The organism is Pantoea sp. EKM10T (assembly GCF_011800685.1).
Classification (GTDB): Bacteria; Pseudomonadota; Gammaproteobacteria; order Enterobacterales; family Enterobacteriaceae; genus Pantoea; species Pantoea agglomerans.
Genome location: NZ_JAALEU010000014.1, coordinates 1 through 56,131, shown reverse-complemented (window position 1 = coordinate 56,131; position 56,131 = coordinate 1). Strand labels below are relative to the sequence as shown.

General features: G+C 56.6%; 56 protein-coding genes (1 of these 56 cut by a window edge). 37 read left to right on the top strand and 19 right to left on the bottom strand.

What is annotated here, in order from left to right; all coding sequences use genetic code 11:
- Positions 1-55, top strand: the end of a protein-coding gene (locus HFD95_RS20345; protein WP_010255181.1) for a class II glutamine amidotransferase. 713 nt of this gene lie to the left of the window's left edge; only the last 55 of its 768 coding nucleotides appear in the window; its start codon lies off the left edge, out of view; the stop codon is at positions 53-55.
- On the opposite strand, the gene dpaA is transcribed toward HFD95_RS20345, so the two are convergent.
- Complete coding sequence (dpaA, locus tag HFD95_RS20340) at positions 26-769, bottom strand: peptidoglycan meso-diaminopimelic acid protein amidase (RefSeq protein WP_010255183.1); 744 nt, start codon at positions 767-769, stop codon at positions 26-28. The genes HFD95_RS20345 and dpaA overlap by 30 nt on opposite strands.
- 244 nt (positions 770-1,013) lie before the next feature.
- Between dpaA and dinB the strand changes: the two genes are divergently transcribed.
- Positions 1,014-2,069, top strand: coding sequence for a DNA polymerase IV (gene dinB / locus HFD95_RS20335; protein ID WP_167430655.1), 1,056 nt, complete (start codon positions 1,014-1,016; stop codon positions 2,067-2,069).
- A 36-nt stretch (positions 2,070-2,105) separates the two neighbouring features.
- Here the strand turns inward: dinB and HFD95_RS20330 are convergent, their stop codons facing one another.
- The 4 genes from HFD95_RS20330 to pepD all read right to left on the bottom strand — a co-directional run bounded on the left by HFD95_RS20330 (position 2,106) and on the right by pepD (position 7,420).
- A complete protein-coding gene (locus HFD95_RS20330) occupies positions 2,106-3,173 on the bottom strand; it encodes a sugar ABC transporter substrate-binding protein (RefSeq protein ID WP_010255186.1) in 1,068 nt (355 codons plus the stop codon).
- A 25-nt stretch (positions 3,174-3,198) separates the two neighbouring features.
- The gene (locus tag HFD95_RS20325) at positions 3,199-4,200 is read right to left on the bottom strand and encodes an ABC transporter permease (RefSeq protein ID WP_167430654.1); all 1,002 of its coding nucleotides are present in this window, start codon (positions 4,198-4,200) and stop codon (positions 3,199-3,201) included.
- The gene (locus HFD95_RS20320) at positions 4,197-5,702 is read right to left on the bottom strand and encodes a sugar ABC transporter ATP-binding protein (RefSeq protein ID WP_167430653.1); all 1,506 of its coding nucleotides are present in this window, start codon (positions 5,700-5,702) and stop codon (positions 4,197-4,199) included. The genes HFD95_RS20325 and HFD95_RS20320 overlap by 4 nt, the downstream gene beginning before the upstream one ends.
- A 260-nt stretch (positions 5,703-5,962) precedes the next feature.
- Complete coding sequence (gene pepD / locus HFD95_RS20315) at positions 5,963-7,420, bottom strand: beta-Ala-His dipeptidase (protein ID WP_010671162.1); 1,458 nt, start codon at positions 7,418-7,420, stop codon at positions 5,963-5,965.
- A 254-nt stretch (positions 7,421-7,674) separates the two neighbouring features.
- Here pepD and gpt point away from each other — a divergent pair, with 254 nt between their 5' ends.
- From gpt to crl, 3 genes are all read left to right on the top strand, one after another.
- Positions 7,675-8,133, top strand: coding sequence for a xanthine phosphoribosyltransferase (gene gpt / locus HFD95_RS20310; protein ID WP_009091894.1), 459 nt, complete (start codon positions 7,675-7,677; stop codon positions 8,131-8,133).
- A 116-nt stretch (positions 8,134-8,249) separates the two neighbouring features.
- Positions 8,250-9,497 (top strand): esterase FrsA, encoded by a 1,248-nt coding sequence (gene frsA, locus HFD95_RS20305; RefSeq protein ID WP_010255196.1) that lies wholly within the window; start codon positions 8,250-8,252, stop codon positions 9,495-9,497.
- Positions 9,498-9,629: 132 nt separating this feature from the next.
- The gene (gene crl, locus HFD95_RS20300) at positions 9,630-10,031 is read left to right on the top strand and encodes a sigma factor-binding protein Crl (RefSeq protein ID WP_003851176.1); all 402 of its coding nucleotides are present in this window, start codon (positions 9,630-9,632) and stop codon (positions 10,029-10,031) included.
- Positions 10,032-10,442: 411 nt separating this feature from the next.
- On the opposite strand, the gene ompC is transcribed toward crl, so the two are convergent.
- On the bottom strand, positions 10,443-11,555 hold the full coding sequence (gene ompC, locus HFD95_RS20295; RefSeq protein ID WP_010255197.1) for a porin OmpC: 1,113 nt from the start codon (positions 11,553-11,555) through the stop codon (positions 10,443-10,445).
- Positions 11,556-11,793: 238 nt separating this feature from the next.
- Between ompC and proB the strand changes: the two genes are divergently transcribed.
- From proB to HFD95_RS22200, 10 genes are all read left to right on the top strand, one after another.
- The gene (proB, locus tag HFD95_RS20290) at positions 11,794-12,897 is read left to right on the top strand and encodes a glutamate 5-kinase (RefSeq protein ID WP_010255198.1); all 1,104 of its coding nucleotides are present in this window, start codon (positions 11,794-11,796) and stop codon (positions 12,895-12,897) included.
- 10 nt (positions 12,898-12,907) lie between these two features.
- Complete coding sequence (gene proA, locus HFD95_RS20285) at positions 12,908-14,161, top strand: glutamate-5-semialdehyde dehydrogenase (protein ID WP_033766601.1); 1,254 nt, start codon at positions 12,908-12,910, stop codon at positions 14,159-14,161.
- A gap of 360 nt (positions 14,162-14,521) precedes the next feature.
- The gene (locus tag HFD95_RS20280; protein WP_010255201.1) at positions 14,522-15,253 is read left to right on the top strand and encodes a S24 family peptidase; all 732 of its coding nucleotides are present in this window, start codon (positions 14,522-14,524) and stop codon (positions 15,251-15,253) included.
- 423 nt (positions 15,254-15,676) lie between these two features.
- Positions 15,677-15,955 (top strand): hypothetical protein, encoded by a 279-nt coding sequence (locus HFD95_RS22330; RefSeq protein ID WP_071785064.1) that lies wholly within the window; start codon positions 15,677-15,679, stop codon positions 15,953-15,955.
- 204 nt (positions 15,956-16,159) lie between these two features.
- The gene (locus tag HFD95_RS20270; protein WP_010255203.1) at positions 16,160-16,627 is read left to right on the top strand and encodes a glycoside hydrolase family protein; all 468 of its coding nucleotides are present in this window, start codon (positions 16,160-16,162) and stop codon (positions 16,625-16,627) included.
- Complete coding sequence (locus HFD95_RS20265) at positions 16,624-16,971, top strand: hypothetical protein (RefSeq protein ID WP_010255205.1); 348 nt, start codon at positions 16,624-16,626, stop codon at positions 16,969-16,971. The genes HFD95_RS20270 and HFD95_RS20265 overlap by 4 nt, the downstream gene beginning before the upstream one ends.
- Positions 16,968-17,261 (top strand): hypothetical protein, encoded by a 294-nt coding sequence (locus tag HFD95_RS20260; protein WP_033766602.1) that lies wholly within the window; start codon positions 16,968-16,970, stop codon positions 17,259-17,261. Before HFD95_RS20265 ends, HFD95_RS20260 begins: the two co-directional genes overlap by 4 nt.
- A 203-nt stretch (positions 17,262-17,464) precedes the next feature.
- Positions 17,465-19,219 (top strand): glycosyl hydrolase family 28-related protein, encoded by a 1,755-nt coding sequence (locus HFD95_RS20255; protein ID WP_010671164.1) that lies wholly within the window; start codon positions 17,465-17,467, stop codon positions 19,217-19,219.
- A gap of 381 nt (positions 19,220-19,600) precedes the next feature.
- Entirely contained in the window at positions 19,601-19,813 is a 213-nt protein-coding gene (cspA, locus tag HFD95_RS20250) for an RNA chaperone/antiterminator CspA (RefSeq protein WP_003854408.1), read from the top strand.
- Positions 19,814-19,816: 3 nt separating this feature from the next.
- Complete coding sequence (locus tag HFD95_RS22200; protein ID WP_085978710.1) at positions 19,817-19,987, top strand: cold-shock protein; 171 nt, start codon at positions 19,817-19,819, stop codon at positions 19,985-19,987.
- A gap of 288 nt (positions 19,988-20,275) precedes the next feature.
- On the opposite strand, the gene HFD95_RS20240 is transcribed toward HFD95_RS22200, so the two are convergent.
- The 3 genes from HFD95_RS20240 to HFD95_RS20230 form a co-directional block, all read right to left on the bottom strand.
- Positions 20,276-21,853 (bottom strand): methyl-accepting chemotaxis protein, encoded by a 1,578-nt coding sequence (locus HFD95_RS20240; protein WP_167430652.1) that lies wholly within the window; start codon positions 21,851-21,853, stop codon positions 20,276-20,278.
- A 298-nt stretch (positions 21,854-22,151) separates the two neighbouring features.
- Complete coding sequence (locus tag HFD95_RS20235) at positions 22,152-22,301, bottom strand: hypothetical protein (protein ID WP_022625169.1); 150 nt, start codon at positions 22,299-22,301, stop codon at positions 22,152-22,154.
- 98 nt (positions 22,302-22,399) lie between these two features.
- Positions 22,400-23,362 (bottom strand): chemotaxis protein, encoded by a 963-nt coding sequence (locus tag HFD95_RS20230; RefSeq protein WP_010255217.1) that lies wholly within the window; start codon positions 23,360-23,362, stop codon positions 22,400-22,402.
- A 167-nt stretch (positions 23,363-23,529) separates the two neighbouring features.
- Here HFD95_RS20230 and HFD95_RS20225 point away from each other — a divergent pair, with 167 nt between their 5' ends.
- Positions 23,530-23,922 (top strand): YgiW/YdeI family stress tolerance OB fold protein, encoded by a 393-nt coding sequence (locus HFD95_RS20225; RefSeq protein ID WP_010255219.1) that lies wholly within the window; start codon positions 23,530-23,532, stop codon positions 23,920-23,922.
- 35 nt (positions 23,923-23,957) lie between these two features.
- Here HFD95_RS20225 and dbpA read toward each other — a convergent pair whose 3' ends face one another.
- The 3 genes from dbpA to HFD95_RS20205 form a co-directional block, all read right to left on the bottom strand.
- Positions 23,958-25,340, bottom strand: a complete 1,383-nt coding sequence (dbpA, locus tag HFD95_RS20220; protein ID WP_010255222.1) for an ATP-dependent RNA helicase DbpA — start codon at positions 25,338-25,340, stop codon at positions 23,958-23,960.
- Between the two features lie 909 nt (positions 25,341-26,249).
- Positions 26,250-27,638, bottom strand: coding sequence for an amidohydrolase (locus HFD95_RS20210; RefSeq protein WP_167430651.1), 1,389 nt, complete (start codon positions 27,636-27,638; stop codon positions 26,250-26,252).
- A gap of 90 nt (positions 27,639-27,728) precedes the next feature.
- The gene (locus tag HFD95_RS20205) at positions 27,729-28,589 is read right to left on the bottom strand and encodes a LysR family transcriptional regulator (RefSeq protein ID WP_010255227.1); all 861 of its coding nucleotides are present in this window, start codon (positions 28,587-28,589) and stop codon (positions 27,729-27,731) included.
- An 87-nt stretch (positions 28,590-28,676) separates the two neighbouring features.
- Here HFD95_RS20205 and HFD95_RS20200 point away from each other — a divergent pair, with 87 nt between their 5' ends.
- From HFD95_RS20200 to yniD, 6 genes are all read left to right on the top strand, one after another.
- A complete protein-coding gene (locus HFD95_RS20200; protein WP_167430650.1) occupies positions 28,677-29,846 on the top strand; it encodes a cyanate transporter in 1,170 nt (389 codons plus the stop codon).
- A gap of 205 nt (positions 29,847-30,051) precedes the next feature.
- Complete coding sequence (gene lldP / locus HFD95_RS20195; RefSeq protein WP_010255230.1) at positions 30,052-31,707, top strand: L-lactate permease; 1,656 nt, start codon at positions 30,052-30,054, stop codon at positions 31,705-31,707.
- Positions 31,704-32,477, top strand: coding sequence for a transcriptional regulator LldR (lldR, locus tag HFD95_RS20190; RefSeq protein WP_010255231.1), 774 nt, complete (start codon positions 31,704-31,706; stop codon positions 32,475-32,477). Before lldP ends, lldR begins: the two co-directional genes overlap by 4 nt.
- Entirely contained in the window at positions 32,477-33,664 is a 1,188-nt protein-coding gene (lldD, locus tag HFD95_RS20185; protein ID WP_167430649.1) for an FMN-dependent L-lactate dehydrogenase LldD, read from the top strand. Before lldR ends, lldD begins: the two co-directional genes overlap by 1 nt.
- A 58-nt stretch (positions 33,665-33,722) precedes the next feature.
- Entirely contained in the window at positions 33,723-34,151 is a 429-nt protein-coding gene (locus HFD95_RS20180; protein WP_010255233.1) for an OsmC family protein, read from the top strand.
- A 121-nt stretch (positions 34,152-34,272) separates the two neighbouring features.
- The gene (gene yniD, locus HFD95_RS22325) at positions 34,273-34,380 is read left to right on the top strand and encodes a small membrane protein YniD (RefSeq protein ID WP_022625163.1); all 108 of its coding nucleotides are present in this window, start codon (positions 34,273-34,275) and stop codon (positions 34,378-34,380) included.
- A gap of 115 nt (positions 34,381-34,495) precedes the next feature.
- Here yniD and HFD95_RS20175 read toward each other — a convergent pair whose 3' ends face one another.
- From HFD95_RS20175 to HFD95_RS20165, 3 genes are all read right to left on the bottom strand, one after another.
- Positions 34,496-34,726 carry a hypothetical protein gene (locus tag HFD95_RS20175; RefSeq protein ID WP_029519422.1) on the bottom strand — a complete coding sequence of 77 codons (231 nt, stop codon included), beginning with the start codon at positions 34,724-34,726 and terminating at the stop codon, positions 34,496-34,498.
- A 99-nt stretch (positions 34,727-34,825) separates the two neighbouring features.
- The gene (locus HFD95_RS20170) at positions 34,826-34,996 is read right to left on the bottom strand and encodes a hypothetical protein (protein ID WP_003850083.1); all 171 of its coding nucleotides are present in this window, start codon (positions 34,994-34,996) and stop codon (positions 34,826-34,828) included.
- 172 nt (positions 34,997-35,168) lie between these two features.
- Positions 35,169-35,819, bottom strand: a complete 651-nt coding sequence (locus HFD95_RS20165) for a CPBP family intramembrane glutamic endopeptidase (protein WP_111533474.1) — start codon at positions 35,817-35,819, stop codon at positions 35,169-35,171.
- Positions 35,820-36,032: 213 nt separating this feature from the next.
- Here HFD95_RS20165 and HFD95_RS20160 point away from each other — a divergent pair, with 213 nt between their 5' ends.
- The 3 genes from HFD95_RS20160 to HFD95_RS20150 all read left to right on the top strand — a co-directional run bounded on the left by HFD95_RS20160 (position 36,033) and on the right by HFD95_RS20150 (position 39,681).
- A complete protein-coding gene (locus HFD95_RS20160; RefSeq protein ID WP_010255240.1) occupies positions 36,033-38,636 on the top strand; it encodes an EAL domain-containing protein in 2,604 nt (867 codons plus the stop codon).
- Between the two features lie 272 nt (positions 38,637-38,908).
- Positions 38,909-39,205 carry an I78 family peptidase inhibitor gene (locus HFD95_RS20155; protein ID WP_010255242.1) on the top strand — a complete coding sequence of 99 codons (297 nt, stop codon included), beginning with the start codon at positions 38,909-38,911 and terminating at the stop codon, positions 39,203-39,205.
- Between the two features lie 155 nt (positions 39,206-39,360).
- On the top strand, positions 39,361-39,681 hold the full coding sequence (locus HFD95_RS20150; protein ID WP_010255244.1) for a hypothetical protein: 321 nt from the start codon (positions 39,361-39,363) through the stop codon (positions 39,679-39,681).
- Positions 39,682-39,690: 9 nt separating this feature from the next.
- Here the strand turns inward: HFD95_RS20150 and HFD95_RS20145 are convergent, their stop codons facing one another.
- On the bottom strand, positions 39,691-39,942 hold the full coding sequence (locus HFD95_RS20145; RefSeq protein WP_010255246.1) for a biofilm development regulator YmgB/AriR family protein: 252 nt from the start codon (positions 39,940-39,942) through the stop codon (positions 39,691-39,693).
- A 434-nt stretch (positions 39,943-40,376) separates the two neighbouring features.
- Between HFD95_RS20145 and HFD95_RS20140 the strand changes: the two genes are divergently transcribed.
- Positions 40,377-41,651, top strand: coding sequence for a multidrug efflux MFS transporter (locus HFD95_RS20140; protein ID WP_022625160.1), 1,275 nt, complete (start codon positions 40,377-40,379; stop codon positions 41,649-41,651).
- Here HFD95_RS20140 and HFD95_RS20135 read toward each other — a convergent pair.
- Positions 41,533-44,670, bottom strand: a complete 3,138-nt coding sequence (locus HFD95_RS20135) for a beta-galactosidase (RefSeq protein ID WP_167430648.1) — start codon at positions 44,668-44,670, stop codon at positions 41,533-41,535. The two genes, HFD95_RS20140 and HFD95_RS20135, sit on opposite strands and share 119 nt — an antisense overlap.
- A 601-nt stretch (positions 44,671-45,271) precedes the next feature.
- Between HFD95_RS20135 and iraP the strand changes: the two genes are divergently transcribed.
- The 3 genes from iraP to HFD95_RS20120 all read left to right on the top strand — a co-directional run bounded on the left by iraP (position 45,272) and on the right by HFD95_RS20120 (position 47,673).
- Positions 45,272-45,523 carry an anti-adapter protein IraP gene (gene iraP / locus HFD95_RS20130; RefSeq protein WP_010255252.1) on the top strand — a complete coding sequence of 84 codons (252 nt, stop codon included), beginning with the start codon at positions 45,272-45,274 and terminating at the stop codon, positions 45,521-45,523.
- Positions 45,524-45,638: 115 nt separating this feature from the next.
- Complete coding sequence (locus tag HFD95_RS20125; protein ID WP_010255256.1) at positions 45,639-45,941, top strand: PsiF family protein; 303 nt, start codon at positions 45,639-45,641, stop codon at positions 45,939-45,941.
- 205 nt (positions 45,942-46,146) lie between these two features.
- The gene (locus tag HFD95_RS20120; protein ID WP_167430647.1) at positions 46,147-47,673 is read left to right on the top strand and encodes an FAD-dependent oxidoreductase; all 1,527 of its coding nucleotides are present in this window, start codon (positions 46,147-46,149) and stop codon (positions 47,671-47,673) included.
- Positions 47,674-47,740: 67 nt separating this feature from the next.
- On the opposite strand, the gene proC is transcribed toward HFD95_RS20120, so the two are convergent.
- Positions 47,741-48,553 carry a pyrroline-5-carboxylate reductase gene (gene proC, locus HFD95_RS20115; RefSeq protein ID WP_010255263.1) on the bottom strand — a complete coding sequence of 271 codons (813 nt, stop codon included), beginning with the start codon at positions 48,551-48,553 and terminating at the stop codon, positions 47,741-47,743.
- Positions 48,554-48,721: 168 nt separating this feature from the next.
- On the opposite strand from proC, the gene HFD95_RS20110 reads away from it, so the two are divergent.
- A complete protein-coding gene (locus HFD95_RS20110) occupies positions 48,722-49,171 on the top strand; it encodes a YaiI/YqxD family protein (protein WP_010255266.1) in 450 nt (149 codons plus the stop codon).
- Between the two features lie 2 nt (positions 49,172-49,173).
- Here the strand turns inward: HFD95_RS20110 and HFD95_RS20105 are convergent, their stop codons facing one another.
- A complete protein-coding gene (locus HFD95_RS20105; protein WP_010671175.1) occupies positions 49,174-49,890 on the bottom strand; it encodes a DUF2076 domain-containing protein in 717 nt (238 codons plus the stop codon).
- 315 nt (positions 49,891-50,205) lie between these two features.
- On the opposite strand from HFD95_RS20105, the gene aroL reads away from it, so the two are divergent.
- The 7 genes from aroL to ppnP all read left to right on the top strand — a co-directional run bounded on the left by aroL (position 50,206) and on the right by ppnP (position 55,992).
- Positions 50,206-50,730 carry a shikimate kinase AroL gene (gene aroL, locus HFD95_RS20100; RefSeq protein ID WP_010255270.1) on the top strand — a complete coding sequence of 175 codons (525 nt, stop codon included), beginning with the start codon at positions 50,206-50,208 and terminating at the stop codon, positions 50,728-50,730.
- A 111-nt stretch (positions 50,731-50,841) separates the two neighbouring features.
- The gene (locus HFD95_RS20095) at positions 50,842-51,033 is read left to right on the top strand and encodes a YaiA family protein (RefSeq protein ID WP_010255272.1); all 192 of its coding nucleotides are present in this window, start codon (positions 50,842-50,844) and stop codon (positions 51,031-51,033) included.
- Positions 51,034-51,382: 349 nt separating this feature from the next.
- Entirely contained in the window at positions 51,383-52,135 is a 753-nt protein-coding gene (locus HFD95_RS20090; RefSeq protein WP_010255274.1) for an IclR family transcriptional regulator, read from the top strand.
- 288 nt (positions 52,136-52,423) lie between these two features.
- Positions 52,424-53,983 (top strand): OPT/YSL family transporter, encoded by a 1,560-nt coding sequence (locus HFD95_RS20085; RefSeq protein WP_052272146.1) that lies wholly within the window; start codon positions 52,424-52,426, stop codon positions 53,981-53,983.
- An 11-nt stretch (positions 53,984-53,994) separates the two neighbouring features.
- Complete coding sequence (locus tag HFD95_RS20080) at positions 53,995-54,927, top strand: DUF1177 domain-containing protein (protein ID WP_010671177.1); 933 nt, start codon at positions 53,995-53,997, stop codon at positions 54,925-54,927.
- A gap of 1 nt (position 54,928) precedes the next feature.
- Complete coding sequence (locus tag HFD95_RS20075) at positions 54,929-55,606, top strand: AroM family protein (RefSeq protein WP_167430646.1); 678 nt, start codon at positions 54,929-54,931, stop codon at positions 55,604-55,606.
- A 95-nt stretch (positions 55,607-55,701) separates the two neighbouring features.
- Positions 55,702-55,992 (top strand): pyrimidine/purine nucleoside phosphorylase, encoded by a 291-nt coding sequence (gene ppnP, locus HFD95_RS20070; protein WP_009091800.1) that lies wholly within the window; start codon positions 55,702-55,704, stop codon positions 55,990-55,992.
- Positions 55,993-56,131: the final 139 nt, after the last annotated feature.

The following is a 56,131-nucleotide window of genomic DNA, read 5'->3' as shown; positions in this document are numbered from 1 at the left end:
GCGGATTGTGCCAGGTGAATGGGCGTTATTCTGCCTTGGAGAGCGCCAGGAATGAACGTGAAGCGGCTTCGGGACTGGCTAAAACCGGTGCCGGGCTGCTGTTCATCACATACTTACCGCTGGCGACATTAACCATCGGCGGCTGGTGATATTTGGCAAAGTAAGCGTATCCCGGCTGCAGCTGCTGCCAGAAACTGGCATAGGTGGAGTAGCGGTGACGCTGCATATTGCTGTCGGTCATGCGGAATGGATAGATGCTGATGCTGATATCCTGCTGGCCGTTACGCAGCGCGGCATTCACATAGGTAAAAATCTCATCCATATAGGCGTTAGTCATGGCATAGCAGCCAATCGACTTACAGTCGCCATGAATCATCAGGTAATTGCCGCTGTAGCCCTGATTACGATCGTACTGATTCGGAAAGCCGATGTTGATCGCGCGATAAAACCGGCTATCCGGCTTCAGCTGATTCAGCTTCACGTTGTAAAAACCTTCCGGGCTTTTGAAATCGCCTTCACGGCGTTTCGGGCCAAGGCCGCCAGAAAAGTTACAGATGCGGTAGGTGTCCAGCAGGCGGTATTCGTTACCGATTTTGCCGTAGAGTTCGAGCGTGCGTTCTTCCTTGAAGATCTGGATATAGACCGGGGTGCCAAGTAACTGCTTCTTTAATTCTTTGCTGACCGGTGCCGTTGAGACGGGTTCGGGTGTCATTGCCATGCTGAGGGCTGGCAGTAAAATCATCGCAAACAGGAGTGCGATTTTGCCCATGCTGTGTGTACCTTGAGGTGAAGAGAACATGACGCAAAATGTGCGTCTCTGTTTGCATTATCGGAACTGTCCGCTACCGCAGCGCAACATTAAACATTGTCTGTTTTTTTAGCAAGACGGCGTCAGCCAAATTCGCGATTTACTGAAAGATATTCGGCCAGAAATTTGTAAACTTTAATCGTCAGCGCGACAAATATTGCAGTTACCCCTGCCAACTGTATACTTATCCAGTGCCGGAGGGGGTATGCGTAAAATCATTCATGTCGATATGGACTGCTTCTATGCCGCGGTGGAGATGCGTGATAATCCCCAGCTGCGCGACATCCCGATCGCCATTGGTGGCAGCCGCGAGCGTCGCGGCGTGATCAGCACCGCCAACTATCCGGCGCGCAAATTTGGCGTGCGCAGCGCGATGCCAACCGGCATGGCCCTCAAGTTATGCCCGCATCTGCGTCTGCTGCCAGGACGCTTTGACGCCTATAAAGAAGCCTCCGCGCAGATCCGCGACATCTTTACCCGCTATACGCCGCTGATTGAACCGCTCTCCCTCGATGAAGCTTACCTGGATGTCACCGACAGCCCCCACTGTCACGGCTCTGCCACGCTGATGGCGCAGGCGATCCGTGCCACCATCTACCGTGAAACCGGGCTTACCGCCTCAGCGGGCATCGCCCCGATTAAATTTCTGGCGAAGATCGCCTCTGACCTGAATAAGCCGGACGGCCAGTTCGTGATTACCCCGCCGGAGATGTCCGGTTTTCTGCTGACCCTGCCGCTTGCGAAGATCCCTGGCGTCGGCAAGGTCTCGGCCAAAAAGCTGGAAGAGATGGGGCTGGTAACCTGTGGCGACGTGCAGAAGGCAGACTTAGCGCTGCTGTTAAAGCGCTTTGGCAAGTTTGGCCGGGTGCTGTGGGAGCGCAGCTATGGCATTGATGACCGCAGCGTGATCGTTGAGCGCGAGCGTAAATCGCTGGGGGTTGAACGGACGCTGGCGGAAGATATCAGCGACTGGGATGCCTGCCTGGAAATTATTGATTTTCTCTACGCCGAACTGGAACGCCGGCTGACGCAGATCCGACCTGACAAGCAGGTGGCGCGACAGGGCGTCAAACTGAAGTTCAGTGATTTTCAGCAGACGACCCAGGAGCATATCTGGCCGGTGCTGAACAAAGAGGACATGATTGCCATCGCCCGTAAAACCTGGGATGAGCGTCGTGCCGGGCGCGGCGTGCGGCTGGTGGGATTACATGTGACGATGGTGGATCCCCAGCTGGAGCGTCAGCTGCTGCTGGGTCTGTAACCGTCAGCCTCACCGACCGGCAAGGCTGACATCCGATTACTTCTTATATTTCGCCGCCAGGGTCGCAAACCACGGTGCGACGAAATCCTCATTGCTGCCCCAGCCCGGAATGATCTTGTTCAGTGACGCGACGTTCACCGCGCCAGGCTGGCTGTTAAGCTGCTGCTGAGAGATCGATGCCGCTTTAAACTGATAAGTCGCTGGCGTCTCTTCACCGGCAATTTTCTTCGCCACCAGACGCATATTCACCGCGCCAATAGTTTTAGGATCCACCGCTACCGTCTGCACCCACGGGCTGTTTTTCTCGCGCATCAGCTGCAAATCCTGGTTCGAGACATCAATGCTATAGAGCTTGATCTCGGTACGGCCATTCTCCTGCAGCGCTTTGTAAGCGCCCTGGCTGAAGGCGTCCCAGGCACCCCAGATGGCGTCGATTTTGCCTTTCGGGTATTTCGCCAGAATCGCGCCAATTTTATTGGCGGTGTCGCCCTGAACGTCAGTTGAAACCGCACCAATCGACTCAAGCTGATGAATGCCCGGATTCTCTTTCAGCAGTTTTTCATACACCACCTGACGACGTTCCATCGGCGGGAAACCGGCAACCCATAGCTTGACGATGTTCGCCTTGCCGTTGAAATCATGGATGAGCTGGCCCAGCGACAACTGCGCCAGTGAAGCGTCATCCTGCGCGGTGACGGTGACGCCCGGGATCGGGCTATCCACCGGCGTATCAAACACCGACAGCTTAATGCCTGCATCGGCAATGCGCTTCACCAGTCCGCTGGCGTAGGGCGCTTTACCGTGCGACAGCACGATGCCGTCATATTTCTGGCTGATCGCCTGATTCACGAAATCCTGGAAGCGCGCATCGTCGCCGTTGCTGAGAAAGGTGCTGACCTTGAAGCCAAGCTGGCGACCCTGCTGAATGGCACCGGCAACAAACTGGGTGGTGTTGTCATCGGAGCCGAGATTGCGGATCACCGCAATACGGATCGGGCCATCATGACTGGCGATAGCCGCAGGCACCGGCGTGACGGTATCCGCGAAGGCGGCGCTGGCGTTCAGCAGGCTCAGGGCCAGCAGCGAGAGTGTTATTTTTTGCATTGTTATCAACTCCGGTAAACGCGCCTCAGCGGCGCTGGATATAGGTGATCGCCAGTGCTAAAGCCAGCACCAGCCCTTTAATAATGTCCATGGCGTAATAGGGAACAGAGAGCATCACCAGACCGTTCTGCAGCACGCCGAGGATCACCGCACCGACCAGCGTGCCCAGCGCATTCGGCTTGCCGGAGCCCGCCAGTGAGAAGCCAATCCACGCCGCCGCGACCGCGTCCATCAGGTAGCCGCTACCGGCGTTCACCTGCGAGGAGCCGATACGCGAGGCGAGCAGAATGCCGCCCAGACCGGCCAGCAGTGAGGCGATCACATACGCCAGCACCCGATAGCGGGTGGTGCGGATGCCGGAGAGGCGCGCCGCTTCCGGATTGCCGCCCAGCGCATACATCCGGCGACCATGTTTAGTCAGTGAGAGCGCCAGCTGCGCGGCGACGGTGACGACCAGCATAATGATGACGATGGTGGGCACCTGGCCGAGCAGGCCAAACGCCGCCGGAATGGTGCCTTCCGCCATATCACCGCTCGGCAGCACCATGTTCTCGGTGATCGATCCGCCAAAGCTGTAGGTCATCGCCACACCCTGAATCACGAACAGTGTCGCCAGCGTTGCCAGCATGTCGGGGATGCACAGGATCACAATCAGAAAGGCGTTAAACAGCCCGACCAGGGTGCAGAGCGCCAGGGTGAGCAGGATGGCGGTGGTAGTGCCGAAGCCGTACCAGACAAACAGTGAAATCACCAGCGCATTGGCCAGCGAGGCGGTCGATCCGACCGACAGATCAAAGCCGCCAACGGTCAGCGAGATCGAGACGCCGATCGCAATCACCGTGACAATGGCAATTGAGCGCAGAATATTGATGATGTTGTTGGGTTCAAGGAAGCTGTCGGAGGCGAGACCAAAGGCGGCGATCAGGATCACCACCGTGAGCAACATGCCCCATTTATAGAGAAAGTCGAACAACTGGTGACGCCACGGCGAGGCTGTCAGATTCAGGCTGGTTTCTTTGCTGCTCACGCAGGGGTTCCTCCGGTGGAATAGAGCAAAAGCGTCTCTTCGGTGACGTCGCGTGCAGCCAGTTCGGCCACAATGCGTCCATCCCAGAGCACGCAAATCCGGTCGCATAAACCGACCAGTTCAGAAAACTCTCCCGACGCGTAAATGATGCCTTTCCCCTCGCGCGCCAGGTTATCGATCAGGGTGAAGAGTTCGGTTTTGGCTTTGATATCGACGCCTTTCGTCGGCTCATCGAAAATCAGCACGTCGGCGTTGTTGCGCAGCCATTTGCCTATCGCCACTTTCTGTTGATTGCCGCCGGAGAGACGGCGCAGCGTCTGTGCCGGACCGGTGGTGCGCACCTGCAACTGCTGGATAACCTGCTCCGCCCAGCGCCACGCCTGGCGATGGCCAAACAGGCTCCAGCGCGAAAAGCTGTCGTCTGCGCTGACGCTGAGGTTCATTGCCACCGACTCATCAATAAAGATCCCCTCTTTGCGCCGCTCCTCCGGCACCAGCGCCATGCGGCGACTGACGGAGTCATGCGGCGAACGGGGCTGCCACGGCTGGCCATGCAGTTCACCGCGACTGACGCGGCTTTTGCTGGCACCAAACAGCGCCTTACAGAGTTCGGTTTTACCGGCACCGGCCAGGCCTGCAATGCCCAGAATTTCCCCTTTGTGCAATCGTAGCGAGATATCCTGCAGCAGTTGCTCATCATGAAGACCGTCAATCGCCAGCAGCAGCGGCTGAGTCTGCTGCGCACGACGGGCCGGGAAGATATCGGTGAGCTGATGCCCCAGCATCTTCTCCACGATCTGCTCACCGCTCAGTGCCGCCATCGGGCCGGTTTCGATCAACCGGCCATCACGCAGCACCGTCAGCTGGTCACAGATTGCTTTCAGTTCATGGATGCGGTGAGAGATAAACACCACGCCGATGCCGCTGGCCTGCAGGCGACGCACCACAGCAAACAGCCGCTCACTTTCATGCTGATCCAGCGGGGCGGTGGGTTCATCCAGAATCAGAAAGCGGCAGTGGTGTGACAGCGCGCGCGCCAGCAGAATTTGCTGCTTTTCAGCCAGGGTACAGCGCTCCACCAGCCGGTTAACGTCCAGCGCCACGTCGAGCTGAGCCAGCAGCGCCCGCGCCTGACGCCGAACCTCGCCCCAGCGATAGCGGTGGCCAGGCTCTGCCAGCCGATCCAGCAGAATGTTTTCCGCGACGCTGAGCTGCGGCACCAGCGCCACGTCCACTTCCTGCTGAACCAGATGGATACCCAGCCGTTTCGCATCACGCGGCGTACAGATGGAGACCGGCTCACCATCCAGCAGGATCTCGCCGCTGTAGTGGCTGTGCGCACCGGAAAGGATCGCCATCAGCGTTGACTTGCCCGCGCCGTTAGCGCCGGTCAGAGCATGTACTGAATGGCCGTCACTGCGGAAATCCACCGACGATAGCGCGGCAAACCCGCCAAAAGCGATGGAGATGTTACGCATCTCAAGGCAATTTAACCCTGGCATGTCATTACTCTCCTGAAGAATCACTGGCCGCATTTTTTCCTGAACCTTCAGGCGCGGCAACAGCCGAAAGCGCATAAGCTAGCACGAAATCTTATTAGCCATCCAGACATCTGGACATAATGGCGGCTGTGACCAGCGAAGCGCGGGAAAGCGGCGGAATAACGGGGTAAAGGACGGAAAAGGCAGCGAATTATGCTGGGGGAAAGTCACAGGCATAAAAAAACCAGGCCGGAGCCTGGTTTACTTTTTTTGTGACAGAATTACTTTTCTGGCACCACATTCAGCAGGGTGGTCAGCAGTTTCCAGTAAAGGCCAACGCTTTCGATGTGAACCTGCTCATCCGGCGAGTGCGGCCCGGTGATGGTCGGCCCAATCGATACCATATCCATCTCCGGATACGGTTTTTTGAACAGACCACACTCCAGACCGGCGTGGATCACCTGAATGTTCGGGGTCTTATCAAACAGCGCGATATAGGTCTGACGGGTCAGCGCCATAATGGCGGAGTCCGCATCAGGCTGCCAGCCTGGGTAGCCGCCTTTCGCTTTGGTCTGTGCACCGGCCAGCTGGCCCAGTGAGGTCAGCATCTGCACCACATAATCGCGGCCGGTGTCGATCAGCGAACGGATCAGGCAGTTGATCTCTGCATGATCGGCTTCCATGGTCACCACACCGATATTCAGTGAGGTTTCTACTACGCCTTTCGCCACGTCGGAGTTGCGGATCACGCCGTTTGGCATGCTGTTGAGCAGGTTCAGGAAGCGATCGCGGCTGTCAGCGTTCAGAGCATCACCCTGATGCGCCAGCGGCTCTGTGACCAGTGCGATGTTCGGCTCTTTGATGCCGTGCTCATTTTTGATGGCGCTCAGGAAGTGCGCCGCCGCTGATTTCAGCGCATCCGCTTTGTGGCTCTCGACCGCCACGGTAGCGAAGGCTTCACGCGGGATCGCGTTGCGCAGCGTACCGCCGCTGAAGGCCAGCAGACGCAGATCCAGTTCAGCAGCGTGTGCCGCCAGGAAGCGCGCCAGCAGTTTGTTGGCGTTGCCGAGGCCCATATGAATATCGGCACCGGAGTGACCGCCACGCAGGCCTTTCAGCGTCAGCTTCAGGGTCTGGAATTCAGCAGGCACCGCTTCACGGGTCAGCGGCAGGGTGGTGACGAAGTCGATACCGCCCGCGCAGCCCATGTAGATCTCACCTTCTTCTTCGGAGTCGGTGTTGATCAGGATTTCTGCCTGCAGCCAGTTGGGTTGCAGACCGAATGCGCCATCCATACCGGTCTCTTCAGTCATGGTCAGCAGCACTTCCAGCGGGCCATGCGTCAGGCTGTTGTCAGCCAGTACTGCCAGCGCAGAAGCCATACCGATGCCGTTGTCCGCGCCCAGCGTGGTGCCGCGCGCTTTCACCCACTCGCCGTCAACCCAGGGCTGAATCGGATCTTTGGTGAAGTCATGAACGGTGTCATTATTTTTCTGCGGCACCATATCCAGATGCGCCTGCAGCGCAACCGGGGTACGGTTTTCCATGCCTGCGGTGGCGGGCTTACGAATCAGAATGTTGCCGACCTGATCGCGCTCACACCAGAAGCCTTGCTCTTTGGCCCAGCCGACGATGTAACTCGCCAGCGCTTCTTCGTGAAAAGAGGGATGGGGAATAGAGCAGATCTTAGCGAAAATATCCCACAGCGGCTGTGGAGAGAGTTGAGACAATTCAGACACGACAGGTCTCCTGTGTCAGTGTACCGGCGAGGCCGGACATCGCGAGTTTCCAGTGAAAAATCGCCGTCAGAGAATCTGACGAGCCAGGCCCGAGAATATCACTGTTTTCTACCGGGTGCGCTCTCAGACGCGCTAAAAAGCCGCAACCAGTGCGCGGGTGCTGGTTTTTAGTGCGTCAACTCCTTATAATCTCGCGCAACCTTTTCCCCGTTGCACATTTTTACGCCACCTCGGTTGGCTGGGATTTCTATTCTATGAGCGAAAAATACGTCGTTACCTGGGACATGCTTCAGATTCATGCCCGTAAACTGGCCCAGCGCCTGCTTCCTGTTGAACAGTGGAAAGGCATTATCGCGGTGAGCCGCGGCGGTCTGGTACCGGCTTCGCTGCTGGCACGTGAACTGGGTATCCGCTACGTCGATACCGTCTGCATCTCCAGCTATGACCACGATCATCAGCGCGAAATGAAAGTTCTGAAGCGCGCAGAAGGCGACGGTGAAGGCTTTATCGTGATCGATGACCTGGTGGATACCGGCGGCACCGCCCAGGCGATTCGCGAGATGTACCCGAAAGCGCGTTTCTGCACCATTTTCGCTAAACCGGCCGGTCGCTCACTGGTTGATGATTATATTGTCGATATTCCGCAGGATACCTGGATCGAGCAGCCGTGGGATATGGGTGTGGTCTACATCCCGCCGATTGTTAAAAGCTGATTGATATGCATCAGACAACGCCCGGTTTTCCGGGCGTTGTGCTTTCTGTGCCTCGCACCCCGAATTGCCGTACAGTACACTTAGCCATCGCCGTTTCTGTTGCAGGAGAAGTGAGTATGTCGAGCAAAAATCTCAGCGAGGAGTTGTTCAAACCGCGCTTTAAACATCCTGAAACCTCAACCCTGGTTCGCCGCCACCATCATGCTACTTCGGATGTCCACTCAGCCCTGGATGGTGACAGCCAGCGTGGCTGGTATCGTATGCTGAATAAGCTGATGTGGACATGGCGTGGCCTGACGCCGCAGGAGATCAGCGAAGTGCTGGCTCGGATTGCCATCAGCAATGTTGAACATACGGATGAGACGCTGCTCGACACTGTAATCGGTTTTCGCGGCGGCAACTGGCATTTCGAATGGTGTAAACAGGCGGGTATCTGGCAGCAGAAAGCGCTGGAGGCCACCGACGACAGCGAGGCGGGCGACTACTGGCTGCACGCGGCGCATCTCTACAGCGTTGCGGCCTATCCCTATATAAAAGGGGATGAGCTGGCCGACCAGGCGCAGACGCTGGCGAACCGCGCCTATGAAGAGGCGACTCAACGCCTGCCGGGCGAGCTGAAACCGCTGACGTTCGCCATTCAGGGTGGCAGCCCGGTTAACGGCTTTCTGCACATGCCGCCTGACGTTGAAGCGCCTTATCCCACCGTGCTGTTCTGTGGTGCGCTCGACTCATTACAGAGCGATCACTATCGCCTGTTCCATGATTACCTTGCACCGCGCGGCATCGCCATGCTGACCATTGATGTGCCGTCGGTAGGCAACTCGGTGAAATGGACGCTGAGTCAGGACACCAGCTTTCTGCATCAGCAGGTGCTGCGCGATCTGAAAAACGTGCCCTGGATCGACCATACCCGCGTGGCGGCGTTTGGTTATCGCTTTGGCGCTAACGTGGCCGTACGACTGGCCTATCTGGAATCGCAGCGGCTGCGTGGGGTCGCCTGTCTTGGCCCGATTGTGCATGCGCTGCTGACGCAGACAGCGTTGCAGGATGAGATCCCGGATATGTATATGGATATGCTGGCGAGCCGGCTGGGCATGGCAACCGCTTCTGACAGTGCGCTGCGTACCGAACTCAATCGATATTCGCTGAAAACTCAGGGATTGCTGGGCCGCCGGACGCCGACACCCATGCTGTCGGGCTACTGGCAAAACGATCTTTTCAGCCCGGAAGAGGAGAGCAAGCTGATCGCTAACTCTTCGTCAGATGGCAAAGCGTTGCTGATTCCGGTGAAGCCGATGATGGCCAGTTTCGACAAGGCGCTGAATGAAATTTGCGACTGGCTGGAGAAGCGTTTAAAAAGGTAACTGGCAAAATTTACAGTATTTGCTACAACTAGTAGCGGAATTCTTCCGGGCTGCCGTTAAGCGAAACATGACATCCCCTGGCCGTCCGGAAAATCAAGGCTGTATAGCGGTCAAAATCTATGGAGATTCAGCATGACGTTACCAAGTGGTCATCCCCGCAGTCGCCTGCTTAAGCGCTTTACGGAGCTTGGGCCTTATATTCGCGATGGGAAATGTGGCGAAACCCGGTTCTTTTTCGACTGCCTGGCTGCCTGCGTTAATGTGAAACCGGCACCGGAACTGCGTGAGTTCTGGGGCTGGTGGATGGAGCTGGAAGCGCAGGCTGACCACTTTACCTATGTCTACCATATCGGTCTGTTCGATAAAGAGGGTGACTGGTCGGTGGCAACCATCAAAGGCAAAGAGAATACGGCGCGCGTGGAAGAGACCTTACGGAATTTCCATACCCGTCTGAAAGCGATGCTGAAAGAGTTCGAGCTGGATCTGATTCCGGCCAGCGATTTCGATGAGAAACCGGTTAAGCTGAGCGCCTGATTGGGTGTTTAGAGATTAAAGGGTGAGTTAAAACGTTTGCCCACAAACTGCTGACAAATCTCAAGTAGGGTGAATCTGGCAGCAACGAATAAGCTCAACACGCAGGGAACACGGGCAGAAGAGGAAAGCGTCCCGCGCCAGGGACAAAAACGCCGGGAGCGTTTTTGAACAACGCAAAGCGTTGGCCCGGCAACGGGCGCACCTCAGGGATGAGGTGCGTAATCGCGCGGGCCGAGCGTGTCAGGGATGACGGATTTTGCGTCTTTCCGATCTGACCGTGTTCCCTGCGCCAGCTCGATCTCATAGCAGAGCGGGCCAGATGCTGTTAACAAGCAAAGGGCGCGTTGAAAAACGTGCCCTTTTTCATGCTCACACATTCTGTAGCTTATGCTGTGCGGCATTAGCCTGAAATCAGAACTGGTAAGTCACACCCATCGCGACCACGTCATCGTTGTTAATCGACAGCGCGTTGTCATCATCCAGCTGGTTGATTTTGTAATCAACGAAGGCGGACATATTTTTGTTGAAGTAGTAGGTCGCGCCCACGTCGATATATTTCACCAGATCCGCATCGCCGATACCGTTTTCGATATCTTTGCCTTTGGTCTGTACATAGCCAATAGAAGGACGCAGGCCGAAATCAAACTGATACTGCGCCACCAGTTCGATGTTCTGCGCTTTGTTGGCTGCGCCCGCGACGGTAGCACCGGTGTTACGGTTGGTGCCGCTGATTGGTGTCATGTTGCGGGTATCGGTATAGATGGCCGCCAGGTAGACGCTGTTGGCATCATACTTCACGCCTGCGCCCCAGGAATCCGCACGGTCACCGCCGCCATAGGCACGTGCCTGCTGCTGGTTGGTACGGTCAGAAGAGGTGATGGCACTCATCAGGCTCACACCGGAATCACCCAGGGCATAGCCCAGTGAGGCACCGTAGCCGTCGCCATTCTGACGGTTAATGTCGGTGCGGGTGTTGGCGCTGGTGGCGTCGTTTTTACCCTGATACTGCAACGCAAACTTCAGCCCATCGACCAGACCAAAGAAGTTGTTGTTACGGTAAGTCGCCACACCGGTAGCGCGCTGAGTCATAAAGTTATCAGAACGGGCTGTACCGTCACCGCCGAATTCCGGGAACACGTCGGTCCAGGCCTCAACGTCATACAGCACACCGTAGTTACGACCGTAATCGACCGAACCATACTGCGAGAATTTCAGACCGGCAAACCCAAGGCGGGTTTTGTTGCCATTGTTGGCGTCGCTGCCTTCGGAGTTATTGACGTTGTACTGATATTCCCACTGACCATAACCGGTCATCAGGTCGTTAATCTGTGTCTGACCCTTAAAACCGATACGGGTATAGGACTTGTCTCCATCCTGGCTGGCATTATCGCTGATGTAGTGCTCAGCTTTAACTTTGCCGTATAAGTCCAGTTTGTTGCCATCTTTGTTATAGATTTCGGCAGCCTGCGCGGCAGATGCCAGCGTCAGCGTGGAGAGGATCATGGCCAGTGTGCTTTTCTTCATTTGCTATCAATCCCAATGTGAACGCCGTAAAAAAATGAAAGTTTTTGTAAAGCACGGACTTTTTACCCGTCGGCGATGAACTTTTTATGACACTTTTCATGATTTCTTGTTAACCCTGAACTTTTGGTCTACGTCCTTGTCCGCGTAAATTCGTGCTTTTCCCCTGCTGGCTGTTGGCTTCCTTATCGACTCCTGTTAAAACGTCCTTTCGTAAAAATTTTTCACTACGGCAGGAAATATGAGTGGCAGTCAGACCTTAGTGGTCAAGTTGGGTACCAGCGTTCTCACCGGCGGCTCCCGCCGGCTGAATCGGGCGCACATGGTGGAACTGGTTCGTCAGTGTGCGCAGCAGCACGCGGCGGGCCACCGCATTGTGATTGTGACCTCTGGCGCGATGGCCGCCGGACGCGAACATCTGGGTTACCCCGAACTGCCACCCACCATCGCCTCAAAGCAGCTGCTGGCTGCGGTGGGGCAGAGCCGTCTGATTCAGCTGTGGGAACAGCTGTTCTCAATCTACGGTATCCATATTGGTCAGATGTTGCTGACCCGTGCCGACATGGAAGATCGCGAGCGCTTCCTGAATGCCCGCGACACGCTGCGCGCACTGCTGGATAACCACATTGTGCCGGTGATCAATGAGAACGATGCCGTCGCCACCGCTGAAATCAAAGTGGGTGACAACGACAATCTCTCAGCGCTGGCGGCGATGCTCGGCGGTGCCGACAAGCTGCTGCTGCTGACCGACCAGCAGGGACTGTTCACCGCCGATCCGCGTAACAATCCTGAGGCTGAGCTGATCAGTGATGTCCATGTGATTGATGATGCGTTGCGTGCCCTGGCGGGCGACAGCGTATCGGGTCTTGGCACTGGTGGCATGTCGACCAAGCTTCAGGCGGCGGATGTCGCCTGCCGCGCCGGTATCGATGTGATCATCGCCTCAGGCAGCCGCAGCGGCGTAATCAGCGATGTTATTGACGGCAAGCCGGTCGGTACGCGCTTTCATGCGCAGCAATCGCCACTGGAAAATCGTAAACGCTGGATTTTCGGTGCGCCTCCGGCAGGTGAACTCACCGTCGATGATGGTGCGCTAGCAGCAATTATTGAACGCGGCAGTTCGCTGCTACCGAAAGGGATCCGTGCTATCCAGGGGAATTTCTCGCGTGGAGAAGTGATCCGTATCCGCAGTTTGCAGGGCAGGGATATCGCGCATGGTGTTTCACGCTACAACAGCGACGCGATGCGGATGATTGCCGGTCATCACAGCCAGCAGATCAGCGAAATCCTGGGCTATGAATATGGCCCGGTGGCGGTTCACCGCGACGACATGATCGTCAGTTAAGGAGCGGACAATGCTAGAAGAGATGGGAAAAGCGGCGCGCGCCGCAGCTTACACCGTGGCCGATCTGTCGACTGCAGAGAAAAATCAGGTTCTGATGACTATTGCCGACCGTCTGGAGGCGGAAAGCGCAGACATTCTGGCGGCCAATGAGCTGGATTTAGCCGATGCGCGTCAGAACGGTATGAGCGCCGCGCTGTTGGACCGGCTGACACTCAATCCGCAACGCCTCGGCAGCATCGCCAGCGATGTGCGCCAGGTCTGCCAGCTGGCCGATCCGGTTGGACAGCTAATTGACGGCGGTCAGCTCGACAGCGGGCTGCGCATTGAGCGTCGTCGCGTGCCGCTGGGCGTGGTGGCCGTAATCTACGAGGCGCGTCCCAATGTCACGGTGGACGTCGCCACTCTGTGCCTGAAAACCGGCAACGCCGCCATTCTGCGCGGCGGTAAAGAGACCTGGCGCACCAATGCGGCCACGGTACGAGTGATCCAGAACGCGCTCAAACAGCACGGTCTGCCTGCGGCGATCGTTCAGGCGATCGAAAATCCGGATCGCGAGCTGGTGAATCAGCTACTGAAGCTGGATCGCTACGTCGATATGCTGATCCCGCGTGGCGGAGCCGGGCTGCATAAGCTGTGCCGGGAAAATTCGACTATTCCGGTGATCACCGGCGGCATCGGCGTCTGTCACATCTACATTGATGAGACGATGGAGATCGAACCGGCACTTGATCTGATCGTCAACGCCAAGAAACAGCGTCCCAGCGCCTGTAACTCACTGGAGACGCTGCTGGTGGATCAGGCGATTGCTGATCGTTTCCTGCCCGCCTTCAGCGCGCGTATGGCACAGGAAGCGATCGCGTTGCATGCTGACAGCAACGTGCTGGCGCAACTGCAGCAAGGCCCGGCATCGGTCACGCAGGTGAATCCGCAGCAGTACAATGATGAGTGGCTGTCGCTGGATCTTAACGTCAAATTAGTGGCGGATATGGATGAGGCGATCGATCACATCCGTACGCACGGCACGCAGCACTCGGATGCCATCCTGACCCGTAATACCCGCAACGCCGCGCGTTTTGTCCGTCAGGTCGACTCCTCAGCGGTCTATGTCAACGCAAGCACCCGCTTCACCGATGGCGGACAGTTTGGCCTGGGTGCCGAAGTGGCGGTCAGTACACAGAAACTGCATGCCCGTGGTCCGATGGGATTAGAGGCGCTGACGACCTATAAATGGATAGCATGGGGCGACGATACGCTCCGGCCATAACTGCCATAATTTTTAACAAAGCGGGAGTCTTTCAGAGACTCCCGTTTTTTTTAGCTCCATTTTCCGGTCCAGTGAAAGATAGAGTTTTCTGCGCATCAGCTTAATTTCCGTTCCGGTCTCGTCACTACTAGCCATTATTCTGGCTGATATTCACGCAATTTTTTACGGAACATTCCTGAAAGCCGGGGCTGTACGCGGCCTGAGGCAATATTTTTTGTCCAGCCGCGGGCTGAAGCGGATAATGATTATCAGGAATGCTTGATAAAGCGGTTAGGTAGTAAACGAGCGGTAATATAAAATGAACTGGTAGCAATAATGAAAATAACATCCAGTATCTCTTCTATGGCTGATTATTAACTAATGGTTAAAAAAGAAAGTACAAGACAAGCTTTCACCGCCAGGCTGATAGCGGCCTGTGAGAGTGCCGGCATTGCCGGACATGGACGAAACAAACAGGTTGCCAGGGCTCTGCAGCAGCAAGGCTGTAAGATTTCAACGCCGGGAGTGTGGAAGTGGTTTAACGCGCAGTCAGTGCCGGATGGCGGCAATTTACTGGCTCTCAGCCAGCTGCTGGGCGTCAGGGTTGAGTGGCTGCAATACGGTATGGAACAACCTGCTGAACCGGTGACGCTAAGTGCGCTCACCGGTCAGAAGAATGTGTTTCGGATTGATAGCCTCGACATTGGTCAGCGAAGTGCTGCAGGCCTGCCCGCGCGTGATGAGTTTGTCGAGACTATCCAGGCGATCGAATATGGTCTGGATGAGGCGCGGGTGCTGTTCAACGGGCGCCCGGCGGAAAACATCCGGTTAATCGCTATCAACAGTGACTCCATGGCTGACACCTTTGCGCCGCGCGATCAGCTGTTTGTGGATATCAGCGTGCGGATGTTCGACGGCGACGGCATCTATATTTTCACCCTCGATGAGCAGCTCTATCTCAAGCGCCTGCAGCTGCAGCATAAGAAAATCGCTGTAATATCAGATAATAAGCGTTATGAAACCTGGTATCTCAATCATGATGACGTCACCAGCCTGAAGGTACTGGCCAAAGTGATCATGAGCCAGGCGCGACATTATCAAATCCTCGGTTAAGGCCACTTCTGCCGGTTTTTTCAGGAAGGCTGAAAAAAAAATAATCGGCATAAATTCATAAATTTAACCAGCGGTAAATAAAAAATTAACCAACAGTGTTTGATAAAGCATAAGAACCTGTTAATAATTTGGATATGGATGAACGAAGCAGTTCTTTCAGGGACGAGCCGCTCTTAAACAATTGAGGCGCTGCACAAGCGCGAATCATACCACCACAAAGTTAGTGAACTTTGGGATGGGGTGGATGCGCAAAATGCAGCGTCGTCAGATGCCGTTTATTTCCCCTCGCTTACTTTCCACCTGACTGCTGATGCAGCCGGGCGGCAAGCGTGCGACCGTGATACGCGACATTCGGGCCCGTTCGGTTCGCCGAAAGCTCGCGCCTGCCACCCCATCGCCAAAGACTCATTCACAGGAGGAGTTATGGCGATAATTCACTATGGCAAAAGCGTTTTTATAGGCAACGCACGTACTCGTCGCCACCGGCGGCGCCAACCTCTCAGCAGCCTGACACAGAGCATCGACGAGGCCCTGAACTTCCCAACTGAAACACCCACCCTGAGACGTGCAGAGCAAATCTGCCAGCGTCAGGTCGCCCCGCGCGTTGACCGCGCAATTACTGCACCCCGCGTCACCAGTCAGGAAACACCCAGTTTCGACAATTGCTGTCTTCCGCACGTTCATCTCTACGCCGTGAGCTGAAACGCGCAGAAAACGCATTTTTCCGTTCCGGCTAACTCTTCGCTTTCTCCAGTTCTCACTGGGCGCAATTTGCTGAATTACTGTTCAGTTTTGCTGCAGGGTCAGTAAGGCCTTCTGCTGCGCCGTGCTGAGCAATGATCAGCGAGCGTTATGTATTTCTTTTCACAAGGCTGAGTTGCTTTAACCCGTCATTGAGGAGTCGTTATGAGCCAGATAATCGCAGTACTGAATTTTGAAGAGGGGTATGTCGACACGCCCTATCTCGACACGCTGGGCTTTCCCACGGTGGCCGGCGGCATTCGCATTGGACCCAAGGGGGCGTCTCTGAGTAATTACGCTTTCCGCGTGCCACGGCGCGTCGGTGATGTCTGGAAGCAGTGCATTCTTGAAAACAAAATTCAGGAGATGCAGGGCAGGGAGCTGCTGCGTAATGCGCTGGCGAAGTGCAACGACGCCCGCACCGACGTGCTGCTGAGCATGGCTTATCAGCTGGGCGTCGAGGGCGTCCTGCAGTTCAAAAACATGCTCAGCGCGATCGTGGCTGAACAGTTTAATGATGCGGCTGACGCGATGATGAACAGCCTCTGGGCCCGTCAGACGCCGGGCCGCGCCAGACGTCACGCGGAGATGATGCGCAGCGGAACCTATGCGGTTTACAGGGGGTTGCTATGAGATGGCTCATGTTTCTCACCGCCGTGCTGACGGCAATCATCATTCTGCTGCTGCTGCAGCGCTTTACCACCCTGCAGTTTGTCTCTCATGCCCGTCTGCTTTTCAAAACCTGGTCTGTCTGGCTTGCGTCGCTGGGTTCCATGCTCAGCGCCTGGGCGCAGTCGTTTCCTTCTGCCGCGGTTGATGCCTGGAGTGCACTGCCCGAAGACGTTAAAGCGATTCTGCCGCACAACTACCTCGGGCTGGTGGGCGCCTTCATGGTGGCGATGGGGGTGATTGCACAATTTGTTCGTCAGAAAAACCTGCTCAATGCGAAGGAGCAGTCTGAAGGAGCGAAGCCATGACTCTGATTACCACCTTACTGGGCGGCAGCTGGCACTGGCTTGCCGCGCTGGCTGGCGTCATTGCGGCACTGGCCGCCAGTTATTTCGGCGGCAAGAAAATCGGCAAAGTGCAGCAAAAAGCGCGTTCTGACGTCGATAACGCGCAACAGGAGGCGTCCCGCGTCACCGCGGTGGCGCAACAGCAACAACATAACCGCGAGGAGGCTAACCGTGTGGCGACTGACAACCATAGCCTTGATGACGCTGCTGCTCGCGACAAGCTGCAGCAGTCGAAATACCACAAACCCTGAGCCGGTGGCGATCACCGACTCTGCCTGCGTACTTTTTTCCCCTCTTTATACCTACGGCGATGACGCGCAAAAAATGGACGTTCGTACGGTGCGCGCCATCAACACCCACAACGACATGTGGGACTCCCTTTGCGGCCATCCGGCTGCGGCTAAGTAGTGCGCTGATTTCAGCGCGATATCTCTATGATCCTGAGGAGGATTCTATGATCGAAGTTAACTCTTTTGCTGAACTGCGTACCACTGTTCCACCAAAATCAGGTGAAGTCGCGAGCCTTAAACGCTATTACGATAAGGACTCCAGCTTCCGTGGCGGCGCAGACTTTGTCGGTTTCCTCAGCACCACTCCGCTGAAAGATGATGGCGGTACGGTGGCGGTGGGTAACGGTTTCTACTGGAAGCGCACCATCAACGATCCCGCCGAAGTGAACATTCTGCACTTTGGCGCGAAAGGGGATGGCGTGACCGATGACACTGAAGCCTTTAAGCGGATGCTGGCATGGACACAGTCTTACAACGCCTATGCGAAAGCGATTCCGGTGCGTTTTCCGGGGGGCCGCTTCCTGATTTCACCCATCGATATCAGCGATACGGAGTTGTCGTTTTTTGGTCTGGCAGGCGATGATATCGAGCTCGGCTCGGCACCGCGCACCACCATTGTTTCTGATAAAAGCGCGAATACCGTGTTTAAGGTTAATGCGCGTCGAATCGTCATTAAAGGCATCTGCTGGCATGGACAGGCTAACGCCGGGACTGTCGACACCGCGGCCAAAGTCACCGTCACGCCTGAACAGTGCAGTAACACGCAGCCGTTCTTTGAAAATACCATTGTCGGAGGCCAGATCGTCAATATCTTCTGCTTCAAGGCGCAAAGTACCGGGGGAACCGTCTTTAAGCTGCAGGATACGCTCGACAGTAAGTTCGATCAGATTTACAGCTCCAATACCTTTTCACGGGTGTTTGATGTCGGCTGGTCAAACACACCGAAGGGGAACTGGGACCACTCAACCGCCATTGAGCTGTGTAATGCCAACTTCCAGTCAGGCTATGGCGACGCGACGCTCTATATGCCACGCGTCACACAGGGGCTCATGCGTAACGTCTGGATTGAGCACACGACTAACCCAGGAGATCTGTCGGATGGCGGCTGGAACATCGAAACGCTCAACATTGAAGATTGCGGCACGCCGCTCAATCTCAATAATGCCCGCGTGGTGATGCGTCATATCAACCTGCAGGCGGGGGCGAAAATCACCAATGATCTGGCCGGAAGTAAGTGGTTATCGACCTTCGAATATGGCTATCGTCGGGATGAGAACTACGGCACGTTCATGACCGGTTCGCTGCGTGCCGGCTACTACAGCGGCTATAAAGTGGTGAACAACACCGATACCGACAACTGGTATCGGCTGGGGCAGCTCTATTTCCCGGCGCCTAACCAGCAATGGGTAATGGAGCTGATCGGGAAAGCGGATGCGACCACGCCCTCCGGCACCGCCGGTTCGCCGGTTAATGTGGTGGGCACCGGTAAAACCCTGATCAACCTCCAGCGACTGGAGACGGTCTGGGCCGATGCTTACCATATGGGTCAGCCTTCCGTGCTGGACATTCGTTATGGCCGGGTAGGGACTACCTATGCCGTAATCTGGGTCAAGCTGAGAGCGAACAGCGGCGAGACCATGTTCAACCTGAAGACGACCGGTCCGACCCGCTTCGATACCGGTTCCTGCTCGCTGTTCCAGGCTGATATGTCGGTGGTTACGGACATCACCAAAATCAGCAACCTGAAACCCGCTGCACGTTTTGGCATGCACAACGGGCTGGCGGGCATCGGGGCCAACGAAAAAGGGGTGGTTACGCTGGCTACTGCTGCGGGTACGCCGACCAATAAGACCGCTCCGACCGGTTTTGTGCTGATCAATATCAACGGCGTTGACCGTAAGGTTCCTTACTACGATTGATGATCGGCATGTTTTGGGCGAGGCTCCGGCCTCGCCCTTTTTTGATCTGACATTATCTCCGCTTCTTTTTACGTCGCCAGAAAAGTCACCGCTGCACTGTGAAGCCAGACAGTCTCCCTGACACAGCCTTTCGCCTTCATCCTCGTCAACGGGCTGATTGCGATTAATTTGAATTACGGCTTGCGTCACTTTAAGAAGTGTGGCCTAATGAATCGTCGGTTTGATTAACAGACACTATCAAAGTAAGTAACCAAAGCAGTTCTCATCTCTAAGTTTGTCGCGAGACATCCCTTCTTTTTGAGTCTTCTCTTACGTTCTGATTAAAATCTGTTCTCAGGCCATTATGTATGCCGGAAGGCTCGATATATTAAGGATTTAAGCATGTCTAACAAAATTCGCGGTACCGTTAAATGGTTTAACGCAGAGAAAGGCTTCGGTTTCATCTCTCCTGCAGACGGCAGCAAAGATGTATTCGTACATTTCTCTGCAATCCAGGGCACCGATTTCCGTTCATTAGATGAAGGTCAGCAAGTTGAATTCACAGTAGAAAATGGCGCCAAAGGCCCAGCTGCTGCGAACGTTGTTGGTCTCTAAGGACTGAAAATTACTTTTAAATGTCCTCACTGTAGTGGCTCACAGTTTCGTACATCACATTTTGATGTTACAAGAGCCAACCCGCATGGAGCGAAATGCATTTTCTGCAAATCTGTCGTGGTTCAGGTGAACCTGGCAAGGATTGCAATTCAGAGTCAGCTTCGCGCTCTCTGATTAAGGCTAGTGAGCTTTATAGCGTTGTTGCATTTACAGTAATAAAAGGCTGCCTCTGGCAGCCTTTTTTGTTTCTGCGTTTCCTCCTTCTCAAACCTCACGCTTTATTCTTGTAACCTGCCTGTTTACTTTCACTTTCCCTGTATATTTGCAATTCCCTTGTATAACGCTTACCACTAACCACTAACCACTAACCGCTAACCGCTTCCCGCTCTGTTGCCTGTAACCTATCCGCCCTTATCGTCACCATTCTTAAACTGGCCCGCCGAAGCAGGCCGTTGAGAGGGATTAACGCAGTACGGGTTGCAGTGAAAGCTTGCCGGTATTAAACACGCTCATCGCCTGTGCCATACGCTCTGCCTGATCCTGCAGCGCTTGTGAGGCGGCTGACGCTTCCTGTACCAGCGCGGCGTTTTGCTGCGTTACCGCTTCCATCTGCGTAATCGCCTGATTGATTTCATTGATGCCGCTGCTCTGCTCGCTGCTGGCAATGGTGATTTCGCTCATGATGTTTGCCACGCTCTGCACGCTGTTCACTACTTCGCCGATAGTTGAACCGGCGTGTGTTACCAGCTTGCTGCCTTCATCGACTTTAGCGACGGAATCTTCAATCAGTACCTTAATCTCTTTGGCCGCTGAGGCTGAGCGCTGCGCCAGATTACGCACTTCACTCGCCACGACCGCAAAGCCACGACCCTGTTCACCCGCGCGTGCCGCTTCAACCGCGGCGTTCAGGGAGAGAATATTGGTCTGGAAGGCGATGGAGTCGATAACGCTGATGATATCGACAATTTTTCGTGAGGAGAGGGCGATCGCTTCCATCTTCTCAATGACCTGCTCCATCACCACGCCACCTTCACGCGCCACGCTGGAAGTGGTTGAAACCAGGTGATTGGCTTCACGCGCGTTGTCGGCATTGTGTTTCACGGTCGACGTCATCTGCTCCATGGCAGAGGCAGTCTCTTCCAGCGAACTGGCCTGCTGTTCGGTTCGGGTCGAAAGATCAAGGTTCCCGCTGGAGATCTGATTAGAGGCCACCGCAATAGTGTCGGAACCGGTACGCACTTCAGTCACAATCGACAGCAGATTATCGTTCATTCGTTGCAGCGCCTGCATCAGGACGCCGGTTTCATCGCGTGAGGTCACCTGCATCTGTGAACTCAGATCGCCTGCGGCAACGCGTTCAGCAACGTCAACCGCTGCAACCAGCGGACGCACGATAGAACGGGTCAGGAAGTAGCCCAGCAGAATAGACGCCAGAATCGCCAGCGCGGAGAAAATCAGCGTAATGGAGATAGCCGACTGACCATTTTCCACAATACCCTGACCTTCACTGCGCAGCTGTGCGTCCTGAGAGTTGGCAAAATCCACGGCATCCTGAAGGAGTTTGTTCTGGGTGGCGGTCATCGATTTCAGGACATAGGTGCTGGCAGCCTCAAAATCGCCCGCTTTCACCAGGGTGATCAGCTCTGCTTTAACCTTCTCAAATGCCTGGGAAGAGGCCAGCAGACCGGCGATCTTTTTCTTGCCGACGGGCGTGACCTGAATATCTTCGATCCTTTTCATTGCGCTGTTGGTGCGTTGCGTGGCTTCATCCAGCTGACCATAACGCTTCACATTCATTTCCGGACGTGTCGTGTCGATCACCATGCCGCGCAGGTATTTGATCTGATCGTTGACGCCATCGCGCACATCAAATGCCAGTCGTACTTTCACATAACGATCGTCAACGATCGAGGCGATCGCCGTATTAATGCTGTTAATCCTGGTTATGGATGTCACGCCAATCACTATCAGTAACGTCACAATAATACCGAAGGCTGCTGCGAGCCGCATTCCCACCTTCATATTCTTGATACTGAACATGTTCTCTTCCCCGTTTTATTATTAATCAATTTGTTAGCAACACTCAGGTTTCCTGCTGTTGTGCGCAGTGCCTTGCTGATGTCTGTGGTCACAGCCTCAGGCAAAAAGGTGATCTCGCGCATACTGTTATCGGAGCACGAAGTTGTACCTTTAATAATTTTTAAGTAATAACGCCGGGTGAATAAATAGTCAGTAAAAATCATCAGAAACGGTTAAGTAATAACCAGAGGAAATTCAGACAAAAAAAGGGCTGTCAGCAGTGATGCTGACAGCCCGATCCAGACAAGGATGAATGGATTCAGAAAACTAAGAAGTAGAGGCCTGTCCAGAACGCGACGCTTAATGTGACGGCGCTAATCCAGGCCAGCTGGCGTAAACGGCCACGCAGCACCTTTTGACGGGAAGGCGTAGCAGGTGCAGGCGTAACGGGTAAAGTTTCAATGTGCATAGTCGGTTCCTGATCAGGTCAGCCATTCTGCTGGCTAAAAAGTAAAAGCGTGCCGGGCATTCTTAGCGGCCCGCATTCGCTTAGCGGCCCGCATTCGCTTAGCGGGCAGTGTCGAGAACGTTGAAAATCACGTCTGACAGCTCATTCAACTCGAACTTCGCCACATAGCCGTCGGCACCCACTTTGCGCACGTGATCTTCGTTGGCGCTGCCAGAGAGTGAGGAGTGAATGACGACTGGCAGAGCCTTGAGGATCGGGTCACGCTTGATGTTGCGGGTCAGCGTAAAACCATCCATCTCTGGCATTTCCAGATCGGTCAGCACCAGGGCGATTTTGTCGTGAATCGATTCGCCGGCAGCCTGCGCTTCCTGGCTCATCAATTTAATTTTTTCCCAGGCATCGAGACCGGTGTTAAACATCAGCGCCGGAATGCCCATACTCTTCAGACCCTGCTCCAGCAGCTGACGCGCGACTTTGGAATCTTCTGCCACAATCGCCACCGCACCTGGGCGGTAGTTGAAGGCACGCGGTCTGGCCGCTTCCGGTTCGACGCCGCGCACTGATGGGATGATGTCATACAGGATTTGCTCAACGTCCAGCACCATCGCCAGCTCGTTGCTCTGCTTGTCACTGTCCAGGCAGGCGATGCTGGTAATGTTGCGGCCGCCGATACCGGCTTCGGCGGTATGCACCTGGCTCCAGTCGAGACGCACAATGTTCTCAACTGACTCCACGGCAAACGCCTGTGTGTTACGGGCATACTCGGTAACCAGCAGCAGGTTAAGACCGGTTTCCGGCACACAACCCGCCACGGCAGGCAGGTCGATGACCGGAATGAACTGGCCACGAATACTTGCCATACCCAGCAGCGGCGAACGCATGCCTGCGGCTTTGGTGATAGTGGGCATCGGCACAATTTCACGCAGCTTGAAGACGTTAATGCCAAACAGTTCAGACTTGCCTTTCAGCTGATCGGAACCTAAGCGAAACAGCAGCAGCTCAAACTTGTTCGATAACGCGAGGTTCGCTCTCTCATCGATCTCTTTCTGAAAATTATCCATGGTTGCCTCTGCATTAACGCAGCTGGTGAAATAGGGTGTGAACAGGTTATCGGCAGCAAACGGAAAAAGGTGAGAAGAGAAGGGTGAAATAAAACGGACGCCAATTAATGTGCCAGGATTAACCCTGAAGGTTCAACATGGACACCTTTCCAATAAAGGAGTGTGAAATGAAAAAAGTGATTCTGGCGTCGTTGCTGGTGATGATGAGTGCGGGTGTTTCGGCCGAAGAGGGCGGATACAAAGCGGGCGATACGCCACCACCGCAACACAAGCAGGATGCCGGCTATAAAGGTTCAGAAGATACCGGTCAGACGCATATTGATCAGATCCGCGATTTCCGTCAGGGCGGATATGTGACGCTGGAAGGTTACATCGTGAAGAAAGAGCAGGGCGAACGGTATCAGTTCCGTGACAACACCGGCACCTTACCGATTATCGCGCCGAAGAAGACCTTTGATGGTAAAACCTACACCGCAGAAGACAAAGTACGCGTCAGTGGCAAGGTACAGGGCAAAGGGGATAAAACCACGCTGCATGTGACCCAAATCGAAGAGCCGTAACAAACCGGGCGAGATAATCTTCTCGCCCGTTTTATTTAGTCCTTCAGCAGAATCGCCCGGCAGGTTTTGCCTTTGATTTTGCCCTGCTTGAGTTTGACCAGCGCATTTTTGGCCTGATTCGCTTCAATCGCCACATAGGCATGGGTCGGCGTCAGGACAATTTTGCCGATCTGCTCGGCACGATAACCCGCTTCACCCGTCAGCGCGCCCAGAATATCTCCCGGACGTATTTTGGCTTTACGGCCACCATCAATGCATAAGGTCATCATAGCTGCAGGCAGCGGCTTGCTGCTGCCCTTTTTCAGCGTGCTGGCAGAGACCCACGGCAGCTTCTGCTGCAGGAAATCTTCCAGCGCATGCGCGCGAGCCATCTCATCGGCAGCAACCAGGCTGACCGCAACGCCATGTTCGCCCGCACGCGCCGTACGACCAATACGGTGCAGGTGAATTTCAGGGTCCCAGGCGAGCTGATAGTTAACCACCATCGCCAGCGATTTGATGTCGAGTCCGCGTGCAGCGACGTCGGTGGCGACCAGCACGCGACCACTGCCGTTAGCGAAGCGGATCAGCACGCGTTCGCGATCGCGCTGCTCCAGATCGCCATGCAAGGGCAGGGCGCTGATATCACGCGCGTTAAGCGCCGCGGCGACATCATCACATTCACGTTTGGTGTTGCAGAAGACCACACAGGATGAGGGCTGACGATCGCTGAGCAGGGCTATCAGCAGACCCAGTTTTTCATTGTGGCTGGCTTCGAAAAACTGCTGGTCGATTGAAGGCAGTTCGCTGACATCTTCTGTCACCACGCTCAGCGCATCACGCTGAAAGCGGGTGCTGATGGCCGTAATGCCGTCTGGCCAGGTGGCGGAAAAGAGCAGCGTCTGGCGCGAAGCGGGCGTCGCTTCAATGATCGTTTCCATATCATTCAGGAAACCCATCTCCAGCATCCGATCGGCTTCATCCAGTACCAGCGTGCTGAGCTGGTCCAGCTTGAGGTTTTCGCGGTTAATGTGGTCGAGGATACGACCCGGCGTGCCGACCACGATATGGGGCGGATGCACCAGCGAATCACGCTGTGCGCTCATCGGCTGTCCTCCACACAGAGTGAGAACTTTGATGTTGCGGGTGAAGCGCGCCAGCTGGCGCAGCACATTGCCTACCTGATCCGCCAGTTCACGGGTCGGACAGAGAATGAGTGCCTGGGTCTGAAAGCGGGCGCTGTCGATATGGTGCAGTAAACCAATACCAAAGGCAGCCGTTTTACCGCTGCCGGTTTTCGCCTGCGCGCGCACGTCGCGTCCCTGCAGAATGGCGGGCAGCGTGGCGGCCTGCACGGGCGTCATGCTGGTGTAGCCCATCTCGCGCAGGTTTTCGAGCTGGCTGTCGGGAAGCGAATTGAGGGTAGAAAAAGCGGTCACGGGCGCGGCCTCTGAGGCTGAAAGTGTAGGGCATTATTGCGGGGCAAGTCTGGCAGAAAGCACGCCTGACAGCAACGGGAACCTCGATGGTTAGCAGTATGAAACTATATCTGTCAGAGGGCTTAGGAATAGACTGAAGTTTACGGGAAAAAGGTGGTTTATTTTTATAGATTAACCCCGACTTAATGTGATTGTTCCAGGATGAGGATCTTTTGAGGCCAGCGATTATTTGATAAGTGGCCGTTTTTAAATATTTATTTCATTGTTAATCAGATAAATCCTTAACTACTACTCCAGTAATAGAATTAATCATTAAAAAATATCACCACTGGTGCCGATAAAAATCCTGAGCTAATTGCTTTATATTTAGCGCGCCATATTCCTGGTACAACGACCGGTAGAGGGTATTTGCATTGAGTAATCGCATCCAGGGACCACATGAAAATGTGCTTAAAATAGTAGGCCGCGCCGTACTGACACTGCATGTTCATGGAGAGAGCTTATCGGCTGATAAGATCGCTTCGATGATTGCGTGTTATGCGGAAGATGAGCCCTGTGATCAGGAAGATCGTCGCTTATACGCGCTGGCAATGGAACTAATGTCGAATGATAAATGGGCCAAAAGCGCGTAACCCGCACTCCGCTCAGGTAAATGCAGAGCCTCCCTTGTGGAGGCTCTGTTGTTTTTGGAGGAGTGGGTTTGCGTTGTGGGGCAGGTACTGGCTCCCGGCGCTTTAGGTAAGGTGGTCGTCTGTAACCGGGCCGGAGCCGGCTCGATCTCTCCGCATTTGCTGAGAAGGCTCAGCGCGGGCGATTACGCACCTCATCCCTGAGGTGCGCCCGTAGCCGGGCCAACGCTTTGCGTTGTTCAAAAACGCTCCCGGCGTTTTTGTCCGCAGCCCTGCTGTTTCAGGCTGATGCCAGCGCAAACACCGGTTTACCGCGCGAGAAGGTCGCGACGACTGGCGAAATCCGTGCCACGGCTTCGGCGGAACAGCTCGCCGCTACCAGCATCATGCTCGCTTCATCGCCCGGTACTGGCCACTGGCGGTCACCCTGGGCTGTCAGCGGCAGCCGATCGTCTGTGGCGATCGCCAGCGCCCGCGACAGCGAGAACTCATCCGATCCCCGATAGAGCTGCGCATAGAGATTCGCTTTTTCCAGCATGCTCCCGGTGCCAAACGGTGACCAGTGATCGATAACGCTGTCGGTGCCGGTCATCACCTTCACGCCCGCTGCCTGTAATTGCGGAATCGGCATGGTCAGCTTGCCGATCGGTAGCGTAGAGGCGACGCTGAATTGCTGCTCCGCCAGCCCTGCGATCATCTTATCCAGCGTACTGCCGGACAGGGTCGCCAGCGCAAAACCGTGGCTCAGCGTCACTTTGCCCTTCAGCGCCGGATTCTTTGCCACGGTGTCAATCATGTACTGAATCGCCGCCACGCCAGCAGGTGAGGTTTCATGCAGATGTATATCCACGCCGCGCTGATAGTCGAGCGCAATCTGGAACATCGCATCCAGTGACTTCTCCATGGCACCATCGACATTGGTGGGGTCCAGGCCGCCGACATACTCAACGCCGTGCTGCATCGCCTCGCGCATCAGCCCATCAACCTGCGAGTGCAGCAGGCCATGTTGGGGAAAGGCCACAATCTCGCAGGGAAAGGCGGGGTGACGGGCTAATGCCGCCTGCAGATGCTCCAGACTTTGCAGGCCGCTGACCGGATCGATATTGCAATGGCTGCGGGCGCGGGTGGTGCCTTTGGCGTGCAGCAGAGCGATCAACCCTTCGGCGCGCGCCTGAGAGTGCGGCAGCAGTTGCGGAATCAGCACCTGTTCACGCGCAATCATGTCCATGATAGTTTTGCCCTGACGGGGACGCGGAGCCTGCCACGGGCCGCCGTAGAAGGTTTTATCAAGGTGGATATGCATATCCTGGGTGGCGGGCAGCAGCAGGGCATCCTGTGCATCCCACGACGGCAGGGTGCTGTCACCCTGACCGGCGGGTGTCAGCTGGTCAATTTTACCGTCGCGCACGCTGATGTCGTAACGCCCGGTGCGGGTCGCAACGATCTCATCATCCTCACGGATAAAGCCCTCCTCCAGCCGCACATTGCGCAGCAGATAGTGATCCTGCCGGGGCAGGGCGGCGGGCTGGTCGGGATTGATGGAGGACAAAGGTGATGGCGTGGCGGCACTGGCCTGGCCGAGACCGGCGGCCAGCAAGCCGCCTGCGGCGGTCCAGCGGACGCTCTGCCCAAGGAAATCACGGCGGCTCGGCGAAGAGGAAATAGGCATCAGAGGCTCCTGCAAAGTGAACAAGGTCTTAATCTGACAAACGACGCTCCACCCTGCTGCGTTATTTTCCACTGACGACTATTCGATATCTCACTGCCAGCGCAGCTGGCTGAAGGTTGCCAGGGATTCCGCCAGCTCGCGCTGCAGCGGATCCTGCGGATGACGACAGAACAGCGCCAGTTCGAAGGTATCAATCACCGGCAGACCCTGTTCCGGGCCCAGTACCCGATGTTGCGGCAGGCGGCAGCTGGCGGGCAGTAATGTCAGCCCCAGACCCTGCGCACTGGCGGCGGCCAGCGCGACCAGGCTGGCGCTGCTGTAACTAATGCGCCAGCTTCGGCCCAGTGCGTCGAGCGTCTGACACACCTCATCGCGATAGAGCCCCTGCTGGGGAAACAGCACCAGCGGTACCGGCGTCTGCTCAAAGCAGGGCCACTCTGCGCTATCGAGCCACAGCAGGGGTTCAGGACGCGACGCCAGCGGACGCTCGCCAGCGGGCTGTTTAATCAGCATGATGTCGAGCTCTTCACGCTGCCAGGCGCGACGCAGCTCCACCTGCATGCCGCTCATCACGTCCAGCCGAAGTTGCGGATGGTCGCGACTGAAGTGCGCCAGCAGACCGGCCGTGGGCGCCGCGAAATCTTCCGGCACGCCAAGACGCAGCACACCGTCGCGCCACTGGTCACTCAGCACATCGTGCGCTTCCCCATTCAGGGCGATAATCCGCCGGGCGTAGCCTAAAAGCTTCTCGCCCTCTTCGGTTATCTGCACCTGATGCGAGGAGCGGTTGAGCAGCTCTTTGCCGACCATCTCCTCCAGCCGTCGCACCTGCTGGCTGACGGTGGACTGCGACAGGTGCACCCGGTCGGCGGCGCGGGTAAAGCTGGCGGTTTCGCACACCGCGACAAAGCTGAGCAGCTGTTGCGGAGTAAACATCGGCTGACGATTCATATTTCCACTACCTGGCAGAGTAATATTTCATTTCCAGATAGTAACGACTGCTGCCAGGCTGGCAACTTTTAACTGTGTGGATCTCAGATGAAGAGAGAGAACAACCTGCTGCTGGCGGCGCTGGTGTTAGCCGGGCTTAATATGCGACCGCTGATGACCTCGGTCAGTCCGTTACTCGGCGAGCTGCGTCAGAGCATCGGTCTGTCGCCGCTGGCGGCATCGCTGTTGCCTGCGGTGCCGATGATGATGATGGGTGCCATTGCGTTAGTCAGCGCCCCGCTGATGCAGCGCTTTGCGGTGCGTAAACTGCTGCTGGGTGGCCTGGTGCTGCTGTTGCTGGGGCTGGTGAGTCGGCTGTTTGTGGCTGACGGAGGCTGGCTGGTACTGAGTACTGTGCCGGGAGGGGCGGGCATTGGCATCGTGCAGATGGCGATGCCGGGATTGATCCGTCAGCGATTTAGCAGCCGCAGTGCCGGCGTGACCGGACTGTGGGCAGCGGCGCTGATGGGCGGCGGTGGGATTGGCGCGGCGATCTCGGCGTGGCTGAATGGGCAGCTTGGCTGGCAGGGCGCGCTGAGCAGCTGGGCGCTGCCGGTGGTGCTGGCCATCCTGCTCTGGCTGTTTATCACCACCCCACGTGCAACCCGGACAGAGGCCGCCGCTCTGCCTTCGCTGTGGCGGAAAACCCGCGCCTGGACGCTGGCGTTGAGCTTCGGTCTGGTGAACGGCGGATATGCCATCTGTGTCGCCTGGCTGCCCGATTTTTATCATCAACTCGGCTGGAGCGCGCAGGCGGGCGGTTCACTGCTTGGCATGATGATCGGCTGTCAGGTCACGGGTGCGCTGCTGCTGCCCTTGCTGGCGCGGGGCCGCGATCGCCGTCCGCTGCTGCTGCTGACACTGGCGATGCAGTTCAGCGGCATGCTCGGTTTCCTGTTTGCGCCACAACTGGCGCCGTGGCTCTGGGCGGGGATTGCGGGCTTCGGGCTGGGCGGGGCATTTCCGCTGGCGCTGGTGCTGGCGCTGGATCATCTGGAGCAGCCGCAGGCTGGCGCGCGGCTGGTGGCTTTTATGCAGGGCGTCGGCTTTATTATCGCGGGCAGCATGCCGTTTATCGCCGGGCAGTTGCATGCGCTCACCGGTCACTTCACCAGCGTCTGGTTATTGCAGGCGGCGGTCACGCTGCTGTTAATCGTGCTTAATCTGCGTTTCCATCCGCGCAGCTATCAGCACGCCTTTCCAGAGGTGAATCGCTGATTTTGGTCCGACCAATCCCGGCAATATTTTTCTCTGGTTCACACTCCGGGAAAATTCGCGCATCTTCTGTTGCCACAGGTTAACAATGCGTTAACTATCTGTTGCCATAAGCCCCGACAGAGCAGTTTGGTCTGACCAATCCGGGGCAGATGGCACCAGCGCTGCGGCTGCGTGCCACGTCACCTTTTCCTCTGGAGATACTGGCATGCAGATCTGGCAACAAAACTACGATCCGCTGGGTAATATCTGGCTTTCAAGCCTGATCGCACTGATCCCGATTCTCTTTTTCTTCTTTGCGCTGATTAAGCTGAAGATGAAAGGCTACCTGGCGGCCACCACCACCGTGGTGCTGGCGCTGCTGGTGGCGCTGTTTCTCTATCAGATGCCGGTTGCACAGGCGCTGGCCGCCGTGGTGTATGGCTTTCTCTATGGCTTGTGGCCGATTGCCTGGATTATTGTCGCCGCGGTGTTCGTCTACAAGATCTCAGTCAAAACCGGCCAGTTCGACATTATCCGCGCCTCTATCCTGTCGATTACTCCCGATCAGCGTCTGCAGATGCTGATTGTCGGCTTCTCGTTCGGGGCGTTTCTGGAGGGTGCTGCGGGCTTTGGTGCGCCGGTGGCGATTACCGCCGCGCTGCTGGTGGGACTCGGCTTTAATCCGCTCTACGCCGCCGGGCTCTGCCTGATTGTGAACACCGCGCCGGTGGCCTTTGGCGCGATGGGCATCCCGATTATTGTGGCGGGGCAGGTGACCGGGCTGGACAGTTTTGCCATCGGCCAGATGGCCGGACGCCAGCTGCCGCTGCTGACCCTGATTGTGCTGTTCTGGATTATGGCGATCATGGATGGCTGGCGCGGAGTGAAAGAGACCTGGCCGGCGGTGGTCGTGGCAGGAGGATCGTTTGCCATTGCCCAGTTCCTCAGCTCCAACTTCCTGGGTCCGGAGCTGCCCGATATTATCTCGTCGCTCGCCTCGCTGATTTCGCTGACGCTGTTCCTGCGGGTCTGGAAGCCGGTGCGCATCTTCCGCTTTGCCGATGCAGAGGCGAAACAGGGCGATCCGTTGCTGCCACCGCAGAAGTATCGGCTGGGGCAGGTGATCCGCGCCTGGATGCCGTTCCTGTTTCTCACCGCCACCGTCACGCTCTGGAGTATCCCGCCGTTTAAAGCGCTGTTCGCCAAAGGCGGCGCGCTCTATGAGTGGGTGCTGGCTATGCCGGTGCCGATGCTGAATGAGCTGGTGGCGCGGATGCCGCCCGTGGTCGGCACTGCAACCCCTTATCCGGCCATCTTTAAGCTGGATCTGGTGTCCGCCACCGGCACCGCCATTTTAATTGCGGCGATCATGGCGATGATTTTCCTGCGCATGAAGCCAAAGGCAGCATTGCAGACTTTTGGTGAAACGCTGAAAGAGCTGGCGCTGCCGATCTACTCTATCGGGATGGTACTGGCCTTTGCCTTTATCTCGAATTACTCCGGGCTGTCTGCGACGCTGGCACTGGCGCTGGCGCACACCGGCCACGCTTTTACCTTCTTCTCACCGTTCCTGGGCTGGCTGGGCGTCTTCCTGACCGGATCAGACACCTCATCGAATGCGCTGTTTGCTGCTTTACAGGCCACGACCGCGCAGCAGATTGGCGTCTCCGATATTCTGCTGGTGGCGGCCAACACCACCGGTGGCGTGACCGGTAAGATGATCTCGCCGCAGTCGATCGCTATCGCCTGTGCGGCGGTCGGGCTGGTGGGTAAAGAGTCCGACCTGTTCCGGTTTACCGTTAAACACAGCCTGATTTTCACCTGTATGGTCGGTGTGATAACCACGCTTCAGGCCTACGTCTTCCCCTGGATGATCCCATGAGCAGCAATGCCGATCCGCTGGTGACGCGCCTGCGGGCCTATATCACCGAACATCAGCTCGAGCCGGGCATGCGCCTGCCCGCCGAGCGGCAGCTCTCTGCAGAGCTTGGCGTCTCCCGCTCCTCGCTGCGTGAAGCCATACAACAGTTGATCAGCAACGGCATGCTGATTAGCCGACGCGGCGGCGGCACCTGGATCCGTCAGCAGCTGGCGCCCTGGTCGGAACAGCGCATCGTCGAGCCGATTCGCCAGCTACTGCGCGACGATCCCGACTACCGCTACGACATTCTGGAAGCGCGCCATGCCATCGAGGCCAGCACCGCCTGGCACGCCGCACTGCGCGCCACCGACGCCGACAAAGAGAAGCTGCAGTACGCTTTCGACGCCACCCTGAAGCTGAAAGAGAGTGACGATCCCGATCTCGCCGCCCAGGCTGATGTGCGCTTCCATCTGGCGATTGCCGAGGCGTCGCACAACGTGGTGCTGCTGCAGACCATGCGTGGTTTTTTTGAGCTGCTGCAATCGTCGGTGATGCAGAGCCGTCAGCGCATGTATACCCAGCCCGCGATTTTCGCCCGCCTGACTGAACAGCATCAGGCGCTGCTCGATGCGATCCTCACGGGCGATGCCGACGCTGCGCGCCAGGCGGCGATGCAGCATCTGGGATTTGTGCACACCACCATGAAAAGCCTGCATGAAGATGAAGCGCGTCAGGCGCGCATCACCCGCTTACCGGATAACGACACACGCAACCCAAAGGAATCTGACTGATGATTATCTCCGCTGCCAGTGACTATCGCGCGGCCGCGCAACGTATCCTGCCGCCGTTCCTGTTTCACTATCTTGATGGCGGTGCCTATGCCGAGCACACCCTGCGTCGCAACGTAGAGGATCTCTCGGATGTGGCGCTGCGCCAGCGCATTCTGAAAAACATGTCGGAACTGAGTCTTGAAACCAAACTGTTCAATGAAACCCTGTCGATGCCGGTTGCGCTGGCACCGGTCGGCCTGTGCGGCATGTATGCCCGCCGGGGTGAAGTACAGGCGGCGCGCGCGGCAGACCTGAAAGGCATTCCGTTTACCCTGTCGACCGTCTCTGTCTGCCCGATCGAAGAGGTGGCCCCGCAGATTAAGCGTCCCATGTGGTTCCAGCTCTATGTGCTGCGTGACCGCGGCTTTATGCGCAATGCGCTGGAGCGCGCCAAAGCCGCCGGTTGCTCCACGCTGGTGTTTACCGTGGATATGCCCACGCCGGGCGCGCGCTATCGCGATGCGCACTCCGGTATGAGCGGCAATCACGCGGCGCTGCGTCGTTACTGGCAGGCGGTCACCCATCCACAGTGGGCGCTGGATGTGGGTCTGCAGGGGCGCCCCCACGATCTGGGGAATATCTCCACGTATCTGGGCAAGCCTACCGGGCTGGAAGATTACATCGGCTGGCTGGCGAATAATTTCGATCCCTCTATCTCGTGGTGCGATCTGGAGTGGATCCGCGAGTTCTGGGATGGGCCGATGGTAATCAAGGGCATTCTCGATCCGGAAGATGCGCGTGATGCGGTGCGCTTTGGCGCCGATGGCATCGTGGTCTCTAATCACGGCGGACGCCAGCTGGATGGCGTGCTCTCCTCGGCGCGTGCGCTACCGGCCATTGCCGATGCGGTAAAAGGTGACATCGCCATTCTGGCGGACAGTGGCATTCGCAACGGGCTGGATGTGGTGCGGATGATTGCGCTGGGCGCAGACAGCGTGCTGCTGGGACGGGCATTTATTTATGCGCTGGCAACCCACGGTCAGCGCGGCGTAGAAAACCTGCTGACGCTGATTGAAAAAGAGATGCGCGTTGCCATGACCCTGACCGGCGCGAAGTCGATCGGTGAAATTACCCGCGATTCGCTGGTGCAGGCGGAAGCGTTACTGGCACCGCAGAGCACACCGCCACGTCCCCGCGCGGTGAGTTGAGCCTGCGAAAATGAATGTATTGTCTATACTTAGCTTCTTTACCAACAGGAGGAACGACATGACCATTCATAAGAAAGGTTCGGCGCATTGGGAAGGCGATATCAAAGGCAAAGGCACCGTCAGCACCGAGAGCGGCGTGCTGAGCCAGCAGCCTTATGGCTTTAACACCCGTTTTGAAGGCGCCAAAGGCACCAACCCGGAAGAACTGATTGGTGCAGCGCATGCAGCCTGTTTCTCTATGGCGCTGTCGCTGATGCTGGGCAACGCGGGTCATCCACCGGAAAGCATTGATACCACGGCCGACGTGTCGCTGGACAAAAAAGGCGATGGCTTTGCCATCACCAAAGTGGCACTGACCAGCACCATCTCTCTGCCAGGCATTGATGAGTCGACCTTCGACGAGATCATCAATAAAGCCAAAGCGGGCTGCCCGGTTTCTCAGGTACTGAACGCGGAAATTACGCTGGATTACACCCTGAACAACTGATGCCGGTAACGGGTCGCCTTTTGGCGGCCCGGGCGTTATGCTATGCCTCACCGGTCCTGTTGCTGACCGGAACAGATGCGCCTTCTGGCGCATCTTCGCTTTCTGACCAGAGGAAACTGAGGTGACGAGATACCGGGCAGCCAAAAAGTACTGGAAGATGGTGCTGGTTCTGTTGTGCATCTGTGGCGCGCTGCTGCTGATTCGCTGGGCTGCCATGATCTGGGCCTGAACAGATGAAGGGGATTGGCCGCCACACGCTGGGCATATTATTAATGGTGATTATTGTGCTGGAAGCGGTTCACTATCTGCTTACTGCCTCATGGCTGCCGTGGCGATAAACGCGCTCAGACAAAGGCATCCTCGCGCCTTTTAGCCCGCACATCGCTGCGCGCAATGCGATAAGCCTTGCGCGGATCGCCTACCACAAACTCAAAGGTTGGCGTGTAGTAAAATGGCAGCCAGCCGCCATAGCTGCTCTCCCACTCCCAACGGACGGGGCAGGGCCACAGAATGCCATCATACAAAAGATAGTAAACCCAGCGTCCACCAGGACGACGGGGGCGTGATGTTTTCATGGGATTCACAACGATAATGGTTAACAACAGCTTATATTTTGTACGCTAAAGCGTCAGCTTGCAACGTTACAGCCCTGCTTTATTGAACCTGGCCCTGAATTAGCGATGTACTTCGCCGCACAGCAGTACCACATTCGGTCTGACTTTATGAATGCGGTTCGCCATCGTTTCACAGTCGACCTTCGTCGGATAGATGCGCTCTGATACCGGCAGCGCCTCGCAGGCATCGTAGCCGCATGCGCTCACTAACAACACAAATCCTATCAACATAGATCCTCTCCTTTACACGGTCTGGTGGTCCGGACTGTGGTGCTTTTTATCCCTTTTTAACATCCAGTATAGACAAACGTGCCGGGGCGGCATTGTCAGTGTGAGCTATGGTCCGCCAGCCAGGGTGTGATGCGGCGGCCTGTAAGGTGTGTCAGAAGGGGCGGGCCTGGCGCTAGCCTGCGAAATACCAGGCGGGCAGCAGCGCAATCAGGTTATTCAGCGTGTGCAGGAAGATGGGCAGCGCCAGACTGTTACTTCGCAGCCGGGCGTAACAGAGCAGTAGCGAAAACAGCGTCAGGGCGATAAGGGTCTGCCAGTGCACATACTGCGTATGCATCACCGCAAACAGCAGTGAGGTCAGCAGCATACAGGCAAAGCGGCTCCGTGGCGCCCACAGCAGAAAGCCCTGCAACAGAAAACCGCGGAACAGCACCTCTTCAAACACCGGTGCGAGCAGCACGGCGGTGAGCAGCAGAATTAGCAGCGAATTGCGTCCCTGTTGGGCCTGCATCACCAGCCATCCTTCCGGCTGCATGAACTGCATCTGTGCGGCCATCAGAACAAATAGCGCGCCAGTAAACAGCAGAGTTTGCAGCGTGCAGAGTTCACCCAGCGGCAGGTCGGTGCGGCGCTGGCAGTAAAAGCGGTAAAGCGGATAGATAACAGCAAATTCAAACAGGCAGAGCACCGGCACCAGCAGGCCGTCATTACGCAGCACGCTGTAATTAGGGAACAGCGTGATCAGCATGGTAACCAGGTAATAGACCACAAAGCTGCCGACGTAGAACAGCGTCAGTGTCACTCTGTCGGAATTGATATTCATAGGCGACTCTGCCAGCGAAGGTTAGCGCATAGTAGCAATGCACCAGATCGCTGTCGAGTCAGCCTGTAACACAATATTTAAGCGCAAAATGTTAACCGCAGACTAAACACCCGCGCGCGTGAGCCGATAACTGAGGAAACTAATCTGGTCAGCACTGCATGTTGTATTGCAGGCCCGTCATCTCAAACTCTGACTGTGTAGTGAGCACTCTTAATGACTTCTAACCCTCCGGCGCCACCCTCGCCTCCATTCAGTCATGCCGCTGAAGACCGCACTGTCCGCTTTACGCGGCGCAGCCTGCGCACGCTTTCGCTGCTGCTGTTTGGCGTGCTGGTGCTCTCGATGCTGATGGTGCTGACGATTGCGCAGCGGCAAAACAGCGTATCGGTTGAGCATGACCAGTTGCTGATGCAGCAGGCGTGGAAAAATCGTCAGGAGGCGATGGTCACGGATATCCGGGACTATGCGTTCTGGGGCGAAGCCTGGCGCAATCTCCATGTCAGGGTCAACAAAGTCTGGGCTTATGACGAAGAGAACTTTGGTCCGGGCCTCTACGAAGAGTATCACTATGAGGGCGTATTCGTGGTCGACGGCAACGGTCACACCACGTACAGCGTCATTAATGGGCAGCTGGTGGATACGCCGCTGGAAGCCTGGCTGGGAAAAGAGGCTCCAGCGCTGATTGCGGCGGCACGTCAGCGCAACGACGCGGCGATAACCCGTGATGCGCTGATTAATCATCTGCCCGCCATTGTGGTTGCCGCCCCCATCGGCAGCGGCAAACTGACGAATATGCCGCCGATGGCGGGGCCAGCGTCAGTCATGGTGTTTGTGAATCTGTTCACCCCTGCCAAATTACAGGCGCTGGGCGCCACGCTGGATGTGCGCGAACTGCGCCTGCCCGTCAGTGCAGGGGATGCCCTGCGTGAACCGCGGATGGTGCAACCGTTACCTGGTGGCGATCTGATTGTGCTGCGCTGGACGCCAAAGATGCCTGGCATGGGCCTGGTCTGGTTTCTGTTACCACTGCTGATGCTCATGGCGATCATCATTGGCATAATCACCCATCGCGTCAGCCGCCATGCGCTCTCTAATGCGATTCTCTCTGACCGGCGCTTTGCCCTGCTGGCGATCAGTCAGCAGGAGCTGGCCAACAGTGAAGCGCGGTTTCGCGATCTCGCTGAGGCGGCGTCAGACTGGATCTGGGAAACGGATGAAGAGGGCCGCCTGATTTACCTGTCAGCGCGCTTTCAAACCGTGACCGGCCACGATATTACACACTGGCTGGGCCGTCACATCGATCACCTGCTGACGCATCCCAGCCATTCGCTGGTCGCCTGGCTGCAGCGTCAGGAGGAGGAGGGGCAACGGATGCCACTGCGCTGTCAGTTTATGTCGGCGCACGGCAACCGCCGTATCGGCCAGCTGGTCGCGAAAACAATCTGGCATGAGGCGCGACGTATCGGGTTTCGCGGCACGGTATCGGACATCACTCAGAGCATGGAAGCCGAGGCGCGCATTCATTTTTTGTCGCGTCACGACGTCTTAACCGGCCTGTCGAACCGCGTACAGCTGCAGGAGTTTCTGACGCTACACCTAGAGCTGCCTGATGGCGCTGCGCCGCTGACGCTGATTACCCTCGATCTCGATCAGTTCAGGCCGATTAATGAAACCTGGGGCCATGCGGCGGGCGATGAGGTGCTGAGCCAGATAGCGCAGCGTCTGAAGCGCTGTATCGGCCCGCAGGAGCTGGTGGCGCGGCTGAGTGGCGATGAGTTTGTGCTGGTATTGCGTGAAACGAACCGTGAGCGGGTCGATCAGCGTTGTGCTCAGCTGGTGCATGAGGTTCAGCAGCCCATCAGCACCGGCCAGCATGTCCACTATCTCACCGTCAGCATGGGGATTGCCTGTGTACCGCAGGATGCCAGCCATCCGGAAGCGCTGCTGCAAATGGCGGATATCGCGCTGAATGAAGCGCGCGAAGCGGGACGCAATCAGTGGGTCTGGTATGCCAATGAGATGGCCAGTCAGCGTGAGGATAAGCGTGAAATGGCGCGGCGGATTGAGAAAGCGCTGAAGAACAATGAATTTCGCCTGCACTACCAGCCCCGCTATCAACTGCTGACGGGTCAGCTGGCAGGTGCTGAGGCGCTGATTCGCTGGCAGATTGCGCCGGATGAGTGGATTACCCCCGATCACTTTATTCCGCTGGCGGAAGAGAGCGGTCTCATCGCCACTATCAGCGACTGGGTGTTGATGCGGGCGTGTGAGGATGCGCTGGGATGGGGGGGCGATCGCTATGTTTCGGTTAATATTTCGCCCATGGAGTTCCGCACCAGCGATTTAGTGCAGCGGGTTGCGGATGTGCTGGCGAAAAGTGGCCTGCCGGCTACGCGGCTGGAGCTGGAGATCACGGAGAACGTGACCTTTGAACATCCGCAGCATGCGCTGGAGGTGATGCAGGGTTTACGGTCACTCGGGGTAAGGTTAACCGTTGATGATTTCGGCACCGGCTATGCGGCCCTGGGCTACCTGAAGACCTTCCCGTTTAATGGGCTGAAGATCGATCGCTCCTGGATGAAAGATTTCCCGGAGTCGCAGCAGGCACAATCGGTGGTCGCGGGGATTATTGCGCTGGCACGCGCCTTTGCCCTGACAATTACGGCTGAAGGGATTGAGACAGAAGCGCAGCTGAATCAGCTTAAACAGCTTTCGTGCGAAGAGGGGCAAGGCTACTTCCTCGGTCGACCGATGCCGCTGGCTGCATTCAGTACGCTTCTGGAAAGAACCGCGCAGAATCAGGCTGAACCCGTTTAACGGACTTTGACCGCCACGGCGGTCATCAGCATTGCGCAGACGACAAAAATAATCAGTTCCATCATGACCTCCACAGGACTAAGACTATTCTTAATATTGTAGTTTCCTGGAGTGCTTTTTTTAGGCAATGAGTGCGATTAATCTTAAAAGATGACCTGTGCTGCGACCCGTTTAATGCTGCTGTAACAACTTTACTTTTTAGGGGTTCAGGTCAGCAGGTGCGCTTTGCTACTCTTGGGGCAGGGTTTTACACGTCCAACAGGAGAATAAACGTGAAATTTTATGGAAAAGGGCTGCTGGTAGTGGGGCTGTTTGCATTAACCGCCTGTCAATCTGCCTCTAAGCCCGATACCGCCAGTGTGGCGCAGGATCCGGAAGCTGACCGCTGTGGTGCCTCTCAGTTTCAGAATTATGTCGGTAAACCGTTAACCGCGCTGCAGGGTCAGCACTTCGAACAGAAGGTCCGCGCCATTCCCTATAATTCTGCCGTCACCATGGACTTCAACCTTAATCGGCTGAACTTCCTGGCTGACAAAAATGGCAATATCAGCTCAGTTTATTGTGGTTAACGGCAAAGATGTCATAGGTTTGTCATAACGGCAGGCGAGGATAGCAGCGCGTTTAAGAAACTTCCTCGTCACACAATAGATAGTGCTCGTCTTGTTTATTCCCGCCCCGGCGGGAATTTTTTTAGCGGCTTCGGGCCGTAACAGGAGCAGAGAAGATGAAACGCATAATCGGGGCACTTCTGCCCGCATTGTTACTCAGCAGCACACTGGCGCAGGCTTCCAGTGAAGAGGCCTGGCAAAAGAGCCGTCAGGTGATGGTGCAGGCCTGCATTAACGCCAGTCATCTGAGCAAAGTAAAGGTGCTGGGCGAGGCGATCGAGTATGACGACAACACGGGCTACAGCGCACTGTTGCTGGAAGGACGCTATCCCCAGCCGCAGATGAAAAATAAGCGTGGACGGGAGCTGTGCCTGTTTCAGCGCAGCAGCGGACGGGCCAGTATCAGCGAAGCGGATAAATTGCGTTGGGTGAAGTAGGTGGTGGGTTTACGCCTCCGGCTGCGTGTCGATTAACTGCGCCAGCAGGGTGCGATAACGCTGCAACTGCGTCTCGTCGCCTTCCACTTCCAGTTTATCGATAACCCGCGCAATAAGGGCTTTATTGGTGGCGGGTTCTCCCGCTTCCATTATTTCACGCAGAATCACCGCCAGCAGATCGGACTCAGGCGGTATTCGCCAGTCCGGGCTGTTAAAATAGTCGCTGATAGCACGGCTGGCGCTGTCAGGTTGTACTCTCATTACCCACCTCCGCTAAAACAAGACCCCCTCCCTTACACCTGAGCATAAGGGCGTTTAACCATGAAATAAGCTGGTTCGCCTCAGCGTAGCCGGACGGTCTGCACCGTTTTTTGCGGAGGATGTCGCGCCGATTAAAAAGATTGCCACACCGCCGCGGCTGGCGGTTTTTTAAACATAGAAGCGGGGGGAAGAGTTGTCAGTAACAGAATGACATATTTTTCTATATTGACGGGGCGGGTCAGGGAAGATTGCGTCCGGCCAGACCATCGCCCGCGTGCTTCGCGCTAAAAACCCGGCGGGCTGGAAAATTTGCGCCGGTGATTGCGCTGAATCAAAGAGGAATCCGATCTTTTGCCATTTGTGCCATGTTTTGTCGGTCACGCTGAGAATAGCCGCGTTAGACTGAGCATTCCCTCTCTTTAAAATATCTGCTCATGCCACGCACTATAGAACCCTGGAAGATAAACCTGATCTCGGTCTGGTTTGGCTGCTTTTTTACCGGCCTGGCCATCAGTCAGATCATCCCGTTTCTGCCGCTCTACCTTGAGCAGCTTGGCGTAACCGGTGGCGAATCACTGAGCCTCTGGTCGGGTCTTACCTTCAGTATCACCTTTGTGGTTTCGGCGGCCGTAGCCCCGCTGTGGGGCAGTCTTGCCGATCGCAAAGGCCGTAAGCTGATGCTGCTGCGCGCCGCTTTTGGCATGGGCGTGGTAATTCTGCTACAGGCTTTTGTCACCGAAGCCTGGCAGTTGCTGCTGCTGCGTGCCCTGATGGGGCTGACCTCCGGATATATTCCCAACGCCATGGCGTTGGTGGCCGCTCAGGTGCCGCGTGAACGCAGCGGCTGGGCGCTGAGCTGTGTCTCAACCGGCCAGATTGGCGGGGTGATTCTGGGACCGATGCTGGGCGGGCTGCTGGCAGACTGGGTCGGTTTGCGTACGGTGTTTATTGTCACCGCAGCGCTGCTGATGGTCAGCTTTCTGGTGACGCTGTTCCTGATCAAGGAGACCGGTTACACCCCGGTGAGTAAAAAGGAGAAGCTCAGCGGACGCGAGGTTTTCCGCTCGCTGGATAATCCAAAACTGATGCTCTGCCTCTTTTTCACCACCATGGTGATCCAGATGTGCAACGGATCGGTGAACCCGATCCTGACGCTCTTTGTGCGGGAACTGGCACCCACCGCTGAGAATATCGCTTTTCTTAGCGGGGTCATTGCCGCGCTGCCTGGCGTCTCTGCACTGCTGGCCGCGCCTCGTCTGGGACGACTCGGCGATCGCATCGGCACGCAACGTATCCTGCTGGCAACGATGGTCATCTCGCTGCTGCTGTTTATCGCCATGTCGTTTGTCACCAGCACGACACAGCTGGGGGTATTACGTTTTCTGCTGGGCTTTGCCGATGGCGCGATGATGCCCGCGGTGCAGACGCTGCTGGTGCGTCACTCGCGTGACAACATCACCGGCCGGATCTTCGGCTACAACCAGTCCTTTATGTATCTCGGCAATGTCGCGGGTCCGCTGCTGGGCGCCGCGGTGTCGGCGGTGGCCGGTTTCCGCTGGGTCTTTTTTGCCACCGCCGTGGTCGTGCTGATTAACGTGCTGTTTCTGAAGCGCTTTTACCGGCGTCCGAAGACAGATCTGCCCGCGTCGGCTGACAAATCGTCAGTTCAGCCTGCCAGCGCTGCTGAGTCAGTAAAAACTCAGGACTGACGCTGGGGCTCCAGGAGTCATCGCCGCCGACACCCATGTGGCAGGCATCCAGATGCAGCCAGCAGCCCGCTTCCGGACGCAGATGGTGGCGGTGTGATGCCTCCCGCAACTGCTCCAGGCTGAAACGGCTCAGTGAGAAAGCGAAATCGCCGCTGACCTGCCAGCTGCCGCTGTCGAGCTGACGGGTGCCGCAGCGCAGACCGTTCTCACCCGGGAAAACATAAGGCGTTGAGAGCTGATCCAGCGGCAGCTCCCAGCGGGAAAACTGCGCGGCCAGCTGGCGATCGGGATAGTTTTCATGCGGACCCAGGCCGAGCCAGCTCACCTGTTGTGGTATCTGCGTCAGCTCACAGCGTAATCCGATGCGCGCGGGCGGCGGCAATCCACGCGACTGCTCAACGGAAAGCTGCAACTGCAACTCACCCTGCGCATTGATCAGATAACGTTTACGGCTGATAAAGGCGATCTGGCCATGGGCGAGCCAGCTGTGCAGCGTCTCAATCTGCACCGCCTGTGGCAACGCATTCGCCGTCATCGACACCAGCTGGCTGCTCATCTGGTCATAACCCGCTGCTTTCCAGCGCTCGACCCAGGCATTGGGATCAACCCGTTCCGCTTCGCTGGTGCCAATGTCATTGTCCAGCGGGGCGCGAATAAAGCAGTCCTGAAGCGGTGAAAGCAGTGTGGGCTGTTCATCCACAAACCACTGCGTCAGTTCGCCGCTGTGGCGTGAAAAATGCCAGCGTTGCTGCTGATGGGTGATGACAATCTCACGGGTATCATCGTGCAGGCCCGGTGCGTGGCCGCTCTCCGGCTTTGATGGCAGCGCCAGCGACGAGGGCAGCGCCCATTGGTGCCAGGCGACACGCCAGCCAGCGGTGCTCCATTGGGTCGGTTGAATCTGATGAACCGCGACGTTCAGCCAGGATTCGCCCTGTAATGCTGGCGGTGACGGCAGCGTGATCCGCTGCTGGCCCTGTGGAACGATATCCAGCGGCACTTCTCCTTCCGTTACTACACGACCCGCCTGTTCGATGCGCCAGCGCAGCACTTCGTTGTCACTGTGGCGGAACAAATAGTCGCTGCTGACCGTAAAGCTCAGCGGATCGCCGGGATCGACGTCAAACTGCCAGAACTGCTGGGCGCACTGCGCCTCATAAAGCGCCGGATGCGGCGTGCGATCGGCAAATACCAGCCCGTTCATACAGAACTGACGATCGTTGGGTTTATCGCCAAAATCGCCGCCGTAGGCCTGCCAGGGTCCGCCCTGATCGTCATAGCGGGTCAGGCTCTGATCAACCCAGTCCCAGACGAAGCCGCCCTGCAGACGCGGAAACTGGCGGAAGGCCTGCCAGTACTTAGCAAAACCGCCAAAGCTGTTGCCCATGGCATGCGCGTACTCACACAGGATCAGCGGACGCGTCTCACCCGGCAGACCGATCCACTTTTTCAGCGACCATTTCGGCACCGCCGGGAAGGGCTGATCTTCATCAACCCTGGCATACATCGGGCAGATGATATCGGTAGCAGCGGTATCCGCACCGCCGCCTTCATACTGAACCGGACGGGTTGGATCGCTGCTTTTTACCCAGCGGTAGAACGCATCGTGTGTGGCACCATGTCCTGACTCATTGCCCAGCGACCAGATAATAATGCTGCAGTGATTACGATCGCGCTGCACCATGCGCGTCACGCGTTCGCTATAGGCGGCAAACCAGCGGGGATCATCGGAGAGCCGGTTCATCGGCTGCATGCCGTGGGTTTCGATATTGGCCTCATCCACCACATAAAGCCCATACTGATCGCACAACCGGTACCAGAGCGGATGATTAGGATAGTGTGAACAGCGCACCGCATTAAAATTGTGCTGCTTCATCAGCTCGATGTCGCGGCGCATCGTCGCCTCATCCACCACCTGACCGCGCTCCGGATGATGTTCATGACGGTTGGTGCCACGGATCAGCAGCGGTTTGCCGTTCAGGCAGAGCAGGCCGTTATCGATGGTGACCTGACGGAAGCCGACATCATAGGCTTCCACCTCGATCAGCTGTTGATTCTCATCCAGCAGCGCCAGCGTGGCGCGATAGAGATGGGGTGTTTCGGCACTCCACAGCGCAGGCTGTTCCACCGGCAGGCTGAGCAGGGCGCGTTCGGGATAGTGACCCCGCTCGTCAATAATGGCACTGCCCAGCGGCTGCTGACACTGAGCAATCTGCTGGTCACCCTGCCACAGCGTCAGACGCAGCTGATAGCGCGAACTGACGTCAGCTGGCAGAGCAACACGAACCCGGGCACGCAATTCGGCACGGTAAAACTCCGGGCTGAGCCGGGTTTCCAGCTGAACATCGGCCAGATGCACCTGCGGTTTATGCATTAACGTGACATCACGGAAAATACCGCTCATTCGCCACATATCCTGATCTTCCAGATAACTGCCGTCGCTCCAGCGCAGCACCATTACTGCCAGCCGGTTTTTGCCCGGCCGCAGATAAGGCGTCAGGTCGAATTCAGCGGGCAGACGACTGTCCTGAGAGTAGCCAATCCAGTGTCCGTTGCACCACAGGTGAAAGGCCGAGTTTACGCCGTCAAAAATGATGCGTGTCTGCCCATTATCCAGCCAGGCTGCGTCAGCGCCGAATGTGAGCGAGTAACATCCGGTTGGATTCTCTGTGGGTACCAGTGGAGGATTGACCGGAATCGGATACTGCACGTTGGTATAAATGGGCGCATCGAAGCCGTGCATCTGCCAGTTGGCCGGAACCGGAAGGGTCGTAGTGTCCGGCAGATCCTGCAGTAACCAGCTGGCCGGGACCGCTTCAGGCTGCGTAAAATAACGGAAACCCCACTCTCCGTTGAGGCTCTGCAGTGACGCCGAGGGGCTGTCATCCCGCGCGGCTACTTCATCTCGCCAGCTGGCGAATGGCGGGTGCGCATCCAGCCGATGCAGCGAGGTCACTACCGGATTTTCCCAGTCGCGCCGGGAGAGGATGTCACTGAAAGCAGCCTGAGAGAGAGTCATGTTTATATCCTGTAAATGTAATGCGCTCACAATGCGCAAAATTACGCCGCCTGTAAAGTGTTCACCCTCCCGATTTGCACAAATAATTTGTGCTGTAATCCAGCCGGGATGTTGAGATTGTGCCGCCTTAATGGTGGTAAATCGTTAAGTCTGGTCAGCAAAGATGAATAGTCGCCGGATGCGGAAGAATCTCACTTGTCGCCATGCAGGTGGCTCCATACACTCAGCCCGATTTCATCACCCTGAGGTAGATATGGTACGAATCTTTAAGCTGGCTGCCGTTGTGGCATTGGTTACTGCATTAAGCGGATGTATTTTCCCGCCTCCAGGCGGCGGTGGCGGTGGCTGGGGCGGACACGGCCGCGGACCAGGCCGCGGATTTGTCGATCCTCGCTAAGCAAAAGACCGATTTCGGGCGGGCGAAACGTTTAACCATAGCGTTGATTGCAGGGAAAACGTTTCGCTCGCAAGGTTAGCCGGAATCGTCTGAGCAGACGGTGAGGAATGCGGGCTAACTCACTGAAAAAAGTAGCGGTTACCCTCTGTTTTTTTAACCAGCGTGGTGATAATTTCAGCTTTTCTCCACCGCTGAGATAACAGCATGAAAAATCTGATTGCTGAATTGCTGGTAAAGCTGGCTGAAAAAGAGGCGACAGCCAAAGAGCAGATGGCGCAAATCGAAGCGCTGGAGATTGTTGTTACCGCACTGGTTCGCAAGCTGGAGCCGCAACAACATCTGGCTATAACCACCAGTATTGAAACCGCAATAGACAATGTGGCCGATGCCGGAGATGAAAATGCGCAACTGCTGCGCAATTACATCGAAAAGTTACTCCGCCATCCTCGTCAGTAACAATCCCAGTGCCAGACTGGAATGGGATCTTCACATCACTTTGACCTGAAACATTTTCCGCTTTGCTTATTCGCTGCCAGAATAACAAAGGACAATCCACTGTGGAGATAACAAGATGAAAGTCGGTTTAATGGCGATGATGATGGCGGGTCTGCTGGTCAGTGGACTGGCCGGTGCGGCGGAAAAGACCCCGCAGCAGGAGAAGATGACGATGTGTAACCAGCATGCTAAATCACAGGATCTTAAAGGGGATGCGCGCAAAACCTTTATGAGTGAATGCCTGAAAAAGGACAGCAAGCTGTCGCAGATGTCACCGCAGCAGATGAAAATGAAAAGCTGTAACGGCGAAGCTGGTGATAAAAAACTGGCGGGCGATGCGCGTAAAACCTTTATGAGCCAGTGCCTGAAAAAAAGCTGATTATCCCCACGGCCACGCAGGTGGCCGCTTCTCCTTCCCGCGCAATGCTGATTAAATTCCATTCTATAACAGCATGTTAACCTTCTGATAAGCATTCATCGCCAGGCTTCCCGGTTCTTTTGCCACACTTAATGTTTGTGGGGATTTGCGCAGCACTCTGTTTTGCCGCGCAGCACAAGACAAGAACCGTTAAAGGAGCCATGCCGTGAACTATCAATTTACCGTCGACCTGAACGATCTGCCCCAGCGCCAGCCGGTTAAAAAAACGCTCGGCGAGGTGGAAGTGTTGCTGATCCGCGAAGGTGACAATGTACGTGCTTATCAGGCGAAATGCCCGCACGCAGGCGCGCCGCTGGAGCAAGGCGCGATTTGCGGCGATCGGCTGGTCTGTCCGTGGCACAAAGCCGCGTTTAATCTGGCCAGTGGAAAAATGTGTGAACCGCTGGCGTTAGCCGATCTCAAACAGTATCCGCTACGCATTGAAGAGGGCCGGGTGCTGGTGAATCCGAAAGCGATGTCCGCCGCGGCGCCGATTGGCAGTGGGGCAGAAGCACCGGTCTATGTGGTGCTCGGTGGTGGGGCGGCGGGCGGCGCGGCGCTGTGGCGTCTGCGCCATGAAGGCTTCAAAGGCCGCGTGATTCTGGTTGAGCGGGAAGCGGATGCGCCTTACGACCGCACCGCGCTGACCAAATTTGTGCCGTCGGGCAAAATGGATATCAGCGAGGTGCCGCAGCTGCTGAAAGCGGATGTGATGGATCACGTTGAACGACTTCAGGCTACCGTGAGCCGCCTGGATGCCCAGCAGCAACGGCTGATCTTCGAGGATGGCGAGGCGCTCGCCTTCGACAAACTGCTGATCGCCAGCGGCGCGACGCCAGTCCGCCCCGATTTGACGGGCAGCGATCTCGATGGGGTCCATCTGCTGCGCAGCAAAGCGCAGACCGATGAGCTGCTTCAGGCGGTGGATGCCAGCCATAAAATCGTGATTATCGGCAACAGTTTTATCGGCACCGAACTGGCGTCGGCGCTGCGTAATCGTGACATTGACGTGACGATAATCGCCCGACAGGCGTTGCCCTTTGCTAAACAGTTTGGCGATCAGATTGGCCGCTATTTCTATCAGCTGCATGAGCAGAACGGCGTGAAGTGGGTGCAGGGCGAGATCGAAGCCTTACAGGGCGACCAGCGGGTGAGTGGCGTGCAGCTCAAGGGCGGACGGTTGCTGGACGCGACGGTGGTGCTGTTTGCCACCGGGGTTAAACCGGCTACCGACTTTATCCACGATCTCCCGCTGGCAGAGGATGGCAGCCTGCAGGCGGATGAGCAGTTGCGGGTCGCTGACAATATCTGGGTGGCGGGAGATATCGCCACGTATCCGTCGGCGCAGGGGCCGCTGCGCATTGAACACTATCGCGTCGCGCATCAGCAGGGACAAACCGCCGCATGGAATATGCTGGACCAGACCGTCGCGTTTGATCGTGTGCCGTTCTTCTGGACTACGCAGTATGGCACCCGTTATGAGTATCTGGGCCATGCCAAAGAATGGGATTCATTCCAGCTGCTCGGCTCGCTGGAGGATAAAAAGTTTATGGCGTTTTATGGCCAGCAGGGGAGGCTGGCGGCAATCTGCTCATGCGGCATGTATACGCTGACCGCTGAGCTGGTGGAGCGGATGCAGCAGCCGATGACGTTTGCCGACGCGGTGGCGCTCTGTCAGGAACAGATCCGTTAATATCTGTTAAGCTGGAGGCAAGGCGGGCCAGCGTGCGGGGCCGCCTTGCACATCCTTTGTTGAGCGGTTAGCTGCGGCTCAGTTTCTCTGACTTCGCCATGCACTGCAGCATCGCTTCCATCACCGCCGAGCGCATGCCTTTCTCTTCCAGCACTTTCACCGCTTCGATGGTGGTGCCGCCCGGAGAGCAGACCATATCTTTGAGTTCAGCCGGATGTTTTCCGGTGGTCAGCACCATCTGCGCCGCCCCTTTCACCGCCTGTGCAGCAAACTGATAGGCCTGAGCGCGTGGCATGCCGCCCAGTACGGCCGCATCGGCCATCGCTTCGATAAACATAAACACGTAGGCCGGCGCAGAACCGCTGACGCCGACCACGGAGTGAATCAGATATTCATCCACCACGGCCGCTTTGCCGAAGCTCTCAAAAATCGCTATCACCTCGTCGATTTCCGCCTGCTCAACCAGCACGTTGGGCGTGACCGAGGTCATGCCTTCGCTGACCAGCGAGGGAGTATTCGGCATCGCACGGACAATTTTACGATCGTAACCCAGCACCGATGAGAGCGAATCGAGCGTCACCCCAGCCGCAATCGACACCACCAGCGCCTCTTTTTTCAGGCTGCCTGTCAGCTCTTTTAAGACTTTCAGAATGACATTGGGTTTGACCGCGCCGAACAGGATGTCCACTTCACGCGCCAGCGCTTCAGCGCTCTCTGCTGCGTTGATGCCATACTGCTCTGCCATCGCCTGGTTGGTCTCTGCTTTGCGATCGTAAACGAAGATATCAGACGGGGCGATTTTGCCGCTGTTGACCAGTCCGCCGATAATGGCTTTCGCCATATTTCCCCCGCCGATAAACCCGATTTTCTTTGCCAGCATCGCCATCTCCTTAGGACATTATTCGTTTTTCTCAGTGAGCTAGCTTACTTCAGCCAGCCTGAATAACAAGTCAGCCGGGCGCAGGCTGGAAAGCACGCCGCAAATAAAATTTGCCATTTAAGGGGAACCCGGCAAGATCTTACTCTTCTCTGACTGTAAGGAATCATGATGTTTATCTGGGTCGATGCCGATGCCTGTCCGAATGTAATCAAAGAGGTGCTCTACCGCGCAGCCGACCGCACCGCAACTACCATCACTTTTGTGGCGAACCAGTTTCTGCGTGTGCCGCCCTCACCGTATCTGCGCACCCTGCAGGTGCCTGCCGGATTTGATGTGGCGGACAATGAGATCGTCAGACGTTGTCAGCCAGGCGATCTGGTGATCACCGCCGATATCCCGCTGGCAGCAGAGGTGATTGAGAAGGGTGCGGCGGCGCTGAATCCGCGCGGCGAGCGTTACTCACCGGCGACGATACGTGAACGCCTGACGATGCGGGATTTTATGGATACCCTGCGGTCAAGCGGCGTGCAGACCGGCGGCCCCGCGGCGATGAGTCCGCGTGACCGCCAGCAGTTTGCAAATGAGCTGGATAGCTGGCTCACCCAGCAGAAACGCTGAAGTTAAACGAAGCTGTCGTCGTCGTAATCGTTGCCGCCAAAATCATTGAGATCGCTGTTGTCGGCATAATTACTGTCCCAGCCCGTATTCTGGTCGAGGAAGGCGTTGTCGTTACCGCCGTTAAAGGTATCGGCATTGTCATCGCCACCGTTGAAGGTGTTGAGATTGTCATTCACATCGGGCAGGGGTGGTTCATTGATGATGTTCACAATCTCTTCCGGCTGTGAATGGTGGAACATGCTGGTCAGCATATCGGCCATCACCACACCGCCCGCCACACCCACAGCTGTCTGCAGTGCGCCGCCGAGGAAACCGGTGCCGCGTGGTGCAGGCGCTTGTGCAGGCGCATATTGCGGCTGAGCCGGTTGCTGTGGCGCACTGTTCCACGGTGACGATTGCTGTTGCTGCTGCACAGGCGGCTGCTGACGCGAACCGCTGCCAAACAGCCCGGACAGAAAGCCGCCGCTGCTCTGTGCAGGTTGCTGCTGCTGTTGCTGGGCCAGCTGGCTTTCCAGCGCCGATACTTTCTCATTGAGTTTTTTCAGCGCCGCTTCCTGAATCAGGATCGCCTGTGCCATGTAGTAAGGCGCGCCCGGCTGCGCCTGCAGATGCTGGTTAATCAGTTGTTCGGCAGCGGCATCGCGTGCCACGGTCTGGCTTTCAGCCTGTTTCAGACGGCTGAACAGCCCTTCGATCAGTTGTTGTTCTTCGCGTTGCATGATGACTCTCCTGTGGCGATTGTTACCAGTATATGTGGGCGCCAGCGTGAAAAGTAAAATCGGGGCAGTAAGCAAATATTGCCGACGCATTTTAGCCGCTCTTTTGCGGAGTTTTTATCGCTCTGTTACGGCCCTGATGCACAAAACGTGCATGCATTTCCCCTTGAAAACACAAAGATTGTCGCTGTTCAGGGGACGAAAATGCGTAAATCGTGCCTGACAGGTAGAGGCCATAATAATTTCCAGTTATTATGCGTCGCATTAATAAGCTCACCATGCAGCCGCATCGCGCGGTCAGGCGGAGGAACGGCCCTGATGTCACTACCCATCTTTTTGATTGGCGCTCGCGGTTGCGGCAAAACCACGGTCGGCGAGGCGTTGTCGCGGGCGCTGGGCTACGCCTTTACGGATACCGATCACCATCTGCAACTCAGCACGCAGCGGAGCGTGACGGAGATTGTGGCGGAGGAAGGCTGGGAAGGTTTCCGCGCCCGTGAAACGGAATCGCTCAAAGCGGTAACGGCACCCGGAACCGTCATTGCCACCGGCGGCGGCATGATTCTGGCTGAAGAGAACTGTCGTTTTATGCAGGAGCAGGGCCAGGTGATCTGGCTTAGCGCGTCCCCCGAGGTGCTGGCAGAGCGGCTGGAAAGTGAACCTGAAGCGGCCCAGCGTCCGACCTTAACCGGCCGTCCGATTGCTGATGAGATGAGTGATGTGCTGCGTGAACGTGCGCATCTCTATCAGGCTGCGGCCCATCATCAGGTGAATGCGATGCAATCGCCCGAGTGCGTGGTAGAGGAAATTCTGCTGTCACTCTCTCTGGCGCGCGCCAGCTAACCCTCAGATTTTTCCCGCTTTGATCCCGCTTCAGACGGCATTGTCTATACTTATCCTATGACAGGCAGCGGCCTGTCCTGTGGAATGTTATTCAGACAAGAGGGACACAGTATGCCGACCAGACCACCGTATCCACGTGAAGCGAAAGTTGTGCCAGTTGAAAAGGGCACTGAAGGTAATAAAGTAACCTCTTACGAATTGCGTGCTGATCATCCCAAACCGAATTCATTAATCAGTGAGCACGAAACGGAAGAAGAAGCGCGTGACGCTAAAGCGCGCTACGAAGACGTTGAAAAAGAGTAAAGCTTCACTGCTGGCAGGGACGCCAGCCTGTTACACCGGATAACTGCTTATTACTGACCCGCCTGACGCTGTGCCTGAACCACGCCTCTTTTTACTCCTACCTGCAGTCGATCGGGTTATTTAAGAAGCGAAATTGACGCAGATTTACTGTCGAATGCTCTCTGCGTATGCTTCTGTTCTGCACTCTCCTTGTCTCACCAGATAAAGCCCCGCTAATCATTTTTATCCCCTTATTTTCTCTGCTGCCGATCTCTGTGTGAGTCAAATTGTCGCTTGACCGATTCAGCGCCACGCTTTATTTTCATCAAACCAACAGAGGAACTTAGTTCCATATAGTGGAACACGTAACATGACCACACTTGAAAATGCTGCCGCCGTACTTCGATTGTTTCAGCACAAAGGTGTGACGCAGGGGCATGTTGGTCTCTCATTCAGTGAGGTGGTTGAGGCGTTAAACCTGCCAAAAAGCACCGTTTCGCGTCTGCTGGCCACCATGGAAAGTCAGGGGCTGCTGGAGCGGAATGCGGATACGCGCGGTTATCACATTGGTCGCGTATTGCTGGCTGCCGCCGGACATTATCTTTCGGCACCGCTGGTTGACAGCGTTTCAGCGGCGATGGTCAGGCTGGCTGCGAAGACCGGCTGCATGGGTTACGTGTCGAAGCTCGACGGGCGGGAAGTATTAGTGATGCGTATGTTTCATGGGCGTCACTTTACGCAGATGGTCACGCCGCCGGGCAGTCGGATGCCGGCTGCCGCGACCTCAACCGGCCGGGCGCTGTTAGCGCAGTTAAGTGATGAAGAGGTGCTGGCGCGCTTCCATGATCAATGGCAGGTCGCATCAGCGAACTCGCCGCAAAGTCCTGAGGCACTCTGTGCCAGACTGGCTGAGATCCGCCAGCAGGGTTGGTCACTGGCCCGAAATGAATCGCTGCCAGGCATCAGCTCGCTGTCAGTTATTGTTCATAACAAACATCATGGCGAAACGGTGGCACTCTGCCTGTCGTTTCCGTCTATGGAGTCTGAACCGGGTTTCCCGTCAGAGCTCCTTGAAGCATTACGCGCAACGGCCACAGAGATGACCGAAAAATATGGCGCGTAACTTCACACCGTTTTTATCGGCGTAGTACTTTCGCCACACCAGGGAAAACAAAGGCCTTCGGGCCTTTTTCTTTCAATCTGATCGCCACGCTTTACGCAGCACCCCGGTTGCCTGTGTCCGTCTCTCATTGCCTCCTGTATCGGTTCAGCATGCGGAGGGACGACCATCTGTAGTGGCTGTTGCAATCTCTGTGCGCATCAGAGCAGTGAAACTGATAACCGGCGTAAACCGGCCAGCGAGCGGGTAGACGTTATTTCATTTCTTCTGGACAAGGACTGGCGGGGACATATGGAACGGGTAAATCCGATTAAGCACGTTGGCGTGGCACTGGTTTTAATTCTTCTCTCCATCGCGGGTGCCATTATTGGCATTCAGCTGATTACCACCATTGGCGTAACGCCTAACACCTCTATTATCGGCGCGCTGTTTGCCATGCTGCTGGCGCGTATTCCGCTGCAGGCATTTCGCCGTTATCGTTCAATTGAAATCCAGAACCTGGCGCAGACCGCCATCTCTTCAGCCACCTTTGGGGCGGCGAACAGTCTGTTGATGCCGATTGCCGTGCCCTGGGCGCTGGGTGAACCGCAACTGGTCCTGCCGCTGTTCTGTGGCGTCAGCGCCGCGATGCTGCTGGATGCCTGGCTGCTCTATCGGCTGTTTGATACCCGCGTCTTTCCGGCCAGTAATGCCTGGCCACCGGGCGTTGCGGCAGCAGAAGCGATCAAAGCGGGTGATAAAGGCGGACGCCAGGCGTGGCTGCTGGTGCTGGGCATTGTGGGTGGCGTCGTCGGTGCCATGCTGAAGATCCCGATGTCCGCCTTTGGCACCGCGTTTATCGGCAATATCTGGGCACTGTCGATGCTCGGCATCGGTTTTCTGCTGCGTGCCTATGCGCAGCCGGTGGCCGGTATTGATATTAATGCGCTCTATATTCCGCATGGCGTGATGGTCGGTGCCGGTCTGGTGGCGCTGATTCAGGTCGTGATGGTGATCCGCAGCCGCAAAAATGATGCGCTGGTGGTGAGCCGTAATGGCAATGAGGTGCAGCGGGCGCTGGGTTTCGGCAGCGTGGGTTATATCGTGATTTCCGCGCTGCTGGCGCTGGCGGGCGGCCTGTGGAGTGAGATGGGCATCGCGATGCTGCTGCTGTTTGTTCTTTATGCCGCGTTTGCTGCTTTCGCCCATGAACTGATTGTCGGCATTGCCGCTATGCACTCCGGCTGGTTCCCGGCCTTTGCCGTAGCGCTGATTACGCTGATTATCGGCATTCTGATCGGCTTCCCACCGCTGGCGCTCTGCCTGCTCTGCGGCTTTACCGCCGCCACCGGTCCGGCGTTCGCCGATATGGGTTATGACCTGAAGGCGGGCTTTATCCTGCGCGGCAACGGTGCCGATCTGCAGCAGGAGCTCTGGGGACGTCGTATTCAGCTCATCGCAGCTATGATCGCCTTTGTTGTGTCGATTCCGCTGGTCTGGTACGCCCATACCTTCTTCTTTGCTGACAACCTGCTGCCGCCTGTAGCGCGGGTGTATGCCAAAACCATTCAGGCGGGTGCTGAGCCAGGTATCGCCGGTAATCTGCTGATGTGGGCGATTCCGGGGGCCATTATCCAGTTGATCGGCGGGCCGAAACGCCAGCTGGGCGTGCTGCTCGCCACCGGTTTATTAATTAATAACGCCATGGCGGGCTGGGCAGTGGTGGTGGGGATCGCCTTACGCATCATAATCATCCGGATCTGGGGCGAGCGGGGCCGGTCGCCTATGGAGGTGATGGCGGCAGGCTTTATTGCCGGTGATGCCCTCTACAGCTTCTTTCATTCGCTGTTTGCCAGCAGCAGCAAGAAATAAAAGGATAAAGCATGAGTTTGCAGCAGACCCTGGCGGTTTTTGAGTTACTGGATAGCGCCCACATTGACGGACAGCAGGTGGTGGATCTCTTCGCGGCGTATCCTGATGTTGATGCCCGCTTTACCCGTGTCTCCGGTCCCAAAGGCCGCACCGATTTTGTGCGCATTGATATTCCGGGGACGCAGGGCAAATCAGGCGGCGGCAGTGCACCGACGCTGGGGATTATTGGTCGCCTTGGTGGCATCGGCGCTCGTCCTGGTCGTATCGGCATGGTGTCAGATGCGGATGGCGCGATCGCGGCCGTTGCCAGCGCGCTTAAACTGGCGCAGATGCAGAGCAAAGGCGACAGGCTCGATGGCGACGTCATCATTACCACTCATATCTGCCCGGATGCGCCAACGCGGCCGCATCTGCCGGTCGATTTCATGGACTCGCCGATTGACGATGTCACCATGAATGATAATGAAGTGGTGGCGGGTGTGGATGCGATTCTGTCAATCGACACCACCAAAGGTAACCGCATTATCAACCACAAAGGCTTTGCCCTGTCGCCGACGGTGAAAGAGGGCTACATCCTGCGGGTTTCGGAGGATCTGCTGCGCATCATGGAGATGACCAGCGGCCGTCCGGCGGTGACCTTTCCCATCACCACGCAGGATATTACGCCTTACGGCAATGGGGTTTATCACCTCAACAGCATTCTGCAACCTTCTACCGCCACGGATGTGCCGGTGGTGGGGGTGGCGATCACTGCCGAGTCGGTGGTGCCGGGCTGCGGAACCGGCGCCAGCCATGAAGTGGACATTGCGGCAGCGGCGAAGTTTGCCATTGAGGTGGCCAAGGAGTTTGGTCGTGGAACCTGTCACTTCTACGACGCCGAAGAGTATGCGCGGCTGATTTCACTCTATGGCAGCCTGGCGCATCTGCGTCACCGGAATCACTAAGATGACGAAACCACTGGTAACGCTGACTATCGGCCAGTCTCCGCGCAGCGATATTCTGCCGCTGCTGCGGCAGCATCTGCCGGATGCGCTGACCGATCACGCCGGTTTACTGGATGGACTCAGCGCGGCAGAGATTGCCACACACTTCGCGCCAGCTGCGGACGACCGGGTTCTGGTGTCGCGGCTGCAGAGTGGCGAACAGGTGCGGCTGGCGGCCTCGAAAGTGGAGCAGGGATTGCAGCGCAAAATCAGTGCGCTGGAGCAGGCGGGCTACGCGACCATTCTGCTGCTCTGCACCGGTGAATTCAGCAGGCTCCGCACCCAGCGTGCGCTACTGCTGGAGCCGGATCGCCTGATACCACCGCTCATCTGCGCCATGGTGCAGCAGCAGCGGGTCGGCATTGTCGTGCCGGTTGAGGAGCAGATTGTTGAGCAGGCAGGTAAGTGGCAGCAACTGCCCGCGCAGCCCTGCTTTGCGGTCGCCAGTCCCTATCAGGGCGATCAGGCAACCTTCGCCGATGCTGCAAACCGTCTGAAAGCGCAGGGCGCAGCGCTGGTGGTGCTCGACTGTATGGGTTATCACCAGCAGCATCGGATAGGGTTACAGCAGCGGCTGGGCGTACCGGTTCTGCTCTCTAATCAGCTGGTGGCGCGCCTGGCGGCGGAGTTGCTTTCCTGATTGAAGAGATCACAAACGGCCATCATTTCGCGTGACAGATCAGCGGGTTCCCTTCTACACTGCCAGACACACAACATGTGCTCTGGAGAACTATTATGCTCAACGTAAGTGAGTATTTTGACGGAAAAGTTAAGTCTATCGGTTTTGACAGTGCGAGCACCGGACGTGCCAGCGTGGGCGTAATGGCTGAAGGCGAATACACATTCGGTACCGGCCAGCCGGAGGAGATGACCGTGGTCAGCGGCTCGCTTAAGGTATTACTGCCAGGTGAAACCGAGTGGAAATGGTTTGAAGCGGGTTCGGTGTTTAACGTGCCGGGTCACAGCGAATTTCATCTGCAGGTTGGCGAGCCAAGTTCCTATCTCTGCCGTTACCTGAAAGATTAAAAAAATGGCCGCTTAGCGGTAATGCTGGTCAGTTAAGATTAGATTTGTAAAGGCTGCCACGTTCAAACGTGGCAGCCTTTTTTCTGGCCGAGCAAGCCGCAGTGCGGGCCAGCGCACCTCTGCTGCTGCCGGGCCGTCC

Excerpts from the sequence above, each read along its gene's own strand:
- HFD95_RS20240 (WP_167430652.1), bottom strand. The coding sequence starts at position 21,853 with ATGTTCAGTATCAAGAATATGAAGGTGGGAATGCGGCTCGCAGCAGCC.
- lldD (WP_167430649.1), top strand. The coding sequence starts at position 32,477 with ATGATTATCTCCGCTGCCAGTGACTATCGCGCGGCCGCGCAACGTATC.
- crl (WP_003851176.1), top strand. The coding sequence starts at position 9,630 with ATGACGTTACCAAGTGGTCATCCCCGCAGTCGCCTGCTTAAGCGCTTT.
- HFD95_RS20260 (WP_033766602.1), top strand. The coding sequence starts at position 16,968 with ATGACTCTGATTACCACCTTACTGGGCGGCAGCTGGCACTGGCTTGCC.
- HFD95_RS20085 (WP_052272146.1), top strand. The coding sequence starts at position 52,424 with ATGGAACGGGTAAATCCGATTAAGCACGTTGGCGTGGCACTGGTTTTA.
- HFD95_RS20265 (WP_010255205.1), top strand. The coding sequence starts at position 16,624 with ATGAGATGGCTCATGTTTCTCACCGCCGTGCTGACGGCAATCATCATT.
- HFD95_RS20090 (WP_010255274.1), top strand. The coding sequence starts at position 51,383 with ATGACCACACTTGAAAATGCTGCCGCCGTACTTCGATTGTTTCAGCAC.
- HFD95_RS20110 (WP_010255266.1), top strand. The coding sequence starts at position 48,722 with ATGTTTATCTGGGTCGATGCCGATGCCTGTCCGAATGTAATCAAAGAG.
- HFD95_RS20095 (WP_010255272.1), top strand. The coding sequence starts at position 50,842 with ATGCCGACCAGACCACCGTATCCACGTGAAGCGAAAGTTGTGCCAGTT.
- HFD95_RS20165 (WP_111533474.1), bottom strand. The coding sequence starts at position 35,819 with ATGAATATCAATTCCGACAGAGTGACACTGACGCTGTTCTACGTCGGC.
- HFD95_RS20160 (WP_010255240.1), top strand. The coding sequence starts at position 36,033 with ATGACTTCTAACCCTCCGGCGCCACCCTCGCCTCCATTCAGTCATGCC.
- proB (WP_010255198.1), top strand. The coding sequence starts at position 11,794 with ATGAGTGGCAGTCAGACCTTAGTGGTCAAGTTGGGTACCAGCGTTCTC.
- cspA (WP_003854408.1), top strand. The coding sequence starts at position 19,601 with ATGTCTAACAAAATTCGCGGTACCGTTAAATGGTTTAACGCAGAGAAA.
- HFD95_RS20230 (WP_010255217.1), bottom strand. The coding sequence starts at position 23,362 with ATGGATAATTTTCAGAAAGAGATCGATGAGAGAGCGAACCTCGCGTTA.
- gpt (WP_009091894.1), top strand. The coding sequence starts at position 7,675 with ATGAGCGAAAAATACGTCGTTACCTGGGACATGCTTCAGATTCATGCC.
- HFD95_RS20150 (WP_010255244.1), top strand. The coding sequence starts at position 39,361 with ATGAAACGCATAATCGGGGCACTTCTGCCCGCATTGTTACTCAGCAGC.
- ompC (WP_010255197.1), bottom strand. The coding sequence starts at position 11,555 with ATGAAGAAAAGCACACTGGCCATGATCCTCTCCACGCTGACGCTGGCA.
- HFD95_RS20320 (WP_167430653.1), bottom strand. The coding sequence starts at position 5,702 with ATGCCAGGGTTAAATTGCCTTGAGATGCGTAACATCTCCATCGCTTTT.
- HFD95_RS20125 (WP_010255256.1), top strand. The coding sequence starts at position 45,639 with ATGAAAGTCGGTTTAATGGCGATGATGATGGCGGGTCTGCTGGTCAGT.
- proA (WP_033766601.1), top strand. The coding sequence starts at position 12,908 with ATGCTAGAAGAGATGGGAAAAGCGGCGCGCGCCGCAGCTTACACCGTG.
- HFD95_RS20135 (WP_167430648.1), bottom strand. The coding sequence starts at position 44,670 with ATGACTCTCTCTCAGGCTGCTTTCAGTGACATCCTCTCCCGGCGCGAC.
- HFD95_RS20205 (WP_010255227.1), bottom strand. The coding sequence starts at position 28,589 with ATGAATCGTCAGCCGATGTTTACTCCGCAACAGCTGCTCAGCTTTGTC.
- HFD95_RS20105 (WP_010671175.1), bottom strand. The coding sequence starts at position 49,890 with ATGCAACGCGAAGAACAACAACTGATCGAAGGGCTGTTCAGCCGTCTG.
- HFD95_RS20210 (WP_167430651.1), bottom strand. The coding sequence starts at position 27,638 with ATGCCTATTTCCTCTTCGCCGAGCCGCCGTGATTTCCTTGGGCAGAGC.
- HFD95_RS20145 (WP_010255246.1), bottom strand. The coding sequence starts at position 39,942 with ATGAGAGTACAACCTGACAGCGCCAGCCGTGCTATCAGCGACTATTTT.
- dpaA (WP_010255183.1), bottom strand. The coding sequence starts at position 769 with ATGGGCAAAATCGCACTCCTGTTTGCGATGATTTTACTGCCAGCCCTC.
- ppnP (WP_009091800.1), top strand. The coding sequence starts at position 55,702 with ATGCTCAACGTAAGTGAGTATTTTGACGGAAAAGTTAAGTCTATCGGT.
- HFD95_RS22330 (WP_071785064.1), top strand. The coding sequence starts at position 15,677 with ATGGCGATAATTCACTATGGCAAAAGCGTTTTTATAGGCAACGCACGT.
- HFD95_RS20175 (WP_029519422.1), bottom strand. The coding sequence starts at position 34,726 with ATGAAAACATCACGCCCCCGTCGTCCTGGTGGACGCTGGGTTTACTAT.
- frsA (WP_010255196.1), top strand. The coding sequence starts at position 8,250 with ATGTCGAGCAAAAATCTCAGCGAGGAGTTGTTCAAACCGCGCTTTAAA.
- HFD95_RS20170 (WP_003850083.1), bottom strand. The coding sequence starts at position 34,996 with ATGTTGATAGGATTTGTGTTGTTAGTGAGCGCATGCGGCTACGATGCC.
- HFD95_RS20080 (WP_010671177.1), top strand. The coding sequence starts at position 53,995 with ATGAGTTTGCAGCAGACCCTGGCGGTTTTTGAGTTACTGGATAGCGCC.
- HFD95_RS20075 (WP_167430646.1), top strand. The coding sequence starts at position 54,929 with ATGACGAAACCACTGGTAACGCTGACTATCGGCCAGTCTCCGCGCAGC.
- HFD95_RS20255 (WP_010671164.1), top strand. The coding sequence starts at position 17,465 with ATGATCGAAGTTAACTCTTTTGCTGAACTGCGTACCACTGTTCCACCA.
- HFD95_RS20280 (WP_010255201.1), top strand. The coding sequence starts at position 14,522 with ATGGTTAAAAAAGAAAGTACAAGACAAGCTTTCACCGCCAGGCTGATA.
- aroL (WP_010255270.1), top strand. The coding sequence starts at position 50,206 with ATGTCACTACCCATCTTTTTGATTGGCGCTCGCGGTTGCGGCAAAACC.
- HFD95_RS20140 (WP_022625160.1), top strand. The coding sequence starts at position 40,377 with ATGCCACGCACTATAGAACCCTGGAAGATAAACCTGATCTCGGTCTGG.
- HFD95_RS20330 (WP_010255186.1), bottom strand. The coding sequence starts at position 3,173 with ATGCAAAAAATAACACTCTCGCTGCTGGCCCTGAGCCTGCTGAACGCC.
- HFD95_RS20270 (WP_010255203.1), top strand. The coding sequence starts at position 16,160 with ATGAGCCAGATAATCGCAGTACTGAATTTTGAAGAGGGGTATGTCGAC.
- HFD95_RS20180 (WP_010255233.1), top strand. The coding sequence starts at position 33,723 with ATGACCATTCATAAGAAAGGTTCGGCGCATTGGGAAGGCGATATCAAA.
- lldP (WP_010255230.1), top strand. The coding sequence starts at position 30,052 with ATGCAGATCTGGCAACAAAACTACGATCCGCTGGGTAATATCTGGCTT.
- dinB (WP_167430655.1), top strand. The coding sequence starts at position 1,014 with ATGCGTAAAATCATTCATGTCGATATGGACTGCTTCTATGCCGCGGTG.
- iraP (WP_010255252.1), top strand. The coding sequence starts at position 45,272 with ATGAAAAATCTGATTGCTGAATTGCTGGTAAAGCTGGCTGAAAAAGAG.
- HFD95_RS20225 (WP_010255219.1), top strand. The coding sequence starts at position 23,530 with ATGAAAAAAGTGATTCTGGCGTCGTTGCTGGTGATGATGAGTGCGGGT.
- HFD95_RS20235 (WP_022625169.1), bottom strand. The coding sequence starts at position 22,301 with ATGCACATTGAAACTTTACCCGTTACGCCTGCACCTGCTACGCCTTCC.
- proC (WP_010255263.1), bottom strand. The coding sequence starts at position 48,553 with ATGCTGGCAAAGAAAATCGGGTTTATCGGCGGGGGAAATATGGCGAAA.
- HFD95_RS20200 (WP_167430650.1), top strand. The coding sequence starts at position 28,677 with ATGAAGAGAGAGAACAACCTGCTGCTGGCGGCGCTGGTGTTAGCCGGG.
- lldR (WP_010255231.1), top strand. The coding sequence starts at position 31,704 with ATGAGCAGCAATGCCGATCCGCTGGTGACGCGCCTGCGGGCCTATATC.